This is a genomic window from Burkholderia sp. S171 (assembly GCF_009766085.1).
Taxonomy (GTDB): Bacteria; Pseudomonadota; Gammaproteobacteria; order Burkholderiales; family Burkholderiaceae; genus Caballeronia.
This window is the reverse complement of record NZ_LMUF01000012.1, coordinates 1-47,242: the sequence shown is the minus strand read 5'-3', so window position 1 is coordinate 47,242 and position 47,242 is coordinate 1. Positions and strand designations below refer to the sequence as shown.

The following is a 47,242-nucleotide window of genomic DNA, read 5'->3' as shown; positions in this document are numbered from 1 at the left end:
CTGGCGCAAACGGGGACGTTCATATAAAAGAAATGACGCGCCGCCACGCGCAGTGGCTAACAGTGATAAAGAGAAAATCCAGCTCTCGCAGACCACTAACACTGAAAGCAGCAACCCGGAAATGACTCCGACCGCTAGCGCCAGAATCAACAACCCCGACCGCTAACCCCAGAACCGACCACCCCGCCAGCCCAAAACCCTAACCTGAGTGCGAACGAAAAAAAACCTTCCTAAGCCTCTTCCGCCCACGCCATATTCTCCCGCGCCATCAGCGCCGAAGACGCGGCTGGTCCAAACGTCCCCGCCGTATAAGTCCGCGGCCGGTCGTTCAATTCCTTCCAGCCGTCCAGGATCGGCTCCACCCACGCCCACGCCGCTTCGAGTTCATCGCGACGCATGAAATGTGTCAGTCGACCGCGCATCACATCGATCAACAGCCGTTCATACGCTTCCGCACGACGTTCGCTAAAGGCTTGCTGCAGATCCAGATTCAGGTTCACCGGCAGCATATGCATACCGCTACCGGGCTCCTTAGCGAGCATCTGTAACTGGATCGATTCTTCCGGCTGCAACTGGATGACCAGCCGGTTGCCATAATTGCGCGGCCCGCTCGGAATGATCGAGAACGGCAGGTCGGCAAAGTCGATCACGATCTCCGATTGCTTCTTCTGCAAGCGCTTGCCCGTACGCAGGAAGAACGGCACGTTCGCCCAGCGCCAATTGTTGATATGCGCGCGGATCGCGACGAAGGTCTCGGCACGGCTCTCCGCCGGCACGTTGTCCTCTTCCATATAACCCTTCACCGGCTCGCCGCCAATGGCACCCGGGCTGTACTGGCCGCGCACGGTATCGCGGGCAATATCGGCGACCGTCATCTTGCGCAGCGAACGCAGCACCTTGAGCTTTTCATCGCGCACGGCATCGGGATCAAGCGACACGGGCGGTTCCATCGCCACGATGCACAGAAGTTGCAACAGGTGGTTCTGCACCATGTCGCGCAGCGCGCCGGTCTGGTCGTAGAAGCCCGCACGGCTCCCCACGCCCACTGTTTCCGCCACGGTGATCTGCACGCTCTTGATGTACGGCGCTTGCCACAGCGGTCCGAAGATCGCGTTGCCAAAACGCAGCACCATCAGGTTCTGCACCGTTTCCTTGCCAAGGTAATGGTCGATGCGATAGATCTGCGCTTCGGCAAAATGACGACCGACGGAAGCATTGATCGCTTGCGCCGAGGCAAGGTCATGACCCAGCGGTTTTTCCAGCACGACACGCGAGTTGCTGTCGACCAGGCCGGCGGCCGAAAGGTTGTCGCAGATGGTCGTGAACAAATCCGGCGCTGTCGCAAGATAAAACACGCGGCATACCTCTTTGCGCGCAACTTCCGCGAGCCGCAGATAGTCACTCGCTGCATCAATGTTGATGCGCACGTAGTCGAAGAGCGCCAGGAAACTGTCCCAGGATTGCGGATCGAGCGCCTTCTTGTCGACGAAGGGTTTCGATTGCTCTTCCACGAATTGCACGTATTGCTCGCGCGACCAGTCGCGTCGGCCGATCGCGATAATGCGCGTTTTCGGGGGCAGGTTGCAGTGCAAGTGCGCCATGTAAAGAGCGGGCAGGAGCTTGCGTGCGGACAGGTCGCCGCCACCGCCGAAGATGATCATGTCGACAGGAAGATCGGGCGCGGCTGAATGAGTTTGAGTGGTCATGGTGCGTAGTGAATCGCGAGTTTGCAGTCAGAATTGCGCTCCGCAGAGCGGGCCGTGTGCGACGCTAAGTATGTCGTTATACCAGTTACGCTTTAAACGAGCATGGTCGGCACATGCGATCGATGGTGCCGTTCGCGATCGTCGGAATACTGCAGAAAAAACGTCCGACCGGTCGGGAAACGATGCAACGGCGCACCTGTAACGCTAGTGTAAGCGTGCGACCTGCGCTGTTGTTCTCACCTGCAGACGGCAATAGGCATCTGCATTCCAATCGACGCGGCGCGAATCTGTTGGCAGAAGGGAAGGCGCAGGCAGTCGCCAAATCCGAAGCATGCTGGAAACCGGAGTTGCTTGGTTTAAACCTTCATGTTGGATTTCCATGAAAAAGCTGCAATCAGACATTCGATAATCGATGTGAAACCAAGTCGTGCGTAACGAAATGGGGTGGTGAAAAGTTAAGTCATGCGCCAGCCAAGCATCCGGGCGTTGCGTTGCCAAGACAGCTCTGGTTTCCACGAAAAATATCGAACACCTCAAGTCGATTTAGCTATCTGAAATATTCTTAAAGGCACGGTGACATTGGCGCTATTTGATTGATTTTGAGTGTAATAGTGGTGGAATCTTAATCTCAGCACATTATTGACCCGTTAAAATAGGGAGAGACCTTCGAACCTATAACGAGCAAAACAATTGGCGAGCAACATTGCGAGTGGGACTCCGGGGCGCAGGCGCATCTTGACGGTCGGGAACCATCCCGGCACTGCTGCGGAGATCGCCCAAACGCTGCGTGAACACGGCTTTGAGGTCGATCTTGTCACGACCGGGCGCGAGGCGATGCGCGCAGCGCTTGCCAAGGGCTACGACGCCATGACGCTCGAGCGAACGCTGCCTGACGCAGACGGAATCATGGTGGTCCGGTTGCTGAGGGAGGCCGAGATCAACCTGCCCGTCCTGATGATCAGTGCGCTGTCCGACGTCGATGAAAAAGTGCGAGGCTTGCGCTCGGGCGGCGACGACTATCTGACGCAGCCTTATCATCCGGACGAACTGGTGGTCCGTCTTGAAGCCATGATTGGGCGCAAGGACGCGAGCCACGTGTCAAGTGACACACGGCTCCAGGTCGGGACGCTTGAGGTCGACCGGTCGAGCCGGCAGGTCACGCGCTCCGGCGTGGCAATAGACCTGAGTCACGCCGAATACCGGTTGCTGGTCTACATGATGGAACAGAGCCCTTGTGTCCTCAGCCGGCCCATGATTTTCGAGGCCGTCTGGGGATACCGTTTCGATCCGGGTACCAGCCTGATCGAGGTTCATATCGGACGGCTGCGAAAGAAGATAGATACAGAAGGCGAGGAGCCGTTGTTCCATACGATCCGCAGCAAGGGGTATCGACTGGGAACGTGATCTCATGACGGCTCCGGTGCACCGCAATTGCAATGTTATTAAAGCAGGCGACACGCGTTTTATCCGACGTGCCGCGCCGCTTCAGATCACCATCGACAGCCCGAGCGTGAACGCTAGCGCGGTCACCGAAATGATCGTCTCGCAGACGGTCCAGGTCTTGAACGTCTGCGTCACGGTCATGCCGAAGTACTCCTTGACCAGCCAGAAACCGCCGTCGTTCACATGTGACAGGATCAGCGACCCCGCGCCTGTCGCGAGCACGAGCAGTTCGGGACGCACGCCCGTTGCGGTGGAAGCGGCGGCCGCTGCGATCGGTGCAATGATGCCCGCTGCCGTGGCCATGGCAACCGTCGCCGATCCCGTCGCGACCCGGATCAAACCGGCGACCAGCCACGCGAGAATCAGCAGCGGCACGTGTGCGCCAGTGGCTACATCGACAATCGCCTTGGACGCGCCGCTATCGATCAGGATGCGCCCGAAGCCTGCCCCCGCACCCACGACCAGCGTGATGCTTGCGGTTGGCGCCAGACACTCGTTCGTGAACTTGAGGATGGATTCGCGATTGAACCCGCGCGCCGAGCCGAACGTATAGAAGCTCAACAGCACGGCAAGCAGCAGTGCCATGTCCGGATGTCCGATCAGGCGCAGCACGTTGTTGGCTGTCGACTTTGCCGGCACGATCAGGTCGGCCCAACTGCCCACGAGCATCAGCAGCACCGGCAACAAGACCGTCAGCAGCGTGATACCGAAGCTCGGCAATTTCTGCATCGCGCGTGCGGCGTCCTGCTCGATAAACTGCTTCGCCATCGGGTTGACACCCTCAAGCACGACGAACTTCGCGATCAGTTTCGAGAACAGCGGTCCGGCGATAATCGCAGTGGGAATGCCGACAATCAACGCGTAGAAAATCGTGTGGCCAATGTCCGCGTTATATGCCGTCACCGCGAGCAACGCGGCCGGGTGGGGCGGAATCAGACCGTGCACGACCGAGAGTCCCGCGACCATCGGAATACCGACGCGGATCATCGACGTACCGGTACGCTGCGCGACGTTAAATGCGATCGGAATCAACAGCACGAAACCGACTTCAAAAAATACCGGCAGGCCAACGAGGAACGCGATGCACATCATCGCCCAATGCACATTCTTCGGGCCAAACAATCCGATGAGCGTTTGTGCGATCCGTTCAGCCCCGCCGGATTCGGCCATCATCTTGCCGAGCATCGTACCGAGCCCGACGACGATCGCAATATGCCCGAGCGTTCCGCCTACGCCGGTTTCGAATGACTTGAGAATCGACGTCATCGGCATGCCGACGGCAAGCGCGAGCGCGACGGACACCACCATCAGCGTGATAAACGGATTGAGCTTGAATCGCGCGATCAGCACGACCAGCGCGATGATCGCGACCAACGCGTAGACGAGTAACAGACTTCCCTGGACAGTCGCCATGGAGGCTCCAAAATAGCGGTCGGAAAAACCAGTCGAAAAAGCCGGACCGTCGAGCCGCGTGGGTCTTCAACAGTCCGGCATGCCTGGTTAGAACTTGTGTCGAATGCCGACGACGGTGACGAACTGACCGTTGTTGCTGGACGGATTCGAGGCGCCTTCAATCCATGCCTTGGCACCGGCCGAACGCTGGTAAATGCCGTTCAGATAAACGTCCGTCGTCTTCGACAGGAAATACTCGCCACCGAGTGCGAGCTGGTTGTAGTGACCATTCGTCGCGGTTGCGGAACTGCTGTTCTGGCTCGTGTAGATGTAGCCGAGCGAGAGCAGCGTGGCAGGCGTGAACTGATAACGCACGCTTGCTTCGTAGTTCGCAAAACGCAGGCTGCCGCCGGTCAGGAGGTCGAAGTGCGAGTTCGTGTACAGCAGGGCGACGGTGGCAGGCCCGAACGTGTAGGCGCCGCCTGCACCCCAGACCTGATTGCGCGCGACGTTGCTGATGATCGACGAACTGGTGCTGTAGTAGTTGTCCGAAGGTGCCGCACCGGCCGTGTTCGACGCGGGATGATCGACCAGCGAGTAGGCCGCATCCAGGCGCACCGGGCCCGCGGCATAATCGGCGCCCACGCTCCACGCGCGGTTGTTGGAGAAGTCACCGGCCGTGTTCGAGAACGCGTACATTGCGTTGGCGGTGAAGCCTGAGAACGTCGGCGTGGTGTACTTGACGGCGTTGTCGGTGCGGTAGGTGTTGTTGATGTCGTCATTGTCGTAGATCGCGTTGCCGTACTGGCTCATTGCGCCCACGCCGTTGATCTGCAGATTCGAAAGATAGTCCTGCACGCTGTTGTACTGACGGCCGAGCGTGATCGTACCCACGCGGTTGTTGCTCAGTCCCACCCATGCGCTGCGGCCGAACATGCGTCCGCCCTGGCCCGACGAACCCGATTCCAGGCTGAAGCCGTTTTCGAGTCTGAACAGGACTTTGTTGCCGCCGCCCAGGTCTTCACTTCCAAGCAAACCCCAGCGCGACCCTTGCACATTGCCCTGAGTGGCCTGATAAGCGCTATTGCCTTTTTGATTATTGGTGTACGTGAAGCCGGCATCCACAATACCGTAGAGCGTCACGCTGCTTTGGGCGAAAGCGGCTTGCGCAACGCTTCCGGTCACGGCGACGGCCACAGCCGTGCGAAGGATCTGCTTATGCATCTGGTTTCCTCTGGTCGAAAGAAGGGCGTCTATCGATGAATTTTTATTGTCTTCGATAGAATAAGGATTACTAAACGTGCAAGGTAAAGCGACGCCGGAGAAAATCCGGCGTATCGGTCATACAAGAAAATCAGGTTCAGCTAGCTACTCAGTCAGCGCGCTCAGTCAGCGCGCTCAGTCAGCGCGCTCAGTCAGCGCGCTCAGTCAGCGCGCTCAGTCAGGCCAGTTGCGCCGGCCGGCGCCACGCCGCGCATCGCGCTGGAAAAACGGTGTAACCCGCGGATGCGGCGCGCGCTGCGCCCGCTCGAGTTCATCAAGCAGGCGTTCAAGTACGCTGTGCTCCTGTCCGGGGTGCAGGTTGCACGGGTCGATAAAGAAGAAATTCAGTTCGGCCTCGTGATCGCGGACGATTACTGGCACGCTGCCCGCCGGCGGATGGGCGAGGGCATCCGCCAGATCCCAGGCGCTGATGCGAGCCTCGCGTGGATCAATGGACAGTTTCAGGCGATCAAGCGGATTGCCGGTCGGATCAGCATCGATCTCCGCGCGCACGCCGGGGCGGCCATTCAGCGCTTCACGCCACAACTCGAGATAACCGCGTTCACGGGCGCGCACCGCTGCATGGTCGCGCTGCTGCCATTGTTCGAGTGCGGCGATGGCGCCGGCAATGCCTTCCTTGCCCACTTTCATGCCGCGGCCAATACCGCCATTCTGGAAATAGGCGGCACGTACCAGCGTTTTCTTGCCGGCGACAATCCCTGCGGTCGGACCACCGAGAAATTTGTGCGCGGAATACAGCACGAGATCGGCGCCGGCGGCAATAAAGCGCGTGAGATCATATTCAGACGCCGCATCGACGATGACCGGTACGCCCTTCGCATGCGCGAGGGCGATGAATTCTTCTACGTGGATCAAGCCGAACTGGACCGTGTGATGCGAGACCACGTAGAGCGCCGCGGTCGTGCGCTCGTTGATCGCAGCGGATAACTGGTAGCCATGCGACTCCGTGGCCGCGCCCACCGGCACGACGCGGGCGCCGGCGAGACGGATGGCCTGGTCGATAGGTGCGCCATAATTGACGAGGTGGCCCGTTTGCACGACGACCTCGTTGCGCAGCCCGCTTGTATCGGGCAAACGCTCGATCAATCCGGAGTCATCGCCGGTCATGGTTGCCGCAATGCCGAGCGTGATCGCGGCCGAACAGGACGCTGTGATATAGCCGCTTTCACTGCCGCAAGCCTGCGCGATCACGGCCGAGGCCTTGCGTTGCAAGTCGTCGATCTCGACGAACTGAGGAAGGATGGCGGCCATCGCTTCAATGACCGGCGCCGCCACAATGGACGCACCCAGGCTCGTCATCGTGCCCGAACCATTGATGACCGGGCGTAGACCAAATCGGGAATAAATATCCATCGTGCGGCTCCTGGTATTCCTTTATTATGGAATGTATGTTGTAATTGTGTATTAGATTATCATACGATGCGCTTGCGTCAAACTGTACAAAAACAATCAGTCTCCAGGAGCGCGATGACCGCCAAGCCCCGTCAAACCATGCAGGAACCGCAGTCCGGCGAGCCGCCGGTGCCGACCCCATCCGATCTCCCCGCAGCCCCGCCCGCTGCGCGCACGCGTACGAGTGCGATCGACCGGGCCGTGCAGATCCTCGATGCGTTGCAGGACACCAATCGTCCGATCACGGCGTACGAGATCGCGCGTCTGGTCGGTGCGCCGTTGTCGACGGTCTATTCGATCATCAATGACCTGGTAGAGAAGAACCTGCTGGCCCGCACGCCCGAGGGCGCGATCTGGCTCGGCTCGCGGCTTTATGGCTATGGGCTGACGTATGCCAGTTCGCTCGACTATCTCGCGGTCGCGCATGAGGAGATGAACCGGTTGTCGACCCAGGTCGGTGAGACGGTGCAGGTGTGCGGACTCGAAGAAGGGATGATGGTCGTGTTGCAAATGGCGGAGGGGCCGGGCCATTTTCGGGTGACTTCGCGCGTGGGAAGCCGGGTGCCGCTCAACTGGACTGCATCGGGGCGATTGCTGGTAGGACATCTGCCGGACGCCGAGCGGATCGCCTATTTCGAACGCTACGCGAAGTCCTCTCCCACGGCGCGTGCCGAGACGCGTCCCAATGTGCTCGCTCGAATGGCGCGTGAAGCGCTGGATGCGCGTTTGTCGATCCAGATTGGAGAGTCGGATGCGTCCGTGGCGTGCCTCGCCGCCCCGGTACTTGATCAGGCCGGGGACTGCGTTTTCACCATTTCGATTGTCATGCCGGAAGCCAAAGCGCTTCAGAGTACTGAACGTTTCGGCGATGAACTGAAAATTGTTGCTGCGCGTATTGAAGCGCGGCTCGGCTGGCAGCGCCGCACGCCTGACGCTATCGGCTAGGCGTTGCGGCGGCGTGTCGCTATTTGAACCTTGTCCTCAACACTTGAAAGAGAACCAACGCAACATGGGATTTTCGACTGAGATGAACTGCTATGAACGACTGCAGGCCCGCGGCTTAAAACTTCAGGACGTGCCCGCGCCCATAGGCAACTTCACTCACTGCACGCGCGACGGCAACCTGCTGTTCTTGTCGGGGCAAGGGCCGCTTGATGCGACCGGACAACTGATGACAGGCAAGGTCGGTGACACTGTCACCGCCGATGAAGCGTATGCCCATGCGTTACTCGTGGGTCTTAACCTGTTGTCGGTCCTGCATGTGGAACTGGGCGATTTAAGCCGAGTGAAACGCATCGTGAAGCTGCTCGGCATGGTGAACGCAACGCCGGATTTCGCCGATCACCCCCGCGTGATCAACGGCTGCTCCGACCTTTTTGTCGATATATTCGGCGACGCGGGCCGACACTCACGTTCTGCCGTCGGCGTGGGGTCACTGCCGGGCAATATCACGGTGGAAATTGAAGCTATTGTCGCTATTCGCGATTGAGATTTAGCGGTAATTTAGGTCTATCGCCGTCGCTTCGTCAGCGGGCGCGGCGTCTTCGGGCACTGTCCGCGAGAGTATTGTCAATGCCGCTGCTGTCGAGCTTCTGTTCATCTCGGCAGCACTTTGCGATTAAGTGACAGAGAAAGGGAAGATGAGATGATGTGAGTGGTCCAGAATTTATACTCACTCATTTGCTAAGTAATCCAAATCATATTATTGGCTTGTCTATTTCGTCTTACCTTTCTGCTAGCTAGCGCGGATTGGGCAAATACGCCACCTGTTCGAGCAACGCATAGGCCTTGTTCCGAGCAGGAGTGCGGGCGTTCTTTAGCTACCTTCATAGCCTGCTTTACCGATCAAGTCGTTTTTTTCGCCGTTAGCCTTTCGGTTTCCTTATTGCAAAAGAAAGTAAAAACCGCTGTCGCGTGATAACTGGCAGGGTTAAAATGCGCGCCAGCAGGTGGAATGGTAAGACGTATGTGAGAGTCTGCGAGTCCAGAACACGGGATTTTCGGTCTAGGGTGACAGGTTTTATCGGGAACAAGCGCGATTCAAATCCACACCGGAGCGCTCGCATGATATTCAGGTCTAGAAAGCAGCATCCGCTGCGGGCCGGAACCAACTTGGAAACGGCCGAAAATCATGTCAGCGCGAATTCTCTCTATCTTCGGTACACGCCCGGAAGCCATCAAAATGGCGCCGCTCGTGAAGCAGCTCGAAGCAGACTCCTCCATTGAGTCGATCGTCTGTGTCACCGGTCAGCATCGCGAAATGCTCAACCAGGTGCTTGAGCTATTCAAAATTACTCCCCACTACGATCTCGCGCTGATGACGGGCAACCAGACGCTTAATGGCTTGGCATCGCGTCTGATCGCCTCTCTCGACGACGTGCTCGTCAAAGAAAATCCCGATCGCGTACTGGTGCACGGAGACACGACGACGGCATCGGTTGCCGCACTCGCCGCATTTCATCGGAAGATTCCCGTCGGCCACGTCGAAGCGGGCCTTCGCACCGGCAACCTGATGCAGCCCTGGCCGGAAGAGATGAACCGGCGCCTCGTTGACGTGATAAGCGACCTGATGTTCGCGCCCACTGCCGGCTCGAAAGCAAATCTGGCCGCCGAGTCGTTGTCGGGCCGGGTCATCGTGACGGGCAACACGGTCATCGATGCGCTGTTCATGACGGTTGCCCGCATCGACTCGGACGCCGCGCTGCGGGCCGAGCTCGACGCACGGCTGCTTTTTATCGATGACACGAAACCGGTGCTGCTTGTCACCGGCCATCGCCGCGAGAGTTTCGGCGCGGGCTTCGACGGCATCTGCGCGGCGCTGGCCGAACTGGCTCAACGCGGCGACGTACAGATTGTCTACCCCGTGCACCTGAACCCGAACGTGCGCGGCCCGGTCCAGGACGTGCTCGGCAAGCTGCCCAACGTGCATCTGATCGAGCCTCTCGATTACGTGGGTTTTGTGCGGCTCATGCAGCGCGCGTCGATCATCCTGACGGACTCGGGCGGCGTGCAGGAAGAGGCCCCGGCACTCGGCAAGCCGGTGCTCGTGATGCGCGATGTCACCGAGCGGCCGGAAGCTGTGGCGGCCGGCACCGTGAAGCTGGTCGGTACGCGGCGCGAGTCGATCGTGAACGCGGTCGCTGCGTTGCTCGACGATCAGGGCGCGCGCGAGCAGTTCGCTTGCCGTATCAACCCGTACGGCGACGGCCATGCATCGGGGCGCATCGTCGCCGCGCTCGCAGGCCGGCCCTTCGACGAATTTACGGAGGGCACGGCAGGGCAATGCCTGCCGTTCAGCGCCGGGAGCGGGACCCGTTCGAAGCAATCCGCGTAACAACCTGCGCGCAGGCTGTCGTCGCGTTGTGAGCGGTCGTGTACAACCGCTGGACAACCGCTGCGCTAAGCGTGCGCTAAGCCTTTTTTCCGATAGCAACCCGGCAAATCCCGTTTGAAACCAGCGCGGCTACGGCGTGTGCCTGCCGTGCAATGTCGATGTTCTTAATGCATCGCTTGCTAAATCTGAGACAAGACTCTTGACCATCAAACCGTTTCCTCGCTATAGCGCATCCCTTCGATTAGCCGCCTGCACAGCATGGCCCGTCTTTTGTGCGCTATATCTGACAGCCCATGCCGTGCCTTCTTTAGCCGCTCCGGCCGCTGCTCTCGCCGATGCACCCGTCGCCGCGCCCACCGGCGTAGCCGCTGCTTTCGCGCAACTCGGCAACGGCCGCATGGCGATACGCAATGTGTCGCTGGCTGACCTTGGGATGCGTGATCCGGTCGCCCTGCACGCACCGGACGCGCGTCAGGAGCTCTATCTGCCGGTGCCGGTCAATGTGCCGATCTCCAATGCGACGTTTCAGTTCGACGGTACGTTTCTGCACGCCGACGGCGGCCGTACGACCATGCTGCTGTCGCTTGACGGCGCGCCCGTCCTCGCCCGGGCGTTGACACAGCCGCAAGGAGACGCGGCGGCCTCGGTCGGCGTTGACGGCGCGGCGCGGCCGAGCGGTTTCGTTCGCGTCGGTCTTGGCTGGTCGTCCGTGATCAACGATAACGTCTGCGCCGACCAGACCGCTATCGGCAATGTGCTGCGTATCGGGCCGACGTCTCGCTTGACCTACAGCTTCGATCCCGCCGCAATCAAGGACTTGCGCACTGCGTGGAGCGCGCTGCCGCAGACACCCGTCGTGATGACCGGCGCACGCGGCGTAGCGGCGCCGGCGTTCGACGCAGGCTGGCGCGCCGAAGCCCAGTTGCAGCGCGAAGGCAAGACGCCGGTTACGCGCGCATGGCCGGTCGCGGGTGACACCGTCGACCTGAGCGGCGTCACGGTGCCGGATGCGCTACGGGCCGTTCCCGCATTCGCCGCGCTTGCCACAGGCGGCTTGCACAAACTCGCGAGCCCGGCAGAAGCGGGCGCGCTGGTGGCGCTCGCACCACACGCGGGCTTCGCGCCTGATGTGATCGTCGCCGATGATCATTTGCGCGACTCGCTCAAAACTGAACTTGACGCACTGCGCGCGGAAGTCGGGGCCGCTGCGGGTGGCGCAAGCTCATCCACGGCTGCTGCGTTCGACGCATGGCGCACCCGTTCCATCGGGCCGATTGCCGAGCCGCTCGCGGCTGGCGAAGTGCGCCTCGCGCATCTGGCCGGGCAGGTCGCAATCGTCGTCGGCGATAACGACGGCGTCGCGGTACTCGCGCGTGCCTGGCGTGCTATCGACGTGTCGGATCGACTGGTCGTGCATCAGATCGACCGCACGCAGAATGCGGACGTCGATGCAATCTCGTTGTCGGCGCTCGGCGGTCAGCCGCGCACGCTCAATGTGCTCGGCCGCGCGACGTGGGACGCGAATTTCGATCTGGGCACGGTGTCAGGCAACGGCAAGCTTCCGTCCTCGATCGTGCTCGATGTATCGGCTATGCCCACGCTCAACGGCGCCGGGCAAACCGCCGCGATCTATTTCAACGACGTGCTGATCGGCGCGCAGTTGCTGAACACCAACGGCAAGCCGCAACGGATCACCGCACACGTGCCGCACTACGCGCTGGCATCGAACAATCTGCTGCATGTGGTGTTCGAACGCCAGCCGGAAGGCGGTTGCCAGGCGCGCTCGGAAGGCCAGCCTATCGCCGTGCTGCCGACCAGCAAGCTGCAACTCGACAAGGCGGATCTTGAGGACAATTTCGCTGGCATGGCCGCACGGTTCGCGACGAACGCCACGCTGATCGTGCCGTCTGCGTATCTCGACGACACGACGCTGTCGCTCGCGCGCGTCGCCCGGCTGGCGAATGCGGCCGGCATCGTGCCGTCGCGTACGACGTTGTCGGTTGCACCGAATGGCGAAGCTGTTGCGCCGAAGGATCCGTTCCTTGCCGCCGATGTCGCGGTGAAAGGCGAAACGTCACACGCGATGCTGTCGCAAGACCGTATGACGCTGACTGATGCGTCGGGCAAGACGCTCGCCGATGTATCCGGCCTGAAGAACCTCGCGTTGATCGATGTGGTGAGGGCGGACGGTGCGGCTGGGATCGTCTACCGCGCGACAGGCGAAACGGCGCCGGTGTTGCCTGCATCGATGCAATTGACGCCGGGCGACGTTGCCGTGGTCGACGCGAGCGGGGTGGCCAAGCGCTTCGACACGCTGCATCCGGGTGAAGTACTTCAACTCGATAACGGCGTCTCGTGGTTCGCGCAGAACGGGTGGCGCTGGGGCATCCCGGCGGCGCTGGTTGCACTGTTCCTCGTATTGCTGCTGGCTGCGTCGATCGCTCGTCGCAGGCATCGGAACAAGACGTGACTGTCGCCGCGTTGAATTGGGATCCGGGCTACGCCGTCGCGCACTACTACCAGGGACTGGAGTATGTGGCCGCGGTGGTCGCGACGATCATCCTGCTGTCCAGTCTCGACGACCTGTTCATCGACGCCTGGTACTGGGGGCGTGAGATCCTGCGCCGCCTCACGATACAGCGCGTGCACAAGCCGCTGACCAGCGCGCAGCTGTATGCGCACGACCAGCAGCCTATTGCGATCATGGTGCCCGCGTGGCATGAATACGACGTGATCGCGTCGATGCTCGAGGACATGGTGCGGGTGCTCGATTACCGCAACTATGTGGTGTTCGTCGGCACGTATCAGAACGATCCGCAGACGATCGCCGAAGTGGAACGCATGCGCCGCCGCTATAAACAATTGCGGCGCGTCGAGGTACCGCACGACGGTCCGACCTGCAAGGCGGATTGCCTGAACTGGGTGATCGCGGCTATTTTTCGTCATGAAAAAGAGGCGGACATCGAATTTGCGGGCGTTGTGCTGCATGACAGCGAGGACGTGCTGCATCCGGTTGAACTGCGCTTCTTCAACTACCTGTTGCCGCGCAAGGACATGATTCAGTTGCCCGTAGCCTCGCTGGAACGCAACTGGTTCGAGCTTGTCGCGGGCACCTATATGGACGAGTTCGCTGAATGGCACGCGAAGGATCTGGTGGTGCGGGAAAGCCTGTCCGGCACCGTGCCCTCAGCGGGTGTGGGTACGTGCTTTTCACGCCGCGCCATGCTGGCGCTGATCGAACAAACGAACAACCAGCCGTTCAATACCGAAAGCCTGACCGAGGATTACGACGTTGGCGAGCGGCTTGGCAAGATGGGCATGCTGTCGATTTTCGCGCGCTTTCCGGTGCAATTCGCGACCCGCCGGAAGTCCTGGTTCGGCTTGGGAAAAGAGCGCGAATTCATGCTGACCATGCCGCTGTGCGTGCGCGAATTTTTTCCCGATACATTCCGGACTGCGTATCGACAGCGGGCGCGCTGGACCCTCGGCATTGGCCTGCAGGGCTGGAAGCAGACCGGCTGGAGCGGCTCGCTTGCGAACCGCTATTTGCTGTTGCGCGACCGCAAGGGCATTGTCACGGCGTTTGTCGGAATCCTGGCTTACGGACTGGTGCTCCAGTTCTTGATGTTCTCGATCGCCAATATGTCCAATGTGGCGCCGCGTCTGTTTGCATCGCCGTTTTCCGATTCGACGTGGCTCGTTTTCGTGCTGTGGGCGAACGCCTGCGCGCTATCGCTGCGTGTCGTGCAACGGATCTTTTTCGTCACCCGGTTGTATGGGTGGGAACACGGACTGTTGTCGGTGCCGCGGATGGTCGTGGGCAACTTCATCAATTTCATGGCTGTGTCGCGGGCGTGGAAGCTGTTCATCGGCCATCTGGTGACGGGCAAGCGGCTCGCATGGGACAAGACGATGCATGACTTTCCGTCGGAAGACGGGCTCGGCATCCAACGTCAGCGGCTCGGGGAATTGCTGGTGTCGTGGCAGGCTATCGACGCGAACAAGCTCGAACTTGCGCTGAACGAAGGCCATGCACGCGAAGCGCCGCTTGGCCGCGTGCTGATGGCGAAAGGCTGGCTAGACGAAGAAACGCTCGCCGAAGCGATCGCGTTCCAGTCGGATCTGGAGCGCGGGTCGCTCGATCCTGAACGGCTGCCGCGCGATGCCGAGCAATTGCCGCTTGCGGATATCGTCCGGCATCGCGTGCTTCCGCAAGGCGAGGATTCGCACGGCCGAACGATCCTGTTGACGGCAAATCCGATCAGCGACGCGCCGCTCGCGTATCTGGTCACGCAACTTGGGCAGCCCGTCACGCAGCGGATTGTGCGTGAGGGCGATATCGCGATGGGAATCCGGCTGCTGCGCGGCGTGGATGTCACCGGCCCGGCGCCCATTGCTTCGGAAATGGCAATGGACCTGCGAGCCGGCATGTTGCCAGCGGATGTCGATGTGGTGCCCACGCATCGGCGCGGCGTACCGTTGATCGGCGATCTGCTGATCGAACTCGGACACGTGACGCGCGCCAGTTTCGAAGGCGCGCTGCAGAGCTATCGGCCGGAACTGCATGGCATGATTGGCGACTACATGGTGTCGCGCGACGTTATCTCGCGCGCCGCACTCGAAAACGTGATTCAGGAACAACATCGTTTGCGCGGCGATGAGGCGACTCGCTGATGAAGCTCGACGTGACACCCCACTTTTGCAGGTTCGCAGCTTTGACACCGAACACCCATGTGGCCGCCATGATAGTCGCGGCTGCGCTGTGCTTCGGCACGGCCGCACAGGCCGCCTCGTCTGCGGCATCTGGCGAGTTGCCGCTGCCGCTTTCCGGCGCTGCGTATCGTGTCGCTCAGGAGGGCTACGCTTCGTTCGCACGTCTCGATTACGAAACGGGTGCAGCGCAAGCGCGCGAAGCGATCCGTCAGCGTCCTGATGTAGTGTCGCTGCGCCTGCTCCTCGCTAACTCGCTGGCGGCGGCGCATCACTATGAGGCTGCCGTTGTTTCGCTAAACGACGCAATTGTCGAGATCGGCCCGGATCAGGCGCTCGTCTCGCGGCGCGCGCAGATCAAGGCGTTGAGCAGATCAACGAATGTCGGCACGCAAGCTCGAAGCACGCGCGGCAAACGAAAGGCGGTTAACGTATCGGCGGCATCGGTGCCAGGCGAAGCGAATGAGAAGCCCCTCACGGGCGCGGCATTCGCCGCTGCGCAACGTGCGTACGCGCTCTACGCCAGCAAGGATTTCGCCGGCTCGGCGAAGGCCGCGGGCGAAGCTATTGCGTTGCGTCCGGATGTGCTGCGGTTGCGTCTGCTTCAGATCGACGCAGCGAGCAACGCGGGACAGGATGCCGTCGCGTTCGATGCCGACGAGGACGCGGCCAAGCGGTTCGGCGACACGGATGCATTGCGATCGCGTCGTTCGTTTATCGGCAATCGTCTCGCGCCAAAGTGTTCCAGCGACGCGTTCGCCGCGCTAAGTCAGGGCGATATTTCGCAAGCGGTCGAGTTGATACGCCAGGCGATCGCCTATGCCCCCGATCGGACGGGCTACCGGATCCAGTTAATCGACGCACTGTTCGCCGCGAACGATCTGTCCGGCGTGGAGGCTGCTGCGTCGGACGGCATTGCGTACGGTACTGCGAACGGGCGCAACGACATCATGCTGTGGACGCTGCGCGGTTATGCGCGCGCGGCGCAAGGCAACGTTGAACTAGCCGATGCAGATTTCGCGAAGGCACTGCAGGAAAAAGGCGCGACGCAACGGGACCAGCGCGTGACGCGCACGATCATCGCCGATGTGTGGAATAACGAAGGCCAGCCGCAACGCGCGCTCGACCTGCTCGCGCCGCTGAAGTTCGTGCGCGACGATACCGATCCGCCACTCGCCGCGCGCCGCTTCAAAGCGAAGCAACTGCTCGCTGCGGGTGCGTCGAAAGCATCTGCGACGACCGCGTCCATCGACCCTGCGTTGCGTCCGGATATAGCTTGCGACACCACCGAGTATGGTGCGTTGTGCTACGTCTATCCCGCCGATCCCGGCTTTTCGGCTGCGCGGAATGCTGTCGCGGCCACCCAGCGAGGCGACAAGAAAGCCGCCATCGAATTCGAGCGCAAGGCCGTTGCTGCGGCGCCTGATGATCCGCAGCATCGTGTAGAACTAATCAATGCGCTGACGAACGATCATCAGGCCGCTGCCGCCGCGCGCGAAGCGAAGGCGGTTGTGCGCGATGGCCTGCTGGACGGCATGCCCGATCTGAGTGCTGCATACATCGCCCAGCGCGCCGGCGAAAATGGCGTCGCATACCAGCGTTTCAAACAGGCGGATCAAGCGGGAGAACTGCCGTCCAGGGCGAACGCGGATATGGCCTATACCGCGGCCCACGCGCACCAGAACAAAGACGCGGCGATGTATTTCGAACGTGCGATCGACGCAGGCATTACGCCGGCGGAAGGCGATCCAGCCGCGACGCCGCAGCAACTGCTCGACATGCGCAACGCGCACGCTAACGTGACCCGCGACTGGGGCTTCAGCGTATCCACGAACTATCGCAGCGCGGGCTTGCAGTCGGGCTTTGCATCGACGCCTTCGCCGGGTATTGCGAACAACTGGCAGGCCGGCGCGGAAGCGTACTGGCGGCCGTTCGGCAGCCTCGACGACCGCATGTTCGAAGTCTATACGCGCGGATACGAAAGCTTCGGCGTGAGGGATGGCGGCCCGAGCGGCGCATCGACGCTGGAGAACGTGATCGGTGCGCGCGTAAAGCCCTTCGCCAGCAGCAACACGATCTTTGCGATAGAGCACATTTTCCCGATCGGCTCGCACGTGAACAACGACTGGCTCGCGCGGATCGCGTATTCGGGCGGCGTCGGCACGGAGCGCCATATCGACAAACCGTCGTGGTGGACCGAGCAGATGTACGCGGAAGGCGGCTGCTACTTGAACGCGGCGACTTGCTACGCGACGACCAACATTGAAGGCGGCCGCACGTTCCGTATCGATTCGATCAGTCCCAAGCTGACTGTGTTTCCGTACGCGGTGATCGGCGCGGATTACGATTCGTCGATCGATCACAGTATCCCCGTGGGCGCGGGTGTAGGCGTGTCGACGCGCTACTGGATGCGCGACAGCGCGTACGATACGCCGCGTTCATATGTGGATCTGTCGGTGCAATACAGGTGGCACATTACGGGCGACGATCGTTCCCGCGGCTTGTTCTTCGGCGCCATCTATTCCTACTGATTTACGATGCCAATGCGTCTTGCGTCTTATGTGATTTAATCGGAGTCGATCGGATGCCGTGCGTGATTGTCGCGGCGACCGTCGCAATTACCGATACTCCCCTCGAAACCGGCTCCGTATGCCTGATGAAAATCGCACCGCGCATGACGTAGCCGGCCAAGTTCATGATGAACCCGACGGCATGCGCCGGCGGCTGATGGCCGTGACCTTGCTCACGATGTTCACGTCGCTGACGCCGGGCTGCGCGCTCGAAGCGGATGAAACGGCGTCGTTGGCCGAGGGCGTGGTGTGGCAGATCGACGGGGATCATATTGATCCGCATGGCGACTGGGACAAGCTCGGCGTGCGCGATCTGCTCGTGCAGTGGACGGCGGTTGACGGTCAGTCTTTCCTGCCCGGCGCCGGCTTGCCGATGGCAGCACGCGTGCCCGACTGGACGCGCATTGCCAATGAGCGTTGGGCGAGCAATGTGATCGTGGGGCTGGCCGGCCGTTTCGACGAGAACACGGCGAGGACGCAGATCGCGGATCTCGTCGCACAGTCGGTGCGGCTCGCGGCAGTCCGTCCACCGGTGCATGTGGCTGGCTGGTACTTTCCGGTTGAAATCGACTCCACGTGGGCCGATGCCGCGCAGCTCGGGCCGCTGCTTGCTGCGTTGCCGCGGCCGTTGTGGATCAGCGTTTATGACCGGGCAAACGTGGGTGGCAGGGCGCTCGCGCAATGGCTCGATACCTGGTTGCCGAAGGATATCGGCGTATTTTTCCAGGACGGCTGCGGCGTGTATGCACGCGGGCCGAGGGCGGCGCGAGAATACGCGGATGCGCTGTCGGAGACGCTGGGCAAGCGCCGCGTGCGGATCATTGCCGAGGCGTTTCGCCCGAAGGAAGGCGGAGGTTTTCGGGCCGCGACGCCGGCGGAGCTTTTGCCTCAGCTTGTTGCTTACAAGGGGTATCGCGTGTATTTGTTCGATGGTCCGCATTATGTTTCCACGGAGCTTGTTGGCGCGCTTCTCTCCATGCGTGCGCAAACCAGCGAATAAAACGATGCTTCAAGCGAGCGGCATTCGTGATCTGGTACAACTGCAGCAACGCCAAAATCCTTTTTACCTCAGCCACAGGCGGCTTCGTTAGAATCAGTATCCGATCCTTATATTCATCTATAACCGGAGACAACCGTGCCAGGCTTACTTCCCGATGTCGACCGCGAGGGACTCCTCGAATATTCAGTCGTTTACACCGACCGATCAATCAATCATATGTCGCAGCTCTTTCAAGGAGTCGTGCGCGATATTTCCGATTCCCTGAAAAAAGTCTACAACGCGAAGTCGGCCGTTGTTGTTCCGGGCAGCGGGACGTTCGGCATGGAAGCCGTTGCCCGGCAGTTCGCGACGAACCGGAAGTGTCTGGTTATTCGTAATGGCTGGTTCAGTTTCCGCTGGTCGCAGATTTTCGACATGGGCGGCATTCCGTCTGAATCGATCGTGCTGAAGGCGCGTCCGGTCGAACAAGGAAGACAGGCTGCCTATGCACCGCCGCCGGTCGACGATGTGGTCGCCGCGATTCGGGAAAACAAGCCGGATCTGGTCTTTGCGCCGCATGTCGAAACTGCATCCGGGATCATGCTGCCCGATACTTATTTGCGCGCGGTGGCTGACGCCGTGCACGCCGTGGGCGGTATGTTCGTACTGGATTGCATTGCCTCCGGCACGGTCTGGGTCGACATGAAGGCGTGCGGCGTTGACGTCCTGATCAGCGCGCCGCAAAAGGGATGGAGCGCGTCGCCGTGCTGCGGACTGGTGATGCTCAGCCCGCTCGCCCGCGAAAGAATTGACGGAACGACAAGCACCAGTTTCGCTTGCGATCTTCGCAAATGGCTGCAAATCATGGAAGCCTACGAGAACGGCGGGTTCGCCTACCACGCGACTATGCCCACGGACGGTCTTGCGACGCTGCGTGACGTCATGAAAGAGACCGAGGCATACGGCTTCGATAAAGTGAGAGCGGAGCAGCTCGAACTCGGCAAACGCGTTCGCTCACTTCTCGCTGACAGAGGTTTCAAAAGCGTGGCGGCCCGAGGGTTTGAGGCGCCGGGCGTTGTGGTCAGCTACACGGACGATGACGGCATACGGTCCGGCAAGAAGTTCGCAAATGCCGGCTTGCAGATCGCAGCCGGCGTTCCTCTGCAATGCGATGAGCCTGAGGATTTTAAAACCTTCCGCATCGGATTATTCGGCTTGGAAAAACTGCACGACGTTGAAAGTGCAGTGGGAAGGCTTGCGGAGGGGTTGGATCGTATTGGGTAGGGCGGTTTTGTTTTTCGTTTTGCGGAGACGGGGATGTTGTTTGTCCTCGCGAGCCGCTCGGCAGGGGGAGTCGGAATCTGGTGGACAGCGGTGCGTACTGTTCGGCCGTTGCGGACATTGAGGCGGCGACGTCGGTGGGGCGGCTACAGGTCACTTTCCTGCCGTTCCCACACCGATAACCACGAACGTCAGTCACACTGTCAGCGAATGCGTGCTCCCGGTAGAGATGTGGCGCGGTAGTAATGGGTTCGGTTTGTCTGTTGCAGCCCCTTTCGTGGCGGTGCCCGAGTAACTTTGCCCTAACCCCGTTTCCGCGCCCCCAGGCTATGGAAATACCCATTACAAAGTAGAGGCATTCGTGCGGCTTGTATGGCTTGTATTGTTGTTAGTTGCCGTCTGTGACATCGCTGGCGCAGCAGTTTTCGATAAAGTTATGCGACCGATGAATTGCGATGCAAGTGATGCAGCGGTATGCCTGGTTTCACTCTTCTACCTTGAATGACTGACTATGGGAGATGGTAGGCCATGAGAGACCTCACTACCATCCGGCCGTATGACTCCGGCTTCACACAACTACCCGACTAGTCGTGCCGGTAAGCGTTTCGAATGTCACGGATCGGCCACTTTGAGACATTCGACACGGACGTCTAACTTGTCGACAATCATCGATAGCAATCGACGCATTTTAGAATTTATTACTCTTTTTGTTTTGTCAAAGCACGGCGAAACTGATCGTTGTCGATCTGCAAGTGGTCGATTTGCTCACGTAGCTGTTTGACTTGGCGCCGCAATGTATCTGCTTCTGCCGTCACCTGCAAGCGAACCGCGTCGTTTTGCATCTTGAGAAACTGCTCCGTACCGTCAAGCCGCTTAGCAATTTTCCCTAAGAAATCAGCACCGGATGCCGACTCCGAAAATTTCCGAAGTAACTCCTCAAATAACTGAGTAATGCGGGACTCAGCGCTTGAGGCGCGTGCTTCGGCTTGCGCGGCTTCCCGCCGCAAACGACCGTTCTCGTCTTCGAGTCGCCGAACGCGAGCATGTGCATCATGCAGAACAAGCTCGGCCATTTGAAGCCGCTGGATGAGTTCAACCGTGTCGCCCTTTACTTCGGTGGTGGAGCGCGCCGGCGCAGTGTGTTGCTCGGCTAGCAGGGCGTGCAGAGGGCCAAGCGCGTCGCGAACAACCGGGATCAGCGCCCGACGCCAAGCGGCCATGTCGCTCGACGTCAATTCGTCGGCTTCCGCTGGCGCCAGTGACTGCGCACGAGAGACCGCTTTCTGGATCGTTGTTGAGCTAGGATGACGTTCAATGCCTAACCCGGTTGCGACATCTCGCAGCAGCAGCGAATAAGTCGTCGCGCCGTACAGGCGACCGGTAATTGCGCGGACCGCGTCTATCAGCTGGTCAAGAAACCGCGCATTATCAACCGGGAATTTACGATCAATCGAAGCAAGCATACTCATGATGTCGCGCAGCTGCGCAGCTGCGCATCGGTCCATTGAATTTTTGGGCGAGCCATGGCGCTTTACTCCGGTTCGAGCAACGGGGCACCCGGTGCCGACAGCGCATCTACTTTGTCGCCCATCAACGCACGCAGTTCGGCCTCCAGCGCTGCGATTGTTTTTGGTAGGTCGTCATTGACCTTCACATAAACCTTGAGGTGATGCTCATAGTCTTGCTTGGGCGCTATCAGCATCTGGTAGACGTTGGCATTGCTCACAAGCGACTGTCGGATGTGGTCTATTTGGTCGCTTAACAATTTGGGCAAGAAAATTTTTTGATCCGGATAAGCTTTTTCGAAAGCCACGCTGGCTTGATACACCGTCTCGGACCGTTCGTCGTTGCTTGGCCCTCGCGCAAACAGATCAGGTTGCACCATCTGCTGCACCGCCTGATGAAAACGCAAAAGCAGTCCATGCGCTGAAGCGACAGCGTTGAAGCGGCGCTCGATCAGTCCGCCGTATTGCGCGTTGCGTGCAGCTGCCTCGACTGACAACGATGCACGGAGCTTCTCAAGTTCAACGTCGCCCTGCCCTTTCAGAGCCGCCTTGTAGGTTTCAAGCTTTAGATTCGCATCGGCTTGCAATTGCGCCTTCAAAGTCTCGATCTTTTGCGCATACTCGTCCTGTATCGCACCGCGCACACGCTCGCCGATCCAGGTGCGCAGCAGCCAGACCAAGGCGCTACTGAGGACCATGCTCGCGCTGGCCGACGACAGCGTCACCACCGCAAAATCTTGCCAGTTCGTCATAACGTTTTCCTCAGTCTGCCAATCGTGACCATCACCGCATTGCCTCCCGGGCGCCCCATACAGTGCGACCGAGTAGCGATGGCATGGCAATGTCAGATGAGTTTCGAGGCGTCAATCGGGAGACCGGCCGCCTTCATTTCTCTCGCGAGATGGATCCGCCACTCCCCCGCTCGTGAGACATACACGAGTCCGTCGATGTCAGACGGTTTCTCGACCGGCCCGTCGATTAGCGCACACACGTGCTTCAACCCGAGACTTCCGGCAAAGAAGCCAAACTCGAATGCGACGTTCTGTCGCGCACGTGGCTGATACTGTTCCGGTTCAGCGTTGGCCACGCCCCCCGGTCATCGCCGGTGAGCAGCACGATCGCAAACCCGGCGGTGGCAGCCTCCTCCTGAAATTTGGTTAGGATGGTGCGCCCTTGGTTGGCCTGCTCATGGAGGATCACCGGCTCAAGCCCGAGGGTCGCCACGAACCGCGCAACCTCCTCACGCACGCCGACATTGTGACCATGCACGATGAACACGCGCCGCGACTCTCGGGTAGATCCGTCCAAAGCCGCAGCAGGGACCGTACTTGCTCTGGAGGCGGCCGCTGATGCCTGTGCCGCCGTCCGTATAAAGCCCGCCCTCGGTTGCCACAATGCGTCAAGTTGTTCGGCGAGCGGATGACGGATGCCAGGCGCGACCTCGGCAGCCGTCGTGAAGGCCGTGGGTTGCGCCGGGGGCCGTACTAGACCATAACGCGTGAGCACGTGATACAGGTCAACGTTTTTGACCGACCAATGACTACTGTCTAAATCGCCGAAGCCATGCCTGACTTTGCAGCTGCGGTTTCTTGCGTGTGACTTTACGATTAGTCATGTAGAGGCGGACCTGTCGATCGGTGGTGCGGGTTCCAGACATGGGCTGACTGCTTCTTTAGCTTCTAGTCGCCCATCCTATTCTGCCGCCGACCAGGCACCTTCCGGCAGCTCGTCGTCTACGGCGGCTACGCCGCCTTCGACTCCGAACTACCGGACAAGATGATTGTCGCTACGCCGGACTTGCTGATTGTCGCCGTCCACAATACGCGTTAAGCCGTTTCACTCCGATGAATAGAGAAGCCAGCAGCGCCCGGCGATCCCAATTCGGGCCGCAACTGCATCGTGGGGATCACGTAGTCGCCAAAGTTCTGACGCCGATAAGGGATCGGTTGGGTTGTTTCAATCGTCTTCATCCGTTCGCGCAGGCGGCTGGACACAGCAAGGAAGCCGGCTTCGTCAAGGCGGTCGACGCGATAGGTTACGAACGACGGGAGCACCGTGTACCCCGGGTAGAACAAGATGCCGTGGTTGATCGGGAACAGCAGGTCGTCAATCGGGCCGTTGATCCCGCGAGCGGAATAATGTTCCTCCCAGCCGCCCGTGGTCACTAAGAGCATTGCACGCTTGCCTGCCAACGTCCCCTCGCCATAGCGATCGCCCCACCGTCTCTCACTTTGCTCGCCGACACCATAGGCAAAGCCGAAGGCGTACACCCGATCGACCCAACCTTTGAGGATCGCCGGCATCGAAAACCACCACAGCGGAAACTGAAGGATCAGGACATCGGCCCAGAGAAGCATGTCCTGCTCGGCCTTCACATCCGCGGTCAGCGTATTGGAGGCAAAGGCCTGGGCCGAGGCGGGCGCTACCTGAAGCCGTTGGTCGGGCTCAAGCGGCGGAAAATCGGAGCGATCGATCTCGGCTTTCCAGTTCATGGCATAGAGATCCGATACGCGAACCTCGTGTCCTTGTGCTTCCAATTCGTGGACGGCGACGTCGCGTAGTGCGCCGTTGAGGGATGTCGGCTCAGGATGGGCGTACACGATAAGGACTTTCATCTTTCATCTCATTGATGGTGGAGCAAGCAGGCTAATCAATGATCAGGTATATTGGAAATGACTTTCTGCGATACCTGCTATAGCCGTGGACAATCTAAAAAATCTCGACCTGAATCTTTTGCGTACGCTCAGCGTGTTGCTCGCAGAGCACAACGTCAGTCGCGCGGCAGAGCGGCTCCATCTTTCCCAGCCGTCAGTCAGCGTTCAGTTGGCAAAGCTAAGGGACATGTTCAAGGATCCTTTGCTTTTGCCGGGGCCTCGTGGCATGCGACCCACTGCGCGGGCAGAATCATTGCGGGAACCGCTAGCTGTGGCGCTGGAGGCGCTAAATGAAGTCATGTCCCCCCTGCAGCCGTTTAATCCATCCAGCGCAAGCCTTACCTGGAGGATTGCCGCGACAGATTACAGCGAGGCGACGGTGCTTCTTCCCGCGTTGCCCCTGTTGCGGGAACTTGCACCCAATGCGCGACTCAGCGTTGTGCAAATCGCGCCCCGGCTTATCGCCAGGCAATGTGACCTTGGCGAAGTGGATCTTGCGTTTCACACGGCCGATGAGTCGCCTGAAGGGCTGCGCCGCAGGACCTTGTTCAAGGAGCACTATGTCCTCGTTGGGCGCCCCGGTCATCCGTGGCTCAAGCGACGTATCACGTTGGAACAATTCTGCAAACTCGATCATGTCGTCGTGTCCCCAGACGGAGGCGGATTCGCGGGTGTGACTGATACAGCGTTGGCGCAGATTGGCGTACAGAGACGTGTCATGCTCTCAGTGCCTCATTTCAGTTTCGTCAGGGACGCGCTTTCGCGTACCGACCTGGTGGCAATGCTGCCTTCACGCCTGGTCAGGGCGGATGATGGACTAAGGATAGTACAGGCGCCTGTCGACGTTCCCGGATATGAGATGGTCATGCTTTGGCACGAGCGCCTGCATCGCGACCCGTCGCATCAATGGTTGCGTGAGATGGTTGGAGCTGCCGTCAATGCTTCCGGGTAGCGGTAAGCTATTCTAAGGATCGCCGTAAAGGCAGCGCAGCCCGCACCGTGGTTGAAATGACCCTGATGCTGATTCCGCCGCTTAGCAGAAAACGACTGTCGAATCCTTCGTTGCGAATTGCTCGTACCACGGCGTATTCCGCCGTTGTACCACTGGCGCGCCGCATTAGCGCCTGCGAACTGGATCCGACAAACTATCAGGTTCACATGTACGAGGCCTACAAACGTTTCGCAATCGGATAGTCAGACTAACTGTCAAGCCTTCGCTGCACGCTGTCTGGCACTACCAGCGGAACGTCGATCCGAACACCGGCGTGCTAAAAATACGTACCTTGCTGCACACTCATTCGGAGCTCGTCCATGTCTACTGATCGGTACCAGAAAGCCAGGGCTGACCATCTGCAGCGCGACGCCTTTCTATACGTGCGGCAATCTTCGCTGCGCCAGGCATTCTTCTAGCCGCCGACCATGCAGACGGTTCAGACTGCAAGAGCGAGATACTTTTTCGAATGAGCTTTTGATAGCAGACATGATCTGGCGCTCTGCTCACTTGTTCACAACGTATACGGGCACCGCGTTCGAAAATAGGACTGCACGAACGAAGAACAGCATCACCACGAGCGGTAATGCGACGCCACCCACAAAAGCGAGCAACACGATTTGGAGCGCTGAACCAAGCAGCCCGTATAAAAGATTCGTCTCGCGAAAATTGCGATAGAACAGCCAGCCAAGCACACCTATACGTCACGGCGCTTTACCGTGCGGCAGGCACGAAAGGTACGTCCCACAGTGGCAGGCGAACCTTCGCCACAAGGGCGCTAGCAAACGGGGCGACTATCGAACAGGTTCAATTGCTTCTCGGACATGACGATATCGACCAGACAAGCCGGTACATAGACGTGTCCGAGGAAGCGATCAGTAGGGCGGTTGCGACCGTCTGGTGACTCGACGAACAACAGGGAACCGCCTAGTCGATGAATAGCTAAAGAAAACGGTTGAGTCTGCCGTTATCGAGTCGGGTCGCCCATGATATGCTAGGTGCACTTGTACACCATCTGTAAAGGCTATGAACGAGGTTCTTGACAACGGCATTGCGCTGCGCGCGCTGATTGAGCAGGCCGGGATTACACAGGCTGACGCGCTGGCAGCGCTCAACAAAGGGCAAGCGTTCCCCATTGCGCTATCGACATGGAAAGCGTATCTCGCGGCACCTGATAGCGCACGGCGTCGGGTGTGCCCCGACAACGTTCTTGAGCATGCTCGAAAAACCATCGCAAAGGTCGCAAAAGGGCGTTGACGGGGTGCACATGTGCACCTACAATCTAACCATTGTCTCGATACGGAATGATCATGGGAACGAGATACGAAAAGGACGTAGTTGCGTGGGCCAACGAGCAAGCGGCACTTCTGCGCGCGGGCAAGCTGACCGCCATCGACGTTCAGCACATCGCAGAGGAGATTGAAGACGTGGGCAAGAGCGAACAGCGCGAGTTGGCAAGCCGTATGTCGGTCCTGTTGGCTCATCTGCTGAAGTGGCAGTTTCAGCCGTCACGTCGCAGCAAGAGTTGGGAGTTCACGATCCGCACGCAGCGCAAGGAAGTTGCCTACGTTCTGGACGAAGCCCCGAGCCTTCGCGGCAAGTTCAGCGATTCGGCGTGGCTCGATATAGTCTGGTCGAAGGCACGCAGCATTGCGAGCAACGAAACGGGCCTCGATCTCGATGTGTTCCCGGAAATGTTGCCGTGGGCCGTCGATGACGTGCTATCGCAAGAATTTCATCCCGAAGAACGGTAAAGCGATGCAGTTCGTGTGGCGGGTGGTCCTGCTTCTATACGTTGTAGCGGCGGCGCTTCTCGGCGGACCGTTCGAAAGCATGCCTCGCGGCAAACGCTGGCCGATCCGCGTCTATGTGATGTTGCTGGTCGTCGGACTGGTGATTGCATCTGCGACGTGGGTAGCAAAGAGACATACCGCTGCGTAACCAAAGAAAAGACATGGCGAATTTCAGCATCTGGCACTGGGCAATTCTTATCGTTTTGCCAATCGCTTATTTGGTTCCGGCTGCACGCATTGTGCGTAAGGCCGGGTATTCAGGTTGGCTCTGTTTGTTGTTGCTCGTGCCGCCGGTCAATCTGATCATGTATTGGGTCTTCGCTTTCGTGCGCTGGCCAGTTGAGCGCGCTGTGAACGGATCGATCAAATAGCCATCGGAAAATTACGACAACGGAGAAATGACAAGAATGGCATCGATGAATGTACCGGGAAAGATTGCCTCCCTTTCCCACGATGGATGTCTCGCGACTATAGGACCGGTCTCGGCGTCGATGACTCGCGTAGCGCTGCAAGCGATGGTGAGCGCGGTCGAAGAGGTCGAAGGCAAGATCGATTCTTCGCCTCTTGCAGTCGTCGGCCCAAGTGTCGAGCCTCGTAACGGATGGATTGCAGTTGGCTTTGATAGAGATCGGAAGTGCTATATCTTGAACTTGCGCGGCGTAGCGTGGGACGTGTCGCGCGGTGACATTGTTTCGTTCGTTCGCGATGGTGCAATACCGTTTCTCGCCCGTGGAACCACGAGCAAGCTGCTCCAACGCATGGAAGGCCGGGTCGACACAGGTAACGACTAACCTATCCGCAACCGAGAAAGGCATTGGCGCGAGCGCTCCGCTCGCTGGCCGGTAGCCAGCCGAGAACCAGTATATGAACAAGACTGACACCTCCGCTCCGAGCAATGCGGCCGACGTTAAGACCGCTGGCTATGAGACGATCAAGTTGACCGGCGAAGAATACCTGCGCCTACTGTCGTGTGGGCATCCAGGCGGGACGATCTCTGTTGCACAAGCGGGCGCGCAGTTCTTCGCAGCCGGGGCCGATATGAGCCGAATTCGCGAAGCCTATGACGATGCCGATGCGGCGGCCTTGCTCGCGAACATCAACCTTCTGGTTGTGAAGCCTGAGTGATCGGAAAAGAGCATGCAAAACGCGACTGAAACACTTCTGAAGCTGATCGGGGACGTTAGAGCGGCCCATGACGAACGGCAGGCCGATAGTGCGTTGCGCTTTGCGTCGGGATATGTCCGCGCGTTGAGTGATTTCGGCATCATCTCTGATGAACAAGATCGCGAAGCAAGAAAGAGCCTCAAAGAAGTACGAAACGCATGGATGCCGCGCCCTGTTGCGTCGCGTTGAACAACGGAAAACAAACATGAACAAAGCACAAAAAATTCTTTCGCAGAAGGCCAGCGACAACCAGAAGCGCCGTTGGGCGGAAGGTAATGCTATCGCCATCGAACAGGACAGTAAGCGCAACACGACCGTGTATTTATACGCGGACGGCAGCACCATCAAGTGCGTTGGCGCGGCCCTCACTGTCATCTAGGAAAAGAACGTGACGAAATCAATTGGAATCCTCGTTGCCGTAGCGATGTTCGCGATCGGGTGGTATGGGTTGACGCACAAACCAACTGCCAGAGGAATCTGTCTCGACTCGCCACGCACGAACGTCGCTGCTGCGAGCGACGGGACGGCGCTTGTTTGTCAAAGCGACCGGACGTGGAAGCAATCGAATTAACACCGGAAAAGATCACTATGAGTTGCAGTGCAATCAGGGCATACAAGACCGATCCGCTGGCATTCGCTGTCGGTGTGGCGATTTGCCTGGCGTCGACCTGTTATTTCGCTGAATTCCTGCTGATCAAATACGCTCAAGGCATGGGCTGGTTCGACATGCCGAGTACGAAAGATATTTGCGTTTTGGCAGCGTGCGGAGTGCTGTTCTTAATCGGGGCATCGGTTGTTCGGTATACGTGGATGCGTAGCACGCGAACCAGCAATCAGTAACAACGGAAAAAAGTCTCGAGCCGCCCCGTTTGTGCAGCCAGCCCCACACAGGAAGAGATATGGATGCACTATTTGCCGCTGAAGCGGCTGTAAGGGAAGCCGTACCGGCTATTGTGCGACGGCATAGGTCTGCCGGTTTGCTGACGTGGGCCTTGATTCATACGATCGAGACTGAAGTCTTGGCCGATGTAGCCGCCACGGGAAAGTACAGCAAGCGGATTCTGGACATGATCCGCGCCCCCGCTGCACTCGACTATCCGAAAGACGAACGCCCTGCCTCGTTCGAAGGGCATGGCTTCGTCCCGATCGTTTTTGGTGCGATCGAAGACGCTTGGCGTCGCGTCGACTAGGAAGGCACGGCGCGCACCAGCCGCGGTATGGGAGGGATTATGCTGAATTCAGATGATTGGCAAGCTTCCGTTGTCGGACAAATGGTGACCATTTGCCCAGCTTGCGAGTCAATGAACGTGACTATGGGCGCGTGTGCCATTGGCGCAATCACGGTCCATCAGGAATATGTGTGCGAAGCGTGTCAGTACGAATTTACCGCCCTGTTCGCGTTGGCCGGTTGCTACGAAGGGCACCCGGAACAGTGAAGCGAAACGACCAGGAAAACAATTGGCGCACTTGCGCCCCGCACGACCGGTAGCCTGGATTGAGGTAAAAACATGCTTTCGCTCGCCGATAAAGACAAATCGAATAACGGGATAGATCAATGATCGATATTGAACTCGAAGGGCGTTGGAACTTCCCAACCCTCACAGTTGGAGACGAGCCGATTCTGATTCACAAAAACATGGCCGTATACGAGCTGCTTTCCGCTTATCAGGACATCAACGTCAAACGTGATGGATTCTTCGTCGGACGCTACAAGCACGTCGCTCTGCGTCATTATCAAGGCCGCTATCGGGCATACGCGTTTGACTTCGATCAGAAGCAGGCACGCGCGCCTCTTGGGTTGGTGAATGTCTACAAGCGATAGCAGGACGGAAAACAGGAGGATGAATGCAACAAGGAACTGTCGTCGTCATGAATCTGAGGCGCGGTATGTTTGTCGTCCAGATCGACGAAGGCGACTTTGCCGTTTTCGAATTGCTCGCCGGCATTGACGTTGCGGTGGGCGATCGAATCGCGGGCGACCTCGAAGCATTGGGGCGAGAAGAACTTCAGCACGTCGGTCAGCGCCAGCGCTTCGCGGCATATGGCCAGAGTGGGCCGAGCAGCCTCGCTGCATGTATGCGCCTCGTTGGAAACTGACCGGAAAACATGGTGAAGACATTGAAACTCGATCCTGCCAACGGGCAACATGGCTCGTTCAATTCGCTCGAAGCCGCCGACGCCGACTCGATGGCGGCTCTCCTTTGGCAATTGTGTACGGCCGGCCTTAATGCTGAAGACCGTTCGGAACTTGGCGACCAAATCGAGGCTATCGTCCCGGCGTTGATCGAACTTCGCGACGGTGGGCACGTGCGACTGAATTTCACTTTGGTTGTGTCGTATGCCACGCTCGACGGCTTTGCTCGCCTCGCGAGCGATGAGCGGCTTACGTCAATCTCGCGCGCTCAATGCGCGGCGATTCGCAATCGCATGGTGGTGCGGGGCGTCAAGGCCCTGTTGGGCCATCTCTGATCGGAATAAAGGCGAAGGCATGCAAGGACTCACCCCGCGCTGGAATCTACCCGGCAGACGATTTCGACGTCTCGCCGGCCTGACCACGGAAAAGATCACTATGAGTTGCAGTGCAATCAGGGCATTCAAGACCGATCCGCTGGCATTCGTTGTCGGTGTGGCGATTTGCCTGGCGTCGACCTGTTATTTTGCTGAATTCCTGCTGATCAAATACGCTCAAGGCATGGGCTGGTTCGACATCCCGAGTACGAAAAATATTTGCGTTTTGGCAGCGTGCGGAGTGCTGTTCTTAATAGGGGCATCGGTTGTTCGGTATACGTGGATGCGTAGCACGCGAACCAGCAATCAGTAACAACGGAAAACAGGAAACGATAACTTTCAACCGCGAAAACGATGGAACCAACATATAAAGTCCCGGCGGCAGATGACCATAAAGTCGATTTGCTGGCTGAGTCACTGAGAAGCAACTTCGCAGTTCGCCAGAATCGGACCGTTGCGAAGGCCGAATATGTCGACACGCTACCGAGTCATGTCGCAGTCCAGCCCGATCCCGAATCGCGCCCTGTAAAGTGTTGGTTCAACGTTCGGAATGTGGTCGCCAAAAACGGGGGAAGAGCGATATTTGGATGGGCAATCTGGATTCGGCCGGACTCGCACTATCAGGCGATTCACCACGCCGTTTGGGAACGACCTGACGGGCAACTGATCGACGTCACACCGAATGAGATCGACGTGACGTCGATCGTGTTCATGGCGGATTCTCGTGTCCCGTTTGACTATGTTTGTTTCCGTGCCCCCGCCTCGTACGTTATGCATAAAAATTCAACGAAAGAATCGGTTCAAGAATTCTGGACAGCACCCGACGGCTCGACATTTACCGGCTATGTGCTCCTTCGTATGGAAGACGATGAGGAACATGCGAGCAACCCAAAGTGAATCGGAAAAGCCGATGGCGCAAAAGCAGTCCAGTAACGGATAGTGGGTATCTGTGAATGAACAATAGAGTTCGACACAAGACAATAGAGTTTGACACAAGCTCGCGTGGCTGCGGCCGGGTTCGGCCACAATGAGACGTTCGACACCGCCACACGAATCGTCGACAATCCTAAAAACTCGATGCCGATACGAACGCCTATGAAAATGACGGCAGTCCGACGTCACTTACTTGACGGACTTACGCTCACGTTCCTGCTGGCCTCCTTCTGGTTTTCTGCTAATGCGATGGCGATCGGTGGTCGCGGAGAAGGCGGCGAAGGTGCGCATTTTGGGGATGACGGCGGCGTTCGCTTTGGTGGTCGCCTGGGCGGTGGTGGCAGCCATTCCAGACCCAGCGTTACTCGCGATGGCTTCGGCAACCGTTTGCCAAGTGTGGTGACGGCAGATGAAGAAGGCGGAAGAATTCATGGACACGACTACGATCCAGATGGCGTGGATCTCACGGAGCAAACTTTGCACCGCAACGAATACGCGGTACTTTCCGGCGGCCACCTAGTCGGCTGGCAATCCGAGAGCGATATGCAGGCAAGTAGCGTAGCAAGGCGTCGCGCTCATCAGGCCCGCACATTTGCGATCCTTGTCGGCTTGGCCGTATTCAGTATCGCTGTATCTGTGTTCGCATTCCGTTAGACCAAACACGGACTTGCTGAAGAGACGCCATTCGGCCGGCAAGCGACATTCGCTCTTGCCTCAGACGGACATCCGAACGTCGGCTCCACTCACTTAACGGACCTTTGTCCTGCGATCACTTATATCGCGCTGTCGTCTGCGCCAACGCCTAGGCATCTTCCCAGTTGTGATGCCTCAGGTTCCAGCCCTGTGGCCGACTGCGGTCGCCGGGCGAACCACATGCTCATTGTTGCTCTGTAACGGTCGCCCTTTTTGCGCAGCCTGCGGGCTGTCCTGAATCGAGAAGGTCACGCATGCTCTGCGCACGCGTTTTAGCGATTATGTTTGGTTTCGTCGCGGACAGAACGGCCGTTGCCGCTGTCTGTGCCGTCGGGCGCTGCGCTGTGGCGTCCTGTTGACTATTCGGGCACAGCGCCAAGCACATGCCTGCCGGCCGCGAAGGTTGTGGATAGCGGAAGCGGGGAGAACGCGTTTATACCGCTACATTTGTGTATACCTCCTCGAATGACGTGCTGCTATTCTGTTGCGGATGAAACGCTGCCGTATTTGCGGACGACAACATTCCTGATCGGGCATCGTCATGAGAGCGTCGAGCTTAGTGGTGCACAGGTTCAGATCGGCGGCTCTGGAACGTGCGTTCCGAAAAGACTACGCGCGGCGCTTCTCCGGACAGCGAAAGTTGGCCATCACAATCTTCACCGGATTGTGGATCGTGTTTTCCATCCATGACCTCGGGCGGATGGATGTGCTCGATCCCACCCATCTGCACCGCAACGAAATCATTCTCGTAAGATTCCTCGGATCGATCGGCATGCTGATCCCCGTGCTGCTTTGGACCCCACGCGCATTCGACGAGCGCTGGGCCGTCGGGCTGCTCAGCATCTGGACACTCAGCGGCTGGTTTGCCGTCCTCAGATTGATGCAGATTTACGTTGGCGTTGTGCTTTGGCGCGAAGTTTACTCGATCCTGACGTTGTCGCTGTTCATGATATTCGGCGCCTTCCGGCTCAGAACGATCACGACGGCGTGGCTGATCGGGATATGCGTGGTCAGTTTTCTGCTGATGCTTTATTTTGTGCCTTTCGGCGCGAGCTTCGGCGTGCACCCGGGGATGGTTATTGACCGCGGCGGGATGGTAGCCATGACCTATGTCATCGGTTTGGTCGTCAGTATCCCGCTCGAACAAAGCGCGAGACGCGAGTTCATATTTCGGCGTACCTTGCGCGCGGCCAAGGCGCGCATTGAAGCGGCGTCGCGCGTGGTCAACGATCAGAACCGGCGCATGCAAGAGCTGATACGGGAGAAGGAGCGATTCTTTTCATCGGCGTATCACGATATCCAGCAGCCGCTCGCTGCCATCAACCTTTTCATCCGCAGTGCCCGGACCAACATCAGCGACGAACGCGCGGTGGGTCGAGACCTCAATGTCATCGAGGAGACTGCGTCCGATATTCTCGCCATGTTCAAGGACATACAGGACTATAGCGAGTTGGGATCGTATGCTCCCCGCCTCACGCCGGTCAATGCGCATGATGTGTTAACCGAAGTTTTCGAGCAACACCGGGAGATGGCACGGTTGCGCGGTATCGATTTCAGAATCGCGGGAAGGCGAGCTCGACCGCCGTTCATCGAGACCGACCGTTCGCTCTTCAAGCGGGCCGTCTCCAATCTCGTATCAAATGCAATCAAAAACACCTCGTCGGGCGGCGTAGTGCTGGGGTGGGTGCAACTTGGGGAGCGGCTGCGCGTCGACGTATGGGACACCGGGATCGGCATCGCGCCCGCGCATCGGGAGGCGATTTTCGCCGAGTATTATCAGATCAACAATCCGGGACGCGACCGTTCGAAAGGGCTGGGACTAGGGCTGTCGATCGTGCAGCGCGTGGTCCGGCTTTTGTACGGTCATGACATGAGTTTCGCGTCGGTCGAAGGGCGCGGGTCGCATTTTTCGCTTTACGCGAGGGTATCGGCATTAAATCCGGCAGCTGAAGCGAACGATCGAGATATCGACGTATGCGCGCCCGATCTCAGCGGCATGTTCATTCTGCTATGCGACGATGAACCGATCGTCCTCGAAGGGCTGCGGCGGCTTTTTTCGCGCGCGGGAGCGCTCGTGTACGCCGCGGAGTCAATGACGGGATTCGAAGCCATCCTTGCCGATGACAGCCGCATCCCGGATCTGATCGTCACCGATATCCGGCTGCGTGACAGTGCGACTGGCAAGGATGTGGCCGGGCGGATCAGGCGCCACTTCGCCTGGGCGGGCACCATTCCTGTTGCATTTATCACCGGGGAGCTGCTGTCTGATCAAGCGCTTCGCGATTTTCCCGAGCCGTTCATGCTATTGCGCAAATCCTCCGCGCCGGAAGATTTGCTCGTGGAAATCAGCCGCTATCTTGCCGCTCAACCGCCGGTAGATCTCAATCTCGCGAAGGATCGTTGACGCAAAGGGGGGCCGAGCGTGATGTCGCGCAGATTGAAGTGCCCGAGCAGGCGGCCGATGTACGTGCGCACCGCAATATGCTCCAAGCCCTATTTTTAACGCGATGGCACCCTTTCAGCTACCTTCACGGCCGTTCGGACGTCACTCCGGCAAAGAATAGCCGGAAGAGGAGCAGCCCGTCTAGCAAACCTAGACGGGCTTATGGGATGTCAAGGTCAGAGACCGTCTGCTTGTGAGTCAATATTTACCAATCGAATTGGCAAACAAGCCGACTGCAATGGGCGGCTCCAAATTCAACTCCCTCGGGCGGCGTCATTGGTGCCACCGAGCTGTGACTTTGGCGGCCCGTCTGAAGCCTGAGTGGCCATTGCAGTTGGAAGCTTTCTCAGCGGTCATTCCGGTCGAGGGACTGGTGTAAGAGGCAAGCGGCCATTGATGGCGCGCGGTGACAACTGACTGTTGTGGGTCGAGATGACTCATTCGAGTTTCATGTCTGCGGACATTCTTAGCAACGCAACCACGAGCTATTCCGAACGGCCGCCCCGCCGTCGATCTACAAGACGACGCGGGAAAAAGAACGGCCGGAAGAGACCGTTGCTGCCGCACTCGTTCGAAGGGCATCAGGATCGGCACAGCCTTTATCAAGTGCCGTCGCAGTGTGATGATTGCGGCCGGCGTCGCGCAGCAGTGCGAGCAGACATTTTCGATGACAGACAGCGCTGGTATTATAAAGACTGTATATACATACAGTCTTTATGGAATCTCTCACTCTCACCTCTCCAGTCAATTTTCAGCGGCGCTTCTACTATCTGCTGAATTTCGAGACGGCGCTCGAATGGCTCGCCGCGCGCTAGGGGGTCAGGATTCAGTGCAAACCAACAGAAGACGGTAAAACAACGACTTACGCGACCTCACGTCGCACTTAACGAACCTCAACATGTGGTGCGTGGGACTGGATAGAAATTAGGGGGTGGATGCGAAAGGAGAGCGTGCGAACCCCACTTTTGCACGCTCTCTCCTAAGATCGCCCCTTTTGTATCCCGATTAGACCTGCCACCCGGTGAAGGCGCCGCCAGTCTGGGCTTCAACGAAGTGCACGACACCCTGCTTGTCTTTGGCGAAAACGAACAGGGTCGTTCCCTGCATTCCGGCACCGGTTGGAGCGTCAGTGATGAGAACGCCAGGAATCGTTTGCCAGCCGATAAACGGGCCACCCGGAGCGATCTGGTTGAAGGCGATGCTACCGTCGTTCTTCTCGGCGAAGACGAACAGATTACCTGCCCGGCCAGCCGACGCCGGGGCAGCAGGCGTGACCAGTCCGCCGGGCACTGCCTGCCATGCCGCAAAGGCGCCGCCCTGCGGAGCCTGCGTGAAATGTAGTTGGCCGATTTGGTCCTTCGCGAAGACGAACAAAGTATTGCCCTGCATGCCCGCGGCGACTGCAGCGGCGGTAGCCATAGCGCCAGGCATCGCCTGCCAGCCTACGAAATTGCCGCCAGGCGCGATCTGGTTGAAGACGATCTGGCCGCTAGCCTCCACGGCGAAGACGAAGAGATTGCCGGTGCGGCCCGCGCAAGCTGGCGCCAGCGATGTCTTTATCGCACCCGGCACTGCCTCCCAGGCGGCAAAAGCGCCGCCCTGAAGTGCTTGCGTGAAGTGCAGCTGACCCTGGGTGTCCTTGGCGAAGACGAAGAGAGTAGTCCCCTGCATGCCAGCAGCAACAGGCGCGTCGGTGATAAAGCCGCCGGGGATCTCTTGCACGCCGACCCAGGCACCGCCGGGTGCGATCTGATTGAAGAGGATTCTGCCGTTGGCGGCGACCGTGAAGACGAAGAGATTCCCCGTGCGTCCAGCCGATGCCGGTGCCATCGCGGTCGACATGCCAAGCGGATGAGCCGGTGGGGCATAACTGCATGCTAATTTCTGATCCGATATCGATAGGGCTGGCGGGCATGGTCCTACATAGGTTGGACTGACGATGCCGTTAATGAAAAAGCCATAGGTGAAGGGCGGCGGAAAAGCTTGCGTGGTCGCGATGTAGACGCTGTCTTCAGTGAAGTAGTTCAGCCAGGTGCTTGCGCAGTTCGGACCGCACTGGTCGCAGACTTCGGGATTGCCGTTGGGTTTGGAGTCGACGACCATCTCGGCGATCTCGTGGCTCAGGTGGCCGGCAAACTGCCATCCCGGATCGCCGAGGGTGAAATTCTGGCCGGCGACGTTGGCAAAGACGTAGGGAACCTCTCCCATATCGTGATAGCCGCCGGTTCCCTGGGCGATAGCTCCGGAGGTGTTCACTACCCCCTCGGGATTCAGAAAAACAAGACAGGTGGTCTTCGTATCCAGCTGATTCTGGGTGACGATCGTCTTGATCCAGTCCCGAAGGGTGTCATCGTTATACTGCGCGTTCTGGATGGTCACCGGCGCTGTCAGAGGATCCGGCTTTACAACGACGCTATTTGGCCCGTACTGGCTCGCGTACTGCGTGATAGGGATGACGGCGCGGCGGGCGAAGTCGATCGCGGTGTAGGTATCAGCCTCGCTAACCGAAAGGCTATTGGCTTGGCCGCCAATGGTGAAGATGAGGCGGACGAAGACCAGCGTCCCGCTAAAGAGCGGGTCCTTCAGCTTGACCATCTTCTCGGCTAATGAAATGGCCTTTAGCTGGCTGACAGCATCAGGCGACATCCCGGCGGGTGCCGTCCAGTCAGAAGTGTGCAGCTCACCCAGCGTCTTCATGGGGATGATGTAGCCGAATCCCTCGGCCGGCTCAGGGGTTGGAATAATTTGCGGCGCGACGCTTTGGATAATCTTGGCGTTCTGGCGTGCGCGCGTGCCGCAGGTGAGCGTTTTCATATTTGTCATGGATATCTCCTCGAAAAAGGATTGTGATCAGCCTCATATTGCGCACTCCTTCGCGAAATAGGGTTCTTCCAGCCACCGCTTGAACTCCGTAGGGAAACTCGGTCGCTTATATGTGCTGCCGGCTGCAAGCCTTCAATGGTTTGGCCACTGTGGTATTCGCAATAATTTGGTGGGCACCAAATTACCCAAACTCTCTTCCCCTTTCTAAAACGGCCCAGACGAGCCACCTACGATCAGGTCATGATCGTGATGAAAAGAAGTAGCCTGTTCTCTTTGGAAGGCATTCTCGATCTCCAACTGTGGCAATGCAGATTTGGCTCGTTGCGACAAATCAACAGATCTGAGTGCTCTCGACGAACGCCCTTTCGTTGCTGGCATATTCATTCTTGGTCAGACGAAACGCCGTCGCAACCCACATGCGTAGGCGAAGGACAAGCAGCGCCGGCGAAAGGTGTATGCATTTCCGTTGGCCGATCCGGGTGACGTCAGGTAGTCGCCTTCTACAACGGAGCTCCTTCCTGGACCGTGCAGGTACGGGCAAGCGCACGTCACGTTGCTTGCCCGATTAGGCATGAGGCATCGTACTCAGGGTGTTTGGTCAGCACCGCCCATGCGATCTGCACGAGTTTGTTGGCGACGGCACAGGCCACCACATTGGCGTGCCGTCGGGTCAGCATTGCACACATCCATTCTCCGAGCCTGTCCGTGCGCTGATCGACTCGCTGCATGGCGGCTCGCGCATCCCGAAACAAGCAGATGGCGCAAATGTTTGTCAGCGCGTTGTCAACCGGCGCCCGGAAATGGCCGACAATTGCTGGCGATGATCACTGTACTCGCCGCGATCGACTCGTCTGACCAAGTCGCGACCATCCGCGCCCTTTTTCAAAGCCCCGCGGTCATTCCGGTACGCTTTAGTCGTAGAGTGACGGGCAAAAACCGCCGCTTTTGAGGCAACGCCATATGGGTCAGCCGACACTGTCCGCGGCAGCATCGGGGCGCTGCGTGTACATTCGATTTGAACACTGCGGATGATTGCTACGGATATAGCATCATCCGCAGTGTAATAGCAGCTCGCCCTGAAAGCGGTCCTGGGAGACAATGGAATGCGCGTACTGATCGTCGATGATCACGAGCTGTTCAGAGCCGGATTGGCGCTGCTGCTTAGAGAGCTCTTTCCGAGCATCGAGTTGCTGCACGCGAGTACGTTGTCGCAAGGCATGAATCACGCGCTTGGCGAGCTCCTGAACATCGTTTTTCTTGATCTCGACCTTCCTGATGGCAATGGCTGCAGCGCGCTTGCCCGATTGAAGGAGTCGCGTCCGTCGTTACCGGTGATTGTGATATCGGCCGATGAGAGCGTGGAAACCATCAGTCGATGCATCGAACTTCGCGCCATGGGATACGTGCCCAAATCGTCACCTCCTGAAGCGCTTCATGCAGCAATAAGCGCAGTGCTTGCCGGAGGCGTATTCCTGCCCGCCGCGAGCATCGCGAAACTCAGGCATGACATGGTCACGGAGGAAACTCCGGCAAATGGACCTGGGAAAGCGCTGCCGACCGGTAATTCGGAAATGAGCACCGCATCCGAGTTGGGACTCACTCCGAGAGAGTTTGAAACGTTGGCGTGGCTGGTGCGCGGACTTCCCTCGAAGGCCATCGCCCTGAAAATGGGGATCGAGGACATTACCGTTCGGAAGTACGTCAGTCATCTGCTTGCGCATTTCAATCTTCGGCGCCGCACGGAACTCATCGTCATGCTGGCGGATAAAGGGATCAAACTCGGTGTCCCGCCGGTCACGGATCCCGCACATGATCGAAACCTGCCGGCGGTTTAGCGGCAACGAAACGACTGACTTCAGCAAGTGTGCTTTCCGGCGCGGAGGACTTGCGCAGCAGCACGAACGGCTCGGCGAAATCGCGAAGTGCGTGGGGAGATATCAGTTCGCCCGTGATGAACGCAACGGGGAGCACGCCCGCCCAGGCGAAATGCTGCCGGATCCGTTCGGCAAGCTCGATACCGGTTGGTCCGTCGCGAAGCCGGATATCGGTGACGATGATGTCGGGTATGCGGCCGTCATCGAACAGAATGGCTTCGAATCCCGCCATCGATTCGGCGGTATCCACCAATGCGCCGGCACTCGAGAACAACCGCCGTAGACCCTCCAGGACGGCAGGTTCGTCGTCGCAGAGCAGAACATATCTGCCCTTGAGGACGGACGTGGATGCGTCGCTCTTTGTATCATCCGTTCCGATGACAGGTGCCATTTCAGAAATCGGAGCGTACAGGGAAAAGCGCGACCCACGCCCTTCGACTGACCAGAAACTCATGCTGTGTTTCGGCAGAATGCCAATGACCCGGTGGACGATAGACAGCCCGAGCCCCAGGCCTTTCGAGCGATCACGGCCTGGGTTATCGATCTGATAGTACTCGGCGAATATCGCCTCCCGATGCACAGGTGAGATCCCGACGCCCGTGTCCCGCACATCTATGCGAAGCCATTCCCCGATCTCCACCCAGCCGATGACGACACCACCCGTGGAGGTGTTCTTGATCGCATTCGATACGAAATTGGACAAAACCCGCTTGAACAAGGAGCGGTCACTTTCAATGGGCGGGGGGCGGCGCCGACGCCCGCTGATCCTGAGTTCGATGCCGTGCGACCTTGCCGGCTCAAGGTATTGCTCGAAGACCTCCGTCAGCACGGCCTGCGTATCGACTGGCGCTATGTGCGGGATGTATGAACCTAGTTCGCTGTAATCCTGAATATCCTTGAACATGTCGAGAATATCGCGTGCCGTTTCCTCGATGACGTCGAGATCATGACTTGCTGCATGTTCACCTTCGAGTTTTATCCGCGCGCTTCGGATAAAAAGGTTGATCGCAGCGAGAGGCTGCTGGATGTCGTGGTAGGCCGATGAAAAGAACCGCTCCTTCTCCTTAATGAGCTCTCTCATACGTACATTCTGCGCTTCAACGCGTGCCTTGGCTGCTCGCAACGTCCGCCGGAACTCGAATTCACGTCGGGCCGCCACTTCAAATTGAATGCAGATGATAATGCCGGCGAGATACATGATGGTCACCATCGTCCCACGGGAAACCGGGCCGGCTGCCGCCGTCGCGCCGGTATCCCGTGACGAAAGGTAAAGGCACAATTCGGTAACGTAATAGGTTAGAACGCATATTCCGACCAGCCACGTCGCGGTGATTCCTCGCAGCCGGAATGACGTGAATATCATGAAGAGCACCAGCAGAAAGCCGGGGACGATTTCTCGGAAAGCCATGGCCGTGGGATAAAGCGCCATCAACCCCAACAGGCAAAACCAGGTGGTCAGCGTCCCTACACTCATGCATCTGACAGCACAGCGTTCGTCAAAGCCACGCGGTCCCCAGATCGTCCATACCGGCACGGCAATACCCACGGCGCCTGCAAGTCGCAAATAGCCAATGTGGAGAAGGATGCCGGGATCGAGCGAGTTCAGCAGCCACCAGTCACGGCCAGCAAACATGACCCATACCAGCATGCTGCTGGCGCCAGCCAGCCTCCGTTGGCCCGCGTAGCGACGCGCATAGTCCATCAGGAACGCACGCTCCACAGCCGCTGACTTGAACTTCCGTACTACGAAGCCTGACGATCTCATAAGGCTGCTTGATCAGGAAATCCGCCGTAGACGGCTAGTGCGCGGGATTGAGAGGCTTTATCGGCGCACCGCTGGTTAGACAGGTTTTCACCGAATGTGTCTAACGGAGTAAGGCATCAAATTCCAGCGAAGGCGGCGTCGGCGGTCACGAGTGCACAAACCTTCGTGCGTCGCCAGAAAGCGATAAACACAGAATAGCAGGTCGTCATTCCTGCCATCAGCTACAAATGTGGCAGCAACGGGATGTGCCCTTGCCTGTATCTGGACGGTTTGGGCAAGGCGCTCTGTCATCGAAGGTGACTATCTGATACGTCACCCTGATCGGCCAAGGTGAGTTGCATACATTTTTCACCTGCGTTACGTGTCCGTCGCATACGCATGTGCGTTGCGACGGAGTGTCGTCCGACCAAGAATAACTATGACAGCAACGCAGCAAGGCATTCGTCACGTGCACGCGGATCTGGTTGGCCGTCGCAACGAGCGAACCTGCCTTGGCTTGCGCGAAGACCGCTGTCGGTCGGCGAACGATGCACAGCCGATCTCTTAAACTCCGAAGGAGAACGCTCATGAAACTTCATCGATCGATCGCCGTCTGTCTTGCCCTAGTGGCTGGAGTGACAGCAGACGGATGCTTCGCCCAGTCAGCGACTAATCAGAACGTGTCGGTAGCGGTTGGCAACGCCCCGCAAGATGCAGAGGTCGCGGTTGCGGCTGTCACACCGACGCGCGCCATTTCCTTTGGAAAAACACGCGAGCAAGTCATGCGCGAGCAAGCGGATTTCCAGAACAGTGATCAGGCGGCGCAGATGCGGGAACTTTACCGAGGCAGTAATTAACGAGGCGTCGCGGGCCAGGAGGGTGTTTCGACCATCGAACCGTCGTCGGCGTGTTCCGGCCCGTCAGTTTTGGACATCTGAAGTAGAAACTGCAACGACTATCAAGTCTTCGTTATGGCGCATGAGAACAACGACTGCGCGAACGACCGTTATACCCTTGGAAGCTGCCGTTGAGGAGATATGTGTCGAAGGGCAGAAGTGGGTCGGTATGCGCCCTCCGCATCCGACCCCTTGACGCCATCTCAAAATAGTTGCCGCGAACGCTAAAAAGGTTGCCAATCAGATCACGTTTCCAATGGGTTGGCGCCTCTGTCCACCGCTGCCTGGTCATTGCATGTGCCTTATGCTTTCTGGCACGCACCGAGGTAAACGGGCGCGCCGGCAGGGCAGCTTCTCGACGGGCAAGTTGCGGGTGAATAAATCAAATCAACCAGACTATGGCGCGTTGGGGTCGAGACACATGTTGAGGACGCCTTTCCGCCTCCGCGGCTTCGGACGCGCTGCGGCACAAGCATTCGTTTCTCCCTCGCTACGAAACCTGTCCGGCGAAATCCAGTTCGCCAAACATCTCCGCCAGCCAATCGATGAAGATGCGCAAACGCTGACTGAGATGCCGGTTGCGCGGATAAACCACATGGAATGGATACGGCGGCGGCTGCAACCCGTCGAGAAAAGGTATGAGCTGTCCCGTTGCAATATATGGCCGTACTTTGAAGGAAAATATGTGAATGACACCGACTCCGGCCAGTCCCGCGGCGAGATGGGCATTGCCTTCGTTCACACTCAAAAACGCGTTCGGCTCTACTTCAATTGCTTGCGTTCCAACACCGAATGGAGACGGAACAATACGCCCCGTTCGCGGCGAGATATACCTCACGAGCTTGTGGTTGCGTTCCAGATCGTCGATGCTGGAAGGTATGCCGTAGCGGCGCACATAATCCGGCGATGCACATGTCGTCCATCCAGCCCGACCGACTTCTCTCGCCACGAGTGATTCGTCGAGCATGGGACCCCCTCGAATCGCACAGTCGATGCCGTCCTGAATCATGTCGGTAAAGCTGTCGCGTACGCACAGGTCCACTTCAACGTTCGGATATTGCGCGTGAAACCGGGGAATCGCCGGAATGAGAAAGCTGCTTGCCAGTGACGCACTTATGCCGATCCTGATCGTTCCAGCAGGATTCGCGTTCTCGAGCGCGAACGAACTGTTGATTTCGTCGAGTGCTTGCATGATCGGCAATGTTCGATCGTAATAGGCGGCGCCTTCGGGCGTGACCGCGACTATGCGCGTGGTTCTCTGCAGGAGCTTGACGCGTAGCTCCGCTTCGAGGTCCTGTATCAGCTTGCTGGCGGTGGCGAGAGGAATGCCCAGGGAATCCGCCGCCTTGGTGAACCCACCGGTTTCGACCACTCTTGCGAAGACCCGGATTGCCAACAGGTTGTTCATTGGTAGCCCCAAATGAGGTGCGCGCCAGTTCACGGAAACACCGCCGCGATTTACGGAATCAACGCCAGCTTGCCCTGCGTACTGCGGCTCTCGATTGCGCGATGAGCCGAGCTCGCATCATGAAGCGGAAATCGCGTGGTCGGCAGCGCACTGAGCCATCCCTCTTCGATGCCGCAGATCAGTTCCGCCGCGCGTTGCTGCATTTCCGCAGGGTCCTGTATGTAGGTGAAAAGCGATCCGCCCGCCACGCGTGCGCCTTTCAGAATCAACGGATAGATCTGCACGTCGGGCGCAACGCCCGACGCCTGACCGTAGGCGATTGCCGTGCCGCGTGGAGCAAGCGCCTTTACTGTCGAAGAAAACGTCGTTGCTCCAACGGCGTCAAAGGCGACGTCCACCCCGCGGCCTTTGGTGATCTCCAAGACTGCATCGAGAAAATGTCCATCGCTGTAGTTCACCGCATGATCGGCGCCAAGTGACCGGATTGTTTGCAGCTTGGCTTCCGTGGAAGCCGTCCCGATCAGGACCGCTCCCAGCCGCTTGAGCCACTGGACCAAGAACTGGCCAACTCCCCCGGCCGCCGCGTGTACGAGCACGATGTCGCCCGGCTTGATCTGGCGGTACTCGGCCAGTAGATACTGGGCGGTTACGCCCTGGAACAGCAATCCTTCATGTGTCGTAAAGGTCGATGGTATCCGGATTGCCCGGTCAGCGGGCAAGACGAGTTGCTGCGCGTAGGAACCGAGGACGTTGATCCATGCAACGCGGGTGCCTATCGCGAGCGATGCCACCCCGGGGCCGGCCTGGCGCACCGTACCGACCCCCTCATACCCTGGCACGAACGGGACCTGTTGGTAGTCCACAGCGCCGTTGCGCTGATAAACGTCCACATAATTGATTCCTGCGGCCTCTACATCGACAAGCACCTCGTCGCGTCCCGGCGATGGCGACGGTGCCGAGACGATTTCGAGTACTTCGGGGCCTCCCGTTCTGCTGACGAGGATTTGCTTCATCTCGCACCTCTTTCCGATGACATCAAAGGGGAGGGCGTCGATCACCAAGACCACCAGTCCGTTCGAGGAGTGCGCCCAGCCGCAGGATCGTCGCTTCGTCAAGCCACTTCGCGACCAGCTGGATTCCGATGGGGAGGCTTTCCGAGCTGAACCCATAAGGCACTGAAAGCGCAGGAAGACCTGTTACGTTGAATGGCGAGGTGGCGCGCATCACGTGCATCCAAGACACTGTTTCGCCATTGACGACAAGTTCCTGCGCGCCATGAGGTGTGGCAGTCATCGGATTTACAGGGCAAAGCAGGACGTCATACTTTTCGAAAAATCCGGCGAATGCCGAGCGCAGCGCCTCGGCTCGTGTCTCGGCGGCCATGTACTCGCGAAACGATGGATCGGGAAACGCGACAATGCCTCGGCCGATGTCGTGAAGCTCGCTTTCGCGTCCTGCTGCAAGCTCCTTGATGTATGGAACGATCTCTCCATAGACCGTCGTCATCAGCGTGGCAAGCGGGTCTCCGAGGAACGGCAGGGTGACTTGGTCGACGTCGCAACCTAGCTTCGCAAGCTGGCTTGCGGCGGCCTTCACGGCGGCCGTGATCTCGGGATCGACGGGACCAAACGCGGCGTCCGATACCCAACCGACTCTGATCGGCTGACCGGCCCGGTTGACGTCGCCGGAGTCGGCGTTGCGTGTGTGTATCGCGTAACCGTCAGCGCCGTCGGGTCCCTTGAGAACCGAATATCCTAGCGAGACGTCGCGAACGGTGCGCGCCATTGGACCGACATGCCACCACTTCGAGATGACCGCGGGATAGTGGCCGGTGTAGGGAATGCGGCCGTGTGTTGCCTTGAGTGCGGCGATCCCTGTGAACGCGGCCGGTCCGCGAACGGAAATTGCCACGTCGCTGCCTATGCCGATAGGCGACATGCCCGCGGCGATTGCTGCCGACTCGCCTCCGGACGACCCGCCCGGCGTGCGCTCCAGGTTCCACGGGTTGTTGCTGCGGCCCGTCACGAGGTTATCGGTTTCCGTCCATGCGGAGAACTCGGGAAGATTGGTCTTCATCAACGGTATACCGCCGGCTGCCTTGAAACGCGCGACAGCGGTCGCGTCCTTGGAGGGGATGTTCCCGGCAAATAACTTTGAACCACGCTGCGTGAGGACGCCTTGCGTGTCCAGCGCGTCCTTAATGGAAAACGGCACGCCATGAAGCGGTCCTAGCACTGCGCCATTGAGCACGGCAGCCTCTGCAATTTTAGCCGCCTTGATTGCGTCGTCGCGCATCAGGGTCACAACGGCGTTGACCTTTGGGTTGACTGCCTCGATGCGTTCGAGATGGGCCTTGATAACCTCGACGGGCGACAGCTCCTTCGTCCGGATCAAACGAGCGAGTTCAGTCGCCTCGCGGTAGAAAATCTGAATGTCACTGTTCGAAAAGCTCATGGCGTCCACCTATTTTGGTCTTTCATTCGAGGGCGAATATGCGCGTTGTCCGGCGTCGCCAAGCGGCGCGTGTCGCGTATATCTCGTGAAGTCGGACGAAGTGTAGGAGGGCGGTGAGCGAAGATAAACGCGATATCGTGGAAACACTCTCTAGTCGTCTGGATAGTCCGAACCAAGGCGTCGCCGGCAGGCTGAACTTTCCAGGAACTGACTTGCAGGGAGCGGTAGTCATTGCCGACAGAACAGCGCCAGGTGATATGAATTTTTGCGTATTGCTGAGGGGTGGCGACTTTCCAGCCGTTGGATTTGCTGGATTTGCCACCCCGTGGCAAATCACCCCAGAAGAGGTTGCAGCTCAATCCATTCGGAGATTGATTTGCAAAGAGGTGATGGTCTTTAGTGGGCCAAACGGCGACGGATGTGGACCGGCGGGCGGCAGCACGCATTGTGTTAGGAGTTTGCCCGCGTTCGGCCATGTTCAACCGGGCACCCGCTGACTCGGTCTGACATTAAAAAGTCGCATTCACGCTGAAAGCTGCCGCTCGCTTTGCTCAGTGACCCGGAAGAGGCTTGCCGTTAAACCTCCGACTCTGGGTTGAGTGCGCTTCCGTCGACCACAGTTAGTCTAGACGGCCTGGCGAGTATTCGCATCGCTGCTGCAGCGAGCGTCTTCGATGACCTGCATGAGTGCCTCGCAGGAGAACGGCTTCTGCAGATAGCCGTCGAAGAGCCGGGCAATGTCTCCCTGACTGACAGCGTCTCTCGTCATTGAAACAAGGAAGGCCGCGGAGCGAATCGGCGTTTCCCTCAGCGACCGTGGGACAGCACTGCCTTTTATGTCGGCAGGCTTTCGTATTTCAATAGCGCCGGTACGAAGGAGCCTGAGCGCAGCTTCGCCATCGTTGGCCACAGCAGTATGGTGGCCATAGCAGTCCAGCAGGAAAGCGAGACTGTCCGCGACAGACTGATTGTCATCGGGCTTCAATCGGATTCCAAGCCTCGAGGACATCGTACAAACACGGGATACATAGGCGGACCGCATGTGTCGTGATTTAACCAACAGCGTCCAACGGAGAGTTGGATCCGACCCACCGGCCGCAGCGTGCGCGTCTGTCTACCAATTCGTACCGGTTAACATTAAAAATCCAATGTTTTCAACCGGTTGTGTGATGGCGTACCGCGGCGGCGCCGTTTGGCATGCACTTTGCATTGATCCTGATCGAGGAGTGCGACACCCTCAAACAAGCTCTGACATTCCTGACTGACTA

General features: G+C 58.7%; 47 protein-coding genes and 1 pseudogene. 32 read left to right on the top strand and 16 right to left on the bottom strand.

Features of this window, described 5'->3' with window-relative positions:
* Window positions 1-230 precede the first annotated feature (230 nt).
* Complete coding sequence (gene zwf, locus GSQ93_RS08530; protein ID WP_158935236.1) at window positions 231-1,706, bottom strand: glucose-6-phosphate dehydrogenase; 1,476 nt, start codon at window positions 1,704-1,706, stop codon at window positions 231-233.
* Between the two features lie 735 nt (window positions 1,707-2,441).
* Here zwf and GSQ93_RS08525 point away from each other — a divergent pair.
* Window positions 2,442-3,110, top strand: coding sequence for a response regulator transcription factor (locus tag GSQ93_RS08525; RefSeq protein ID WP_254073809.1), 669 nt, complete (start codon window positions 2,442-2,444; stop codon window positions 3,108-3,110).
* 81 nt (window positions 3,111-3,191) lie between these two features.
* Here the strand turns inward: GSQ93_RS08525 and GSQ93_RS08520 are convergent, their stop codons facing one another.
* The 3 genes from GSQ93_RS08520 to GSQ93_RS08510 all read right to left on the bottom strand — a co-directional run bounded on the left by GSQ93_RS08520 (window position 3,192) and on the right by GSQ93_RS08510 (window position 7,178).
* Window positions 3,192-4,562: a gluconate:H+ symporter gene (locus GSQ93_RS08520; protein WP_158935235.1), complete on the bottom strand. Its 1,371-nt coding sequence runs from the start codon at window positions 4,560-4,562 to the stop codon at window positions 3,192-3,194.
* Window positions 4,563-4,649: 87 nt separating this feature from the next.
* Window positions 4,650-5,765, bottom strand: coding sequence for a porin (locus GSQ93_RS08515; RefSeq protein ID WP_158935234.1), 1,116 nt, complete (start codon window positions 5,763-5,765; stop codon window positions 4,650-4,652).
* A 213-nt stretch (window positions 5,766-5,978) separates the two neighbouring features.
* The gene (locus GSQ93_RS08510; RefSeq protein WP_158935233.1) at window positions 5,979-7,178 is read right to left on the bottom strand and encodes an aminotransferase class V-fold PLP-dependent enzyme; all 1,200 of its coding nucleotides are present in this window, start codon (window positions 7,176-7,178) and stop codon (window positions 5,979-5,981) included.
* A gap of 114 nt (window positions 7,179-7,292) precedes the next feature.
* On the opposite strand from GSQ93_RS08510, the gene GSQ93_RS08505 reads away from it, so the two are divergent.
* The 8 genes from GSQ93_RS08505 (at window position 7,293) to GSQ93_RS08470 (ending at window position 20,094) form a co-directional block, all read left to right on the top strand.
* Complete coding sequence (locus GSQ93_RS08505) at window positions 7,293-8,162, top strand: IclR family transcriptional regulator (protein ID WP_254073808.1); 870 nt, start codon at window positions 7,293-7,295, stop codon at window positions 8,160-8,162.
* Window positions 8,163-8,244: 82 nt separating this feature from the next.
* The gene (locus GSQ93_RS08500) at window positions 8,245-8,706 is read left to right on the top strand and encodes a RidA family protein (RefSeq protein ID WP_158935238.1); all 462 of its coding nucleotides are present in this window, start codon (window positions 8,245-8,247) and stop codon (window positions 8,704-8,706) included.
* A 642-nt stretch (window positions 8,707-9,348) separates the two neighbouring features.
* On the top strand, window positions 9,349-10,551 hold the full coding sequence (gene wecB, locus GSQ93_RS08495) for a non-hydrolyzing UDP-N-acetylglucosamine 2-epimerase (protein ID WP_158935232.1): 1,203 nt from the start codon (window positions 9,349-9,351) through the stop codon (window positions 10,549-10,551).
* A 298-nt stretch (window positions 10,552-10,849) separates the two neighbouring features.
* Window positions 10,850-13,021 (top strand): cellulose biosynthesis cyclic di-GMP-binding regulatory protein BcsB, encoded by a 2,172-nt coding sequence (locus GSQ93_RS08490; protein WP_254073807.1) that lies wholly within the window; start codon window positions 10,850-10,852, stop codon window positions 13,019-13,021.
* Entirely contained in the window at window positions 13,018-15,225 is a 2,208-nt protein-coding gene (locus GSQ93_RS08485; RefSeq protein ID WP_158935230.1) for a glycosyl transferase family protein, read from the top strand. The genes GSQ93_RS08490 and GSQ93_RS08485 overlap by 4 nt, the downstream gene beginning before the upstream one ends.
* Before the next feature lie 68 nt (window positions 15,226-15,293).
* A complete protein-coding gene (locus GSQ93_RS08480; protein WP_254073810.1) occupies window positions 15,294-17,792 on the top strand; it encodes a bacteriophage N4 adsorption protein A in 2,499 nt (832 codons plus the stop codon).
* A gap of 217 nt (window positions 17,793-18,009) precedes the next feature.
* Window positions 18,010-18,831 (top strand): hypothetical protein, encoded by an 822-nt coding sequence (locus GSQ93_RS08475; protein WP_158935237.1) that lies wholly within the window; start codon window positions 18,010-18,012, stop codon window positions 18,829-18,831.
* Between the two features lie 135 nt (window positions 18,832-18,966).
* Window positions 18,967-20,094 (top strand): aminotransferase class V-fold PLP-dependent enzyme, encoded by a 1,128-nt coding sequence (locus tag GSQ93_RS08470; protein ID WP_158935228.1) that lies wholly within the window; start codon window positions 18,967-18,969, stop codon window positions 20,092-20,094.
* Window positions 20,095-20,789: 695 nt separating this feature from the next.
* Here GSQ93_RS08470 and GSQ93_RS08465 read toward each other — a convergent pair.
* The 5 genes from GSQ93_RS08465 to GSQ93_RS08450 all read right to left on the bottom strand — a co-directional run bounded on the left by GSQ93_RS08465 (window position 20,790) and on the right by GSQ93_RS08450 (window position 24,211).
* Entirely contained in the window at window positions 20,790-21,560 is a 771-nt protein-coding gene (locus GSQ93_RS08465; RefSeq protein WP_158935227.1) for a hypothetical protein, read from the bottom strand.
* A 62-nt stretch (window positions 21,561-21,622) separates the two neighbouring features.
* Entirely contained in the window at window positions 21,623-22,324 is a 702-nt protein-coding gene (locus GSQ93_RS08460) for a hypothetical protein (RefSeq protein WP_158935226.1), read from the bottom strand.
* A gap of 116 nt (window positions 22,325-22,440) precedes the next feature.
* Complete coding sequence (locus tag GSQ93_RS38655) at window positions 22,441-22,683, bottom strand: TIR domain-containing protein (RefSeq protein ID WP_218864390.1); 243 nt, start codon at window positions 22,681-22,683, stop codon at window positions 22,441-22,443.
* Window positions 22,593-22,874, bottom strand: coding sequence for a TIR domain-containing protein (locus tag GSQ93_RS37725; RefSeq protein ID WP_216857589.1), 282 nt, complete (start codon window positions 22,872-22,874; stop codon window positions 22,593-22,595). Before GSQ93_RS37725 ends, GSQ93_RS38655 begins: the two co-directional genes overlap by 91 nt.
* Window positions 22,875-23,422: 548 nt before the next feature.
* Window positions 23,423-24,211, bottom strand: coding sequence for an NAD(P)H-dependent oxidoreductase (locus tag GSQ93_RS08450; RefSeq protein ID WP_097276756.1), 789 nt, complete (start codon window positions 24,209-24,211; stop codon window positions 23,423-23,425).
* 85 nt (window positions 24,212-24,296) lie between these two features.
* Between GSQ93_RS08450 and GSQ93_RS08445 the strand changes: the two genes are divergently transcribed.
* From GSQ93_RS08445 to GSQ93_RS08355, 20 genes are all read left to right on the top strand, one after another.
* Window positions 24,297-25,202, top strand: a complete 906-nt coding sequence (locus GSQ93_RS08445) for a LysR family transcriptional regulator (RefSeq protein WP_097276757.1) — start codon at window positions 24,297-24,299, stop codon at window positions 25,200-25,202.
* A gap of 625 nt (window positions 25,203-25,827) precedes the next feature.
* Window positions 25,828-26,145 carry a tyrosine-type recombinase/integrase gene (locus GSQ93_RS08440; RefSeq protein WP_158935225.1) on the top strand — a complete coding sequence of 106 codons (318 nt, stop codon included), beginning with the start codon at window positions 25,828-25,830 and terminating at the stop codon, window positions 26,143-26,145.
* Between the two features lie 122 nt (window positions 26,146-26,267).
* Window positions 26,268-26,498, top strand: coding sequence for a hypothetical protein (locus tag GSQ93_RS08435; RefSeq protein ID WP_158935224.1), 231 nt, complete (start codon window positions 26,268-26,270; stop codon window positions 26,496-26,498).
* A gap of 53 nt (window positions 26,499-26,551) precedes the next feature.
* Complete coding sequence (locus tag GSQ93_RS08430; RefSeq protein WP_158935223.1) at window positions 26,552-26,995, top strand: DUF29 domain-containing protein; 444 nt, start codon at window positions 26,552-26,554, stop codon at window positions 26,993-26,995.
* Window positions 26,996-26,999: 4 nt separating this feature from the next.
* Window positions 27,000-27,182: a hypothetical protein gene (locus GSQ93_RS08425; RefSeq protein ID WP_158935222.1), complete on the top strand. Its 183-nt coding sequence runs from the start codon at window positions 27,000-27,002 to the stop codon at window positions 27,180-27,182.
* Between the two features lie 13 nt (window positions 27,183-27,195).
* Window positions 27,196-27,405, top strand: coding sequence for a hypothetical protein (locus GSQ93_RS08420; RefSeq protein ID WP_158935221.1), 210 nt, complete (start codon window positions 27,196-27,198; stop codon window positions 27,403-27,405).
* A 36-nt stretch (window positions 27,406-27,441) separates the two neighbouring features.
* Window positions 27,442-27,825 carry a hypothetical protein gene (locus tag GSQ93_RS08415; RefSeq protein WP_158935220.1) on the top strand — a complete coding sequence of 128 codons (384 nt, stop codon included), beginning with the start codon at window positions 27,442-27,444 and terminating at the stop codon, window positions 27,823-27,825.
* 73 nt (window positions 27,826-27,898) lie between these two features.
* Window positions 27,899-28,159, top strand: a complete 261-nt coding sequence (locus GSQ93_RS08410) for a hypothetical protein (protein ID WP_158935219.1) — start codon at window positions 27,899-27,901, stop codon at window positions 28,157-28,159.
* A 12-nt stretch (window positions 28,160-28,171) separates the two neighbouring features.
* Window positions 28,172-28,387, top strand: a complete 216-nt coding sequence (locus tag GSQ93_RS08405) for a hypothetical protein (protein WP_158935218.1) — start codon at window positions 28,172-28,174, stop codon at window positions 28,385-28,387.
* Between the two features lie 16 nt (window positions 28,388-28,403).
* Window positions 28,404-28,577: a hypothetical protein gene (locus GSQ93_RS08400; RefSeq protein ID WP_158935217.1), complete on the top strand. Its 174-nt coding sequence runs from the start codon at window positions 28,404-28,406 to the stop codon at window positions 28,575-28,577.
* A 173-nt stretch (window positions 28,578-28,750) separates the two neighbouring features.
* Window positions 28,751-29,038: a hypothetical protein gene (locus GSQ93_RS08395; RefSeq protein WP_158935216.1), complete on the top strand. Its 288-nt coding sequence runs from the start codon at window positions 28,751-28,753 to the stop codon at window positions 29,036-29,038.
* A 59-nt stretch (window positions 29,039-29,097) separates the two neighbouring features.
* Window positions 29,098-29,388 carry a DUF2471 domain-containing protein gene (locus tag GSQ93_RS08390; protein ID WP_158935215.1) on the top strand — a complete coding sequence of 97 codons (291 nt, stop codon included), beginning with the start codon at window positions 29,098-29,100 and terminating at the stop codon, window positions 29,386-29,388.
* A gap of 111 nt (window positions 29,389-29,499) precedes the next feature.
* Window positions 29,500-29,634, top strand: a complete 135-nt coding sequence (locus GSQ93_RS38505) for a hypothetical protein (protein ID WP_301952052.1) — start codon at window positions 29,500-29,502, stop codon at window positions 29,632-29,634.
* 119 nt (window positions 29,635-29,753) lie between these two features.
* Window positions 29,754-30,020 carry a hypothetical protein gene (locus GSQ93_RS08385; RefSeq protein WP_158935214.1) on the top strand — a complete coding sequence of 89 codons (267 nt, stop codon included), beginning with the start codon at window positions 29,754-29,756 and terminating at the stop codon, window positions 30,018-30,020.
* A 23-nt stretch (window positions 30,021-30,043) separates the two neighbouring features.
* On the top strand, window positions 30,044-30,295 hold the full coding sequence (locus GSQ93_RS08380; RefSeq protein WP_158935213.1) for a hypothetical protein: 252 nt from the start codon (window positions 30,044-30,046) through the stop codon (window positions 30,293-30,295).
* A gap of 9 nt (window positions 30,296-30,304) precedes the next feature.
* Complete coding sequence (locus GSQ93_RS08375) at window positions 30,305-30,667, top strand: hypothetical protein (RefSeq protein ID WP_158935212.1); 363 nt, start codon at window positions 30,305-30,307, stop codon at window positions 30,665-30,667.
* Between the two features lie 19 nt (window positions 30,668-30,686).
* Entirely contained in the window at window positions 30,687-31,019 is a 333-nt protein-coding gene (locus tag GSQ93_RS08370) for a hypothetical protein (RefSeq protein ID WP_158935211.1), read from the top strand.
* Window positions 31,020-31,060: 41 nt separating this feature from the next.
* Window positions 31,061-31,603, top strand: coding sequence for a hypothetical protein (locus GSQ93_RS08365; RefSeq protein WP_158935210.1), 543 nt, complete (start codon window positions 31,061-31,063; stop codon window positions 31,601-31,603).
* Between the two features lie 90 nt (window positions 31,604-31,693).
* Complete coding sequence (locus tag GSQ93_RS08360) at window positions 31,694-32,293, top strand: hypothetical protein (protein WP_158935209.1); 600 nt, start codon at window positions 31,694-31,696, stop codon at window positions 32,291-32,293.
* A 679-nt stretch (window positions 32,294-32,972) separates the two neighbouring features.
* Entirely contained in the window at window positions 32,973-34,736 is a 1,764-nt protein-coding gene (locus tag GSQ93_RS08355) for a hybrid sensor histidine kinase/response regulator (protein WP_158935208.1), read from the top strand.
* A gap of 1,044 nt (window positions 34,737-35,780) precedes the next feature.
* On the opposite strand, the gene GSQ93_RS08350 is transcribed toward GSQ93_RS08355, so the two are convergent.
* Complete coding sequence (locus tag GSQ93_RS08350; RefSeq protein WP_158935207.1) at window positions 35,781-37,598, bottom strand: hypothetical protein; 1,818 nt, start codon at window positions 37,596-37,598, stop codon at window positions 35,781-35,783.
* 548 nt (window positions 37,599-38,146) lie between these two features.
* Window positions 38,147-38,381, bottom strand: a pseudogene (locus tag GSQ93_RS38025) (IS110 family transposase); the annotation flags it as partial.
* A gap of 320 nt (window positions 38,382-38,701) precedes the next feature.
* On the opposite strand from GSQ93_RS38025, the gene GSQ93_RS08345 reads away from it, so the two are divergent.
* The gene (locus GSQ93_RS08345) at window positions 38,702-39,433 is read left to right on the top strand and encodes a response regulator transcription factor (protein WP_158935206.1); all 732 of its coding nucleotides are present in this window, start codon (window positions 38,702-38,704) and stop codon (window positions 39,431-39,433) included.
* Here GSQ93_RS08345 and GSQ93_RS08340 read toward each other — a convergent pair.
* Complete coding sequence (locus GSQ93_RS08340) at window positions 39,393-41,120, bottom strand: hybrid sensor histidine kinase/response regulator (protein ID WP_216857588.1); 1,728 nt, start codon at window positions 41,118-41,120, stop codon at window positions 39,393-39,395. The two genes, GSQ93_RS08345 and GSQ93_RS08340, sit on opposite strands and share 41 nt — an antisense overlap.
* 683 nt (window positions 41,121-41,803) lie before the next feature.
* Between GSQ93_RS08340 and GSQ93_RS08335 the strand changes: the two genes are divergently transcribed.
* Window positions 41,804-42,073, top strand: a complete 270-nt coding sequence (locus tag GSQ93_RS08335; RefSeq protein ID WP_158935204.1) for a hypothetical protein — start codon at window positions 41,804-41,806, stop codon at window positions 42,071-42,073.
* A gap of 529 nt (window positions 42,074-42,602) precedes the next feature.
* Here GSQ93_RS08335 and GSQ93_RS08330 read toward each other — a convergent pair.
* Genes GSQ93_RS08330 through GSQ93_RS08320 form a run of 3 tightly spaced genes read right to left on the bottom strand, consistent with a single transcriptional unit; the run spans window position 42,603 to window position 45,974 of the window.
* Complete coding sequence (locus tag GSQ93_RS08330; protein ID WP_158935203.1) at window positions 42,603-43,520, bottom strand: LysR family transcriptional regulator; 918 nt, start codon at window positions 43,518-43,520, stop codon at window positions 42,603-42,605.
* Between the two features lie 50 nt (window positions 43,521-43,570).
* On the bottom strand, window positions 43,571-44,533 hold the full coding sequence (locus tag GSQ93_RS08325; protein ID WP_158935202.1) for a quinone oxidoreductase: 963 nt from the start codon (window positions 44,531-44,533) through the stop codon (window positions 43,571-43,573).
* A gap of 22 nt (window positions 44,534-44,555) precedes the next feature.
* Window positions 44,556-45,974, bottom strand: a complete 1,419-nt coding sequence (locus GSQ93_RS08320; protein ID WP_158935201.1) for an amidase — start codon at window positions 45,972-45,974, stop codon at window positions 44,556-44,558.
* Between the two features lie 113 nt (window positions 45,975-46,087).
* Here GSQ93_RS08320 and GSQ93_RS08315 point away from each other — a divergent pair, with 113 nt between their 5' ends.
* Complete coding sequence (locus GSQ93_RS08315) at window positions 46,088-46,471, top strand: hypothetical protein (protein WP_158935200.1); 384 nt, start codon at window positions 46,088-46,090, stop codon at window positions 46,469-46,471.
* A gap of 128 nt (window positions 46,472-46,599) precedes the next feature.
* On the opposite strand, the gene GSQ93_RS08310 is transcribed toward GSQ93_RS08315, so the two are convergent.
* Window positions 46,600-46,959, bottom strand: a complete 360-nt coding sequence (locus GSQ93_RS08310) for a response regulator (RefSeq protein ID WP_254073806.1) — start codon at window positions 46,957-46,959, stop codon at window positions 46,600-46,602.
* Window positions 46,960-47,242 lie beyond the last annotated feature (283 nt).

What these genes read in the sequence shown, in the direction of transcription:
- GSQ93_RS08385 (WP_158935214.1), top strand. Translation starts at nt 29,754, where the DNA reads ATGATCGATATTGAACTCGAAGGGCGTTGGAACTTCCCAACCCTCACA.
- GSQ93_RS08410 (WP_158935219.1), top strand. Translation starts at nt 27,899, where the DNA reads ATGAACAAGACTGACACCTCCGCTCCGAGCAATGCGGCCGACGTTAAG.
- GSQ93_RS08440 (WP_158935225.1), top strand. Translation starts at nt 25,828, where the DNA reads ATGCGACGCCACCCACAAAAGCGAGCAACACGATTTGGAGCGCTGAAC.
- GSQ93_RS38505 (WP_301952052.1), top strand. Translation starts at nt 29,500, where the DNA reads ATGAACGTGACTATGGGCGCGTGTGCCATTGGCGCAATCACGGTCCAT.
- GSQ93_RS08365 (WP_158935210.1), top strand. Translation starts at nt 31,061, where the DNA reads ATGGAACCAACATATAAAGTCCCGGCGGCAGATGACCATAAAGTCGAT.
- GSQ93_RS08515 (WP_158935234.1), bottom strand. Translation starts at nt 5,765, where the DNA reads ATGCATAAGCAGATCCTTCGCACGGCTGTGGCCGTCGCCGTGACCGGA.
- GSQ93_RS08505 (WP_254073808.1), top strand. Translation starts at nt 7,293, where the DNA reads ATGACCGCCAAGCCCCGTCAAACCATGCAGGAACCGCAGTCCGGCGAG.
- GSQ93_RS08475 (WP_158935237.1), top strand. Translation starts at nt 18,010, where the DNA reads ATGTTCACGTCGCTGACGCCGGGCTGCGCGCTCGAAGCGGATGAAACG.
- GSQ93_RS08350 (WP_158935207.1), bottom strand. Translation starts at nt 37,598, where the DNA reads ATGACAAATATGAAAACGCTCACCTGCGGCACGCGCGCACGCCAGAAC.
- GSQ93_RS08480 (WP_254073810.1), top strand. Translation starts at nt 15,294, where the DNA reads ATGATAGTCGCGGCTGCGCTGTGCTTCGGCACGGCCGCACAGGCCGCC.
- GSQ93_RS08430 (WP_158935223.1), top strand. Translation starts at nt 26,552, where the DNA reads ATGGGAACGAGATACGAAAAGGACGTAGTTGCGTGGGCCAACGAGCAA.
- GSQ93_RS08465 (WP_158935227.1), bottom strand. Translation starts at nt 21,560, where the DNA reads ATGAGTATGCTTGCTTCGATTGATCGTAAATTCCCGGTTGATAATGCG.
- GSQ93_RS08345 (WP_158935206.1), top strand. Translation starts at nt 38,702, where the DNA reads ATGCGCGTACTGATCGTCGATGATCACGAGCTGTTCAGAGCCGGATTG.
- GSQ93_RS08520 (WP_158935235.1), bottom strand. Translation starts at nt 4,562, where the DNA reads ATGGCGACTGTCCAGGGAAGTCTGTTACTCGTCTACGCGTTGGTCGCG.
- GSQ93_RS08425 (WP_158935222.1), top strand. Translation starts at nt 27,000, where the DNA reads ATGCAGTTCGTGTGGCGGGTGGTCCTGCTTCTATACGTTGTAGCGGCG.
- GSQ93_RS08450 (WP_097276756.1), bottom strand. Translation starts at nt 24,211, where the DNA reads ATGAAAGTCCTTATCGTGTACGCCCATCCTGAGCCGACATCCCTCAAC.
- zwf (WP_158935236.1), bottom strand. Translation starts at nt 1,706, where the DNA reads ATGACCACTCAAACTCATTCAGCCGCGCCCGATCTTCCTGTCGACATG.
- GSQ93_RS08380 (WP_158935213.1), top strand. Translation starts at nt 30,044, where the DNA reads ATGCAACAAGGAACTGTCGTCGTCATGAATCTGAGGCGCGGTATGTTT.
- GSQ93_RS08405 (WP_158935218.1), top strand. Translation starts at nt 28,172, where the DNA reads ATGCAAAACGCGACTGAAACACTTCTGAAGCTGATCGGGGACGTTAGA.
- GSQ93_RS08375 (WP_158935212.1), top strand. Translation starts at nt 30,305, where the DNA reads ATGGTGAAGACATTGAAACTCGATCCTGCCAACGGGCAACATGGCTCG.
- GSQ93_RS08400 (WP_158935217.1), top strand. Translation starts at nt 28,404, where the DNA reads ATGAACAAAGCACAAAAAATTCTTTCGCAGAAGGCCAGCGACAACCAG.
- GSQ93_RS08390 (WP_158935215.1), top strand. Translation starts at nt 29,098, where the DNA reads ATGGATGCACTATTTGCCGCTGAAGCGGCTGTAAGGGAAGCCGTACCG.
- GSQ93_RS08320 (WP_158935201.1), bottom strand. Translation starts at nt 45,974, where the DNA reads ATGAGCTTTTCGAACAGTGACATTCAGATTTTCTACCGCGAGGCGACT.
- GSQ93_RS08435 (WP_158935224.1), top strand. Translation starts at nt 26,268, where the DNA reads ATGAACGAGGTTCTTGACAACGGCATTGCGCTGCGCGCGCTGATTGAG.
- GSQ93_RS08325 (WP_158935202.1), bottom strand. Translation starts at nt 44,533, where the DNA reads ATGAAGCAAATCCTCGTCAGCAGAACGGGAGGCCCCGAAGTACTCGAA.
- GSQ93_RS08415 (WP_158935220.1), top strand. Translation starts at nt 27,442, where the DNA reads ATGGCATCGATGAATGTACCGGGAAAGATTGCCTCCCTTTCCCACGAT.
- GSQ93_RS08510 (WP_158935233.1), bottom strand. Translation starts at nt 7,178, where the DNA reads ATGGATATTTATTCCCGATTTGGTCTACGCCCGGTCATCAATGGTTCG.
- GSQ93_RS08500 (WP_158935238.1), top strand. Translation starts at nt 8,245, where the DNA reads ATGAACTGCTATGAACGACTGCAGGCCCGCGGCTTAAAACTTCAGGAC.
- GSQ93_RS08335 (WP_158935204.1), top strand. Translation starts at nt 41,804, where the DNA reads ATGAAACTTCATCGATCGATCGCCGTCTGTCTTGCCCTAGTGGCTGGA.
- GSQ93_RS08340 (WP_216857588.1), bottom strand. Translation starts at nt 41,120, where the DNA reads ATGCTGGTATGGGTCATGTTTGCTGGCCGTGACTGGTGGCTGCTGAAC.
- GSQ93_RS08370 (WP_158935211.1), top strand. Translation starts at nt 30,687, where the DNA reads ATGCAAGGACTCACCCCGCGCTGGAATCTACCCGGCAGACGATTTCGA.
- GSQ93_RS08420 (WP_158935221.1), top strand. Translation starts at nt 27,196, where the DNA reads ATGGCGAATTTCAGCATCTGGCACTGGGCAATTCTTATCGTTTTGCCA.
- wecB (WP_158935232.1), top strand. Translation starts at nt 9,349, where the DNA reads ATGTCAGCGCGAATTCTCTCTATCTTCGGTACACGCCCGGAAGCCATC.
- GSQ93_RS08330 (WP_158935203.1), bottom strand. Translation starts at nt 43,520, where the DNA reads ATGAACAACCTGTTGGCAATCCGGGTCTTCGCAAGAGTGGTCGAAACC.